57 protein-coding genes (2 of these 57 only partly in view) are annotated in these 56700 nt (G+C 60.9%); 37 read left to right on the top strand and 20 right to left on the bottom strand.

What is annotated here, in order from left to right; translation table 11 throughout:
- Both C7U61_RS01880 and rph read right to left on the bottom strand, forming a co-directional pair.
- Window positions 1-389 carry the 5' portion of a VOC family protein gene (locus C7U61_RS01880; protein WP_106996441.1) on the bottom strand. 28 nt of this gene lie to the left of the window's left edge, so the window shows 389 of its 417 coding nt (coding positions 1-389); its start codon is at window positions 387-389; the stop codon falls past the left edge of the window.
- Between the two features lie 196 nt (window positions 390-585).
- The gene (gene rph / locus C7U61_RS01885; RefSeq protein WP_015338597.1) at window positions 586-1302 is read right to left on the bottom strand and encodes a ribonuclease PH; all 717 of its coding nucleotides are present in this window, start codon (window positions 1300-1302) and stop codon (window positions 586-588) included.
- Between the two features lie 172 nt (window positions 1303-1474).
- Between rph and hrcA the strand changes: the two genes are divergently transcribed.
- Together hrcA and grpE are read left to right on the top strand one after the other, a co-directional pair.
- Window positions 1475-2563 (top strand): heat-inducible transcriptional repressor HrcA, encoded by a 1089-nt coding sequence (hrcA, locus tag C7U61_RS01890; RefSeq protein ID WP_106996442.1) that lies wholly within the window; start codon window positions 1475-1477, stop codon window positions 2561-2563.
- 181 nt (window positions 2564-2744) lie between these two features.
- Entirely contained in the window at window positions 2745-3386 is a 642-nt protein-coding gene (gene grpE / locus C7U61_RS01895) for a nucleotide exchange factor GrpE (RefSeq protein WP_106996443.1), read from the top strand.
- 103 nt (window positions 3387-3489) lie between these two features.
- On the opposite strand, the gene ptsN is transcribed toward grpE, so the two are convergent.
- The 6 genes from ptsN to lptC form a co-directional block, all read right to left on the bottom strand.
- Window positions 3490-3954: a PTS IIA-like nitrogen regulatory protein PtsN gene (gene ptsN, locus C7U61_RS01900; RefSeq protein WP_106996444.1), complete on the bottom strand. Its 465-nt coding sequence runs from the start codon at window positions 3952-3954 to the stop codon at window positions 3490-3492.
- Window positions 3955-4042: 88 nt separating this feature from the next.
- On the bottom strand, window positions 4043-4618 hold the full coding sequence (raiA, locus tag C7U61_RS01905; RefSeq protein ID WP_106996445.1) for a ribosome-associated translation inhibitor RaiA: 576 nt from the start codon (window positions 4616-4618) through the stop codon (window positions 4043-4045).
- 250 nt (window positions 4619-4868) lie between these two features.
- Window positions 4869-6428, bottom strand: a complete 1560-nt coding sequence (gene rpoN / locus C7U61_RS01910) for an RNA polymerase factor sigma-54 (RefSeq protein WP_106996446.1) — start codon at window positions 6426-6428, stop codon at window positions 4869-4871.
- A 195-nt stretch (window positions 6429-6623) separates the two neighbouring features.
- Complete coding sequence (lptB, locus tag C7U61_RS01915) at window positions 6624-7403, bottom strand: LPS export ABC transporter ATP-binding protein (protein ID WP_106996904.1); 780 nt, start codon at window positions 7401-7403, stop codon at window positions 6624-6626.
- Window positions 7404-7449: 46 nt separating this feature from the next.
- On the bottom strand, window positions 7450-8100 hold the full coding sequence (locus tag C7U61_RS01920) for an LptA/OstA family protein (protein ID WP_106996447.1): 651 nt from the start codon (window positions 8098-8100) through the stop codon (window positions 7450-7452).
- Complete coding sequence (lptC, locus tag C7U61_RS01925) at window positions 8097-8783, bottom strand: LPS export ABC transporter periplasmic protein LptC (RefSeq protein WP_106996448.1); 687 nt, start codon at window positions 8781-8783, stop codon at window positions 8097-8099. The genes C7U61_RS01920 and lptC overlap by 4 nt, the downstream gene beginning before the upstream one ends.
- A gap of 324 nt (window positions 8784-9107) precedes the next feature.
- Between lptC and sppA the strand changes: the two genes are divergently transcribed.
- The 3 genes from sppA to C7U61_RS01940 all read left to right on the top strand — a co-directional run bounded on the left by sppA (window position 9108) and on the right by C7U61_RS01940 (window position 10896).
- On the top strand, window positions 9108-10064 hold the full coding sequence (gene sppA, locus C7U61_RS01930; RefSeq protein WP_106996449.1) for a signal peptide peptidase SppA: 957 nt from the start codon (window positions 9108-9110) through the stop codon (window positions 10062-10064).
- A 26-nt stretch (window positions 10065-10090) separates the two neighbouring features.
- Window positions 10091-10399, top strand: coding sequence for an integration host factor subunit beta (locus tag C7U61_RS01935; protein ID WP_015338608.1), 309 nt, complete (start codon window positions 10091-10093; stop codon window positions 10397-10399).
- Window positions 10400-10563: 164 nt separating this feature from the next.
- On the top strand, window positions 10564-10896 hold the full coding sequence (locus C7U61_RS01940; RefSeq protein WP_106996450.1) for a LapA family protein: 333 nt from the start codon (window positions 10564-10566) through the stop codon (window positions 10894-10896).
- On the opposite strand, the gene C7U61_RS01945 is transcribed toward C7U61_RS01940, so the two are convergent.
- Together C7U61_RS01945 and C7U61_RS01950 are read right to left on the bottom strand one after the other, a co-directional pair.
- Entirely contained in the window at window positions 10888-11346 is a 459-nt protein-coding gene (locus tag C7U61_RS01945) for a GNAT family N-acetyltransferase (RefSeq protein ID WP_106996451.1), read from the bottom strand. The two genes, C7U61_RS01940 and C7U61_RS01945, sit on opposite strands and share 9 nt — an antisense overlap.
- A 36-nt stretch (window positions 11347-11382) precedes the next feature.
- A complete protein-coding gene (locus C7U61_RS01950) occupies window positions 11383-11835 on the bottom strand; it encodes a carbon monoxide dehydrogenase subunit G (protein WP_106996452.1) in 453 nt (150 codons plus the stop codon).
- 112 nt (window positions 11836-11947) lie between these two features.
- Between C7U61_RS01950 and C7U61_RS01955 the strand changes: the two genes are divergently transcribed.
- The 5 genes from C7U61_RS01955 (at window position 11948) to C7U61_RS01975 (ending at window position 17921) form a co-directional block, all read left to right on the top strand.
- Complete coding sequence (locus C7U61_RS01955) at window positions 11948-13096, top strand: class I SAM-dependent methyltransferase (protein ID WP_106996453.1); 1149 nt, start codon at window positions 11948-11950, stop codon at window positions 13094-13096.
- Window positions 13093-13953: an RNA methyltransferase gene (locus tag C7U61_RS01960; protein WP_106996454.1), complete on the top strand. Its 861-nt coding sequence runs from the start codon at window positions 13093-13095 to the stop codon at window positions 13951-13953. Before C7U61_RS01955 ends, C7U61_RS01960 begins: the two co-directional genes overlap by 4 nt.
- The gene (lspA, locus tag C7U61_RS01965) at window positions 13950-14468 is read left to right on the top strand and encodes a signal peptidase II (protein ID WP_106996455.1); all 519 of its coding nucleotides are present in this window, start codon (window positions 13950-13952) and stop codon (window positions 14466-14468) included. Before C7U61_RS01960 ends, lspA begins: the two co-directional genes overlap by 4 nt.
- Window positions 14469-14523: 55 nt before the next feature.
- Window positions 14524-16812 (top strand): PAS domain-containing hybrid sensor histidine kinase/response regulator, encoded by a 2289-nt coding sequence (locus C7U61_RS01970; protein ID WP_106996456.1) that lies wholly within the window; start codon window positions 14524-14526, stop codon window positions 16810-16812.
- A gap of 230 nt (window positions 16813-17042) precedes the next feature.
- Entirely contained in the window at window positions 17043-17921 is an 879-nt protein-coding gene (locus C7U61_RS01975) for a GNAT family N-acetyltransferase (protein WP_106996457.1), read from the top strand.
- Window positions 17922-18027: 106 nt separating this feature from the next.
- Here the strand turns inward: C7U61_RS01975 and C7U61_RS01980 are convergent, their stop codons facing one another.
- Both C7U61_RS01980 and C7U61_RS01985 read right to left on the bottom strand, forming a co-directional pair.
- Entirely contained in the window at window positions 18028-19437 is a 1410-nt protein-coding gene (locus C7U61_RS01980) for an adenylate/guanylate cyclase domain-containing protein (RefSeq protein WP_106996458.1), read from the bottom strand.
- Between the two features lie 77 nt (window positions 19438-19514).
- Entirely contained in the window at window positions 19515-21803 is a 2289-nt protein-coding gene (locus C7U61_RS01985; RefSeq protein WP_106996459.1) for an NADP-dependent malic enzyme, read from the bottom strand.
- A gap of 113 nt (window positions 21804-21916) precedes the next feature.
- Between C7U61_RS01985 and mutS the strand changes: the two genes are divergently transcribed.
- The 20 genes from mutS to C7U61_RS02085 all read left to right on the top strand — a co-directional run bounded on the left by mutS (window position 21917) and on the right by C7U61_RS02085 (window position 43807).
- On the top strand, window positions 21917-24658 hold the full coding sequence (mutS, locus tag C7U61_RS01990; RefSeq protein ID WP_106996460.1) for a DNA mismatch repair protein MutS: 2742 nt from the start codon (window positions 21917-21919) through the stop codon (window positions 24656-24658).
- 28 nt (window positions 24659-24686) lie between these two features.
- Window positions 24687-24980 carry a hypothetical protein gene (locus C7U61_RS01995; RefSeq protein WP_106996461.1) on the top strand — a complete coding sequence of 98 codons (294 nt, stop codon included), beginning with the start codon at window positions 24687-24689 and terminating at the stop codon, window positions 24978-24980.
- 157 nt (window positions 24981-25137) lie between these two features.
- Window positions 25138-28053: a [protein-PII] uridylyltransferase gene (locus C7U61_RS02000; RefSeq protein WP_106996462.1), complete on the top strand. Its 2916-nt coding sequence runs from the start codon at window positions 25138-25140 to the stop codon at window positions 28051-28053.
- A complete protein-coding gene (gene murJ, locus C7U61_RS02005) occupies window positions 28050-29651 on the top strand; it encodes a murein biosynthesis integral membrane protein MurJ (RefSeq protein ID WP_106996463.1) in 1602 nt (533 codons plus the stop codon). The genes C7U61_RS02000 and murJ overlap by 4 nt, the downstream gene beginning before the upstream one ends.
- 110 nt (window positions 29652-29761) lie before the next feature.
- Entirely contained in the window at window positions 29762-30154 is a 393-nt protein-coding gene (locus tag C7U61_RS02010; RefSeq protein WP_106996464.1) for a VOC family protein, read from the top strand.
- A gap of 110 nt (window positions 30155-30264) precedes the next feature.
- Window positions 30265-31329, top strand: a complete 1065-nt coding sequence (trpS, locus tag C7U61_RS02015) for a tryptophan--tRNA ligase (RefSeq protein ID WP_106996465.1) — start codon at window positions 30265-30267, stop codon at window positions 31327-31329.
- Between the two features lie 72 nt (window positions 31330-31401).
- Window positions 31402-31893 carry a universal stress protein gene (locus C7U61_RS02020; RefSeq protein ID WP_106996466.1) on the top strand — a complete coding sequence of 164 codons (492 nt, stop codon included), beginning with the start codon at window positions 31402-31404 and terminating at the stop codon, window positions 31891-31893.
- A gap of 118 nt (window positions 31894-32011) precedes the next feature.
- Window positions 32012-32578, top strand: a complete 567-nt coding sequence (locus C7U61_RS02025; RefSeq protein ID WP_106996467.1) for a NifU family protein — start codon at window positions 32012-32014, stop codon at window positions 32576-32578.
- 24 nt (window positions 32579-32602) lie between these two features.
- Window positions 32603-33259, top strand: coding sequence for a tRNA (adenosine(37)-N6)-threonylcarbamoyltransferase complex dimerization subunit type 1 TsaB (gene tsaB, locus C7U61_RS02030; RefSeq protein WP_106996468.1), 657 nt, complete (start codon window positions 32603-32605; stop codon window positions 33257-33259).
- A gap of 2 nt (window positions 33260-33261) precedes the next feature.
- Window positions 33262-33756: an N-acetyltransferase gene (locus C7U61_RS02035; protein WP_106996469.1), complete on the top strand. Its 495-nt coding sequence runs from the start codon at window positions 33262-33264 to the stop codon at window positions 33754-33756.
- Window positions 33757-33877: 121 nt separating this feature from the next.
- Window positions 33878-34306 carry a Fur family transcriptional regulator gene (locus C7U61_RS02040; protein ID WP_106996470.1) on the top strand — a complete coding sequence of 143 codons (429 nt, stop codon included), beginning with the start codon at window positions 33878-33880 and terminating at the stop codon, window positions 34304-34306.
- A 30-nt stretch (window positions 34307-34336) separates the two neighbouring features.
- Complete coding sequence (locus C7U61_RS02045; protein ID WP_106996471.1) at window positions 34337-35134, top strand: lysophospholipid acyltransferase family protein; 798 nt, start codon at window positions 34337-34339, stop codon at window positions 35132-35134.
- A 61-nt stretch (window positions 35135-35195) separates the two neighbouring features.
- Window positions 35196-36608, top strand: a complete 1413-nt coding sequence (miaB, locus tag C7U61_RS02050; protein WP_106996472.1) for a tRNA (N6-isopentenyl adenosine(37)-C2)-methylthiotransferase MiaB — start codon at window positions 35196-35198, stop codon at window positions 36606-36608.
- 30 nt (window positions 36609-36638) lie between these two features.
- Window positions 36639-37691, top strand: coding sequence for a PhoH family protein (locus C7U61_RS02055; protein ID WP_106996473.1), 1053 nt, complete (start codon window positions 36639-36641; stop codon window positions 37689-37691).
- A 19-nt stretch (window positions 37692-37710) separates the two neighbouring features.
- Complete coding sequence (gene ybeY, locus C7U61_RS02060; protein WP_106996474.1) at window positions 37711-38217, top strand: rRNA maturation RNase YbeY; 507 nt, start codon at window positions 37711-37713, stop codon at window positions 38215-38217.
- Between the two features lie 25 nt (window positions 38218-38242).
- Window positions 38243-39412 carry a hemolysin family protein gene (locus C7U61_RS02065; RefSeq protein WP_106996475.1) on the top strand — a complete coding sequence of 390 codons (1170 nt, stop codon included), beginning with the start codon at window positions 38243-38245 and terminating at the stop codon, window positions 39410-39412.
- A gap of 78 nt (window positions 39413-39490) precedes the next feature.
- Window positions 39491-41092: an apolipoprotein N-acyltransferase gene (gene lnt / locus C7U61_RS02070; RefSeq protein ID WP_106996476.1), complete on the top strand. Its 1602-nt coding sequence runs from the start codon at window positions 39491-39493 to the stop codon at window positions 41090-41092.
- A 151-nt stretch (window positions 41093-41243) separates the two neighbouring features.
- Window positions 41244-41663, top strand: a complete 420-nt coding sequence (locus C7U61_RS02075; RefSeq protein ID WP_047628819.1) for a helix-turn-helix domain-containing protein — start codon at window positions 41244-41246, stop codon at window positions 41661-41663.
- 192 nt (window positions 41664-41855) lie between these two features.
- Entirely contained in the window at window positions 41856-43109 is a 1254-nt protein-coding gene (metK, locus tag C7U61_RS02080; protein ID WP_106996477.1) for a methionine adenosyltransferase, read from the top strand.
- Window positions 43106-43807, top strand: coding sequence for a tRNA (guanosine(46)-N(7))-methyltransferase TrmB (locus C7U61_RS02085; protein ID WP_106996478.1), 702 nt, complete (start codon window positions 43106-43108; stop codon window positions 43805-43807). Before metK ends, C7U61_RS02085 begins: the two co-directional genes overlap by 4 nt.
- Window positions 43808-43964: 157 nt before the next feature.
- On the opposite strand, the gene C7U61_RS02090 is transcribed toward C7U61_RS02085, so the two are convergent.
- Window positions 43965-44222 carry a DUF1150 family protein gene (locus C7U61_RS02090; RefSeq protein ID WP_015338639.1) on the bottom strand — a complete coding sequence of 86 codons (258 nt, stop codon included), beginning with the start codon at window positions 44220-44222 and terminating at the stop codon, window positions 43965-43967.
- 158 nt (window positions 44223-44380) lie between these two features.
- Entirely contained in the window at window positions 44381-44812 is a 432-nt protein-coding gene (locus C7U61_RS02095; RefSeq protein WP_106996479.1) for an Hsp20 family protein, read from the bottom strand.
- Between the two features lie 231 nt (window positions 44813-45043).
- Here C7U61_RS02095 and C7U61_RS02100 point away from each other — a divergent pair, with 231 nt between their 5' ends.
- Complete coding sequence (locus C7U61_RS02100) at window positions 45044-45988, top strand: nucleoside hydrolase (RefSeq protein ID WP_106996480.1); 945 nt, start codon at window positions 45044-45046, stop codon at window positions 45986-45988.
- Between the two features lie 68 nt (window positions 45989-46056).
- On the opposite strand, the gene C7U61_RS02105 is transcribed toward C7U61_RS02100, so the two are convergent.
- The 3 genes from C7U61_RS02105 to C7U61_RS02115 all read right to left on the bottom strand — a co-directional run bounded on the left by C7U61_RS02105 (window position 46057) and on the right by C7U61_RS02115 (window position 50770).
- Window positions 46057-48402, bottom strand: coding sequence for a methyl-accepting chemotaxis protein (locus C7U61_RS02105; RefSeq protein ID WP_106996905.1), 2346 nt, complete (start codon window positions 48400-48402; stop codon window positions 46057-46059).
- Between the two features lie 195 nt (window positions 48403-48597).
- Entirely contained in the window at window positions 48598-49497 is a 900-nt protein-coding gene (locus tag C7U61_RS02110) for a ribokinase (protein ID WP_106996481.1), read from the bottom strand.
- Window positions 49498-49591: 94 nt separating this feature from the next.
- On the bottom strand, window positions 49592-50770 hold the full coding sequence (locus tag C7U61_RS02115) for a DNA recombination protein RmuC (protein ID WP_106996482.1): 1179 nt from the start codon (window positions 50768-50770) through the stop codon (window positions 49592-49594).
- A gap of 188 nt (window positions 50771-50958) precedes the next feature.
- Here C7U61_RS02115 and def point away from each other — a divergent pair, with 188 nt between their 5' ends.
- From def to arsC, 6 genes are all read left to right on the top strand, one after another.
- Window positions 50959-51474 (top strand): peptide deformylase, encoded by a 516-nt coding sequence (gene def, locus C7U61_RS02120; RefSeq protein ID WP_106996483.1) that lies wholly within the window; start codon window positions 50959-50961, stop codon window positions 51472-51474.
- A gap of 65 nt (window positions 51475-51539) precedes the next feature.
- On the top strand, window positions 51540-51800 hold the full coding sequence (locus C7U61_RS02125; protein WP_106996484.1) for a plasmid stabilization protein: 261 nt from the start codon (window positions 51540-51542) through the stop codon (window positions 51798-51800).
- Between the two features lie 15 nt (window positions 51801-51815).
- A complete protein-coding gene (locus tag C7U61_RS02130; RefSeq protein WP_106996485.1) occupies window positions 51816-52235 on the top strand; it encodes a type II toxin-antitoxin system VapC family toxin in 420 nt (139 codons plus the stop codon).
- Between the two features lie 70 nt (window positions 52236-52305).
- Window positions 52306-53253, top strand: coding sequence for a methionyl-tRNA formyltransferase (gene fmt, locus C7U61_RS02135; RefSeq protein ID WP_106996906.1), 948 nt, complete (start codon window positions 52306-52308; stop codon window positions 53251-53253).
- A complete protein-coding gene (gene truA / locus C7U61_RS02140) occupies window positions 53253-54059 on the top strand; it encodes a tRNA pseudouridine(38-40) synthase TruA (protein ID WP_106996486.1) in 807 nt (268 codons plus the stop codon). The genes fmt and truA overlap by 1 nt, the downstream gene beginning before the upstream one ends.
- Complete coding sequence (gene arsC / locus C7U61_RS02145) at window positions 54037-54438, top strand: arsenate reductase (glutaredoxin) (protein WP_106996487.1); 402 nt, start codon at window positions 54037-54039, stop codon at window positions 54436-54438. The genes truA and arsC overlap by 23 nt, the downstream gene beginning before the upstream one ends.
- A gap of 109 nt (window positions 54439-54547) precedes the next feature.
- Here arsC and C7U61_RS02150 read toward each other — a convergent pair whose 3' ends face one another.
- The 3 genes from C7U61_RS02150 to dapD all read right to left on the bottom strand — a co-directional run.
- A complete protein-coding gene (locus C7U61_RS02150; RefSeq protein ID WP_106996488.1) occupies window positions 54548-55147 on the bottom strand; it encodes a hypothetical protein in 600 nt (199 codons plus the stop codon).
- Window positions 55134-56327 carry a succinyl-diaminopimelate desuccinylase gene (gene dapE, locus C7U61_RS02155; RefSeq protein ID WP_106996489.1) on the bottom strand — a complete coding sequence of 398 codons (1194 nt, stop codon included), beginning with the start codon at window positions 56325-56327 and terminating at the stop codon, window positions 55134-55136. Before dapE ends, C7U61_RS02150 begins: the two co-directional genes overlap by 14 nt.
- Window positions 56328-56486: 159 nt before the next feature.
- A protein-coding gene (dapD, locus tag C7U61_RS02160; protein ID WP_106996490.1) for a 2,3,4,5-tetrahydropyridine-2,6-dicarboxylate N-succinyltransferase crosses the window boundary here: on the bottom strand, window positions 56487-56700 show its 3' portion. It continues 644 nt past the right edge of the window; the window shows 214 of its 858 coding nt (coding positions 645-858); the start codon falls outside the window, past its right edge — the gene reads right to left on this strand; its stop codon occupies window positions 56487-56489.

Here is a 56700-nt window from a genome sequence, read left to right on the forward strand (position 1 = left end):
CATTCCAGGCTGTTGCCGGCCGGATCGCGGAAATAGATCGATCGGCCGCCATTCGGCCAGTGAAAATCGGCTTCGATATCGACCCCGGCTGCCTTGAGCCTCTCGGCCATGGCTTCGATCTCATCGTTGTCGATACGGAAGCAGACGTGACCCTGCCCCTTGGTGCCATGCGGCGGCACGGGCAGGGCGCCCGGTTCGTGCGGCTTGATGGTTTCCTGGCCGTTGAAGATCAAGAGCACACCCGGCCCGCAGCGATAAAAGACATGGCGGTTGCCGCCGCGCGAGATCTTCTGCAATCCGAGTATGCCGCCATAAAAGGCTTCGGCGGCATCGAGATCGTCTGCATAGAGCGCGGTTTCAAGAACACTTTCGATTGTCGCATTGCCCATCAAGTTAGCTCCTCACCCTCGCCCTCTCCCCGCTCGCGGGGAAAGGGAACGACCTCATATATGGGCGCCTCCGATTCCCATGAAGCTGAGAGATGACGGCAGGTGCGTCTTGCCCCTTCTCCCCGTGGAGATGGGGAGAAGGTGGCCGATAGGCCGGATGAGGGGCAAGCTGCACGCTCCGCATTCGTTGATATCCTCAGGCGATGGCCTGCTTCTGCAGCTCCACCAGTTCGGCGATGCCGTTCTTGGCCAGATGCATCAGCGTGGCGAATTCCTCTTCGCTGAAGGGCGCGCCCTCAGCCGTTCCCTGGATCTCCACGATGCCGCCTTTGCCCGTCATGACGAAATTGGCGTCCGTCTCGGCCGAGGAATCCTCGAGATAGTCGAGATCGATGACCGGCTGATCGGCAAAGATGCCGCAGGAAATGGCGGCGATGTGATCCTTCAGCACGCGCTCGACTTTCACCATGTTGCGGCTTTCCATCCATTTCAGGCAGTCGTAAAGCGCGATCCAGCCGCCGGTGATCGAGGCCGTGCGCGTGCCGCCATCCGCCTGGATGACATCGCAGTCGACGGTGATCTGGCGTTCGCCGAGTTCCTTGAGGTCGACGACGGCGCGCAGCGACCGCCCGATGAGGCGTTGGATTTCCTGCGTGCGGCCGCCCTGCTTGCCGGCGGCGGCTTCGCGTTTCATGCGCTCGCCCGTCGCCCGCGGCAGCATGCCGTATTCGGCCGTGACCCAGCCCTTGCCGCTGTTGCGCAGCCATGGCGGCGTCTTGTCTTCCAGGCTTGCCGTGCAGAGCACATGCGTATCGCCGAATTTTACCAGGCAGGAGCCTTCCGCATGCTTGGAAAAATTGCGCTCGAACGACACCTTGCGCATCTGGTCGGTTTTTCTGCCTGAAGGCCGCATTCCACTCTCCTGAATGTTCGTTGACCGCTTCTACGACCCGTAGGCCGCTTTTGCAAAGGAAAAGCAGGCTGCAGAGCCGCCCGGTCGCCCTGGCGGCATTTTTCCCTTTTGCCATTGCTAGCTGAATGATTATATTTTGCCTAAGGCTCAACGGAATGGATCTGACAGCGAAATGGTATTCACGACATCGTCGGTCTCGGATGTCATTGCTGCACTGGACGAACGCTCCAAGGAAATCTTCCGCCGCATCGTCGAAGGCTATCTCGAAAACGGCGAGCCGCTGGGTTCGCGCAATCTCTCGCGGCTATTGCCCATGTCGCTCTCGCCGGCTTCCGTGCGCAATGTCATGAGCGATCTGGAGGAACTGGGGCTCATCTATTCGCCGCATGTAAGCGCCGGGCGATTGCCGACCCAGGTGGGCCTGCGCTTCTTCGTCGACGCCTTCATGCAGGTCGGCGATCTCTCAGCTGAGGACCGCGCGAATATCGACCGGCAGGTGCGCGGCAGCAATCGCGATCAGCCGGTGGAATCGATGATGTCGGAGGCAAGCCGGGTACTGTCGGGTATTTCGCGCGGCGCCGGCCTCGTCATCACCTCCAAGAGCGATCCCGTTCTCAAGCATGTGGAATTCATTCGATTGGAGCCGACGAAGGCGCTTGCCGTTCTCGTCGGCGAGCACGATCAGGTCGAAAACCGCATCATCGAGCTGCCGGCCGGCACGACCTCGTCGCAGCTGACGGAAGCCGCCAATTTCCTCAACGCCCATATGACCGGTCAGACCATGGCGGAGTTGCGGCGGCAGTTGCAGAGCCTCAAGGAAAGCGTGCGCCAGGAGCTGGACAGCCTGTCGCATCAGCTGGTCGAGCGCGGCATTGCCGTCTGGTCCGGCGGAGAGGACGACGGCAAGCCGACGCAGCTCATCGTACGCGGTCATTCCAATCTGCTCGCCGAAATCGGCGGGGCGGAGGATCTGGATCGCCTGCGGCTGCTCTTCGACGATCTCGAGAAGAAGGACAGCCTCATCGAGATCCTCAATCTCGCCGAAAGCGGGCCGGGCGTGCGCATCTTCATCGGCTCGGAAAACAAGCTCTTTTCGCTGTCTGGATCCTCGCTCATCGTCGCGCCCTACCGCGACGAGGACGATCGCATCGTCGGTGCAGTCGGCGTCATCGGCCCGACGCGGCTGAATTATGCGCGCATCGTGCCCATGGTCGATTATACCGCTCAGCTGATCTCGCGGCTGTCGCGGCCTGGAATCTGACGAAAGGGATCTGCTGGCTGGGCACTCGACGCAGGGCTCCCGATCCGCATCTTTGAGCAAGCGGCCCGGTGCCGCCGCTCGCAATGTCGGAAATGCCCGTTCTTCGCGACAAAGTCTTGATTTTTTCCGGCCAAACCTCGATATCGGGCACATCCAAAGACCAAGCAATTCGGAGACCGTCATGACCGACGAAACAACAAAAACCGGACCTGACGCCACGGCGGCCGACACGTCAGCGGATTTCGCGCAGGATGCTGCGGAAACCATTGATGCGGCTCAGCCGTCTCAGCCGGATCCGGTTGAGCTGCTGAAGGCCGAGAACGGCGAACTGCGTGATCGCTACCTTCGCCTCGCTGCCGAGATGGACAACCTCCGTCGCCGCACCGAGCGCGATGTGAAGGATGCTAAGTCCTATTCCGTGGCAAGCTTTGCCCGCGACATGCTCAGCGTGGCCGACAATCTGCGCCGCACCCTGGATGCCATTCCGGCCGGTGCCCGTGCGGGCGCGGACGCCGGCCTGAAGACGCTGATCGAAGGCGTGGAGATGACCGAGCGCTCCATGCTCTCGGCCCTCGAGCGTCACGGCGTACGCCAGCTCGAGCCGGTCGGGCAGAAGTTCGATCCCAATTTCCATCAGGCCATGTTCGAAGTGCCGAATCCCGAGGTCCCGAACAACACGGTCGTCCAGGTCGTGCAGGCCGGTTTCGTCATCGGCGACCGCGTTCTGCGCCCGGCCATGGTCGGCGTTGCCAAGGGTGGCCCGAAGATCGTCGAAAATGCCGAGCAGGGCGCCAACAGCCCGCTGGATGAAAAGGACGCCTGATTTTTAAGGCCCCGATTTTTAAGGCATGGTTAAAAAATAAGAGCCGGACGATCTCAGATCGTCCGGCTCTTGTTTTTGCCTTGGTCCGATGCGATCCAATCCGTCAGGCGGCGTTCGATGCCTGCTCTTCGTTGAGGAATGCGTAAATGGCAGAGGCGGAATCGGTGGCGCGCAGCTTCGCAACCAGATCCTGGTCTCGCAAAACGCGGGCGATGCGGGAGAGTGCCTTCAGGTGGTCGGCGCCGGCGCCTTCGGGCGCGAGAAGCAAAAAGACAAGATCGACAGGCTGGTCGTCCAGTGCCTCGAAATCGACAGGCGCTTCGAGACGCGCGAAAATACCGACGATGGATTTGATGCTGGCAAGTTTGCCGTGCGGAATGGCGATGCCGTTGCCGACGCCGGTGGAGCCCAGGCGCTCGCGCTGCAGCACGACGTCGAAAATTTCGCGCTCGGGCAATCCGGTCAGCTTGGAAGCTTTGGCGGCCAGCTCCTGAAGCAGTTGTTTTTTGGAATTTGCCTTCAAGGCGGGGATGATCGCATCTTGCTGTAGCAAATCTGCCAATGCCATTCTCTTTATCCTTCGTGTCGCCGAGAACCGATGACGGGCAAGCGGCGGCCAGCTGCGATGATGCGCAGCCGCCGCTTATCTTCCATTCTCAGCCTTTGATATTGGCCGCGTCGATCCAGCCAATGTTACCGTCCTGACGGCGGTAGACGATGTTCAAGTGTTCGTTGCCGGGGCTGCGGAAGAGCAGCAGCGGCTCGTCGGTCATATCGAGCGCCATCACGGCAGTCGCCACCGACATGGTCTTCAGTTGCTTCGTGCTTTCCGCGACGATCGCCGGCGCGAAATCGGAAGGAACCTCCTCATCGTCATCCGGAACGCCGTCCATGACGGTATAGGCGACTTCCGCCTGCCCGTTCACATGGTTACCGGCCTGATGGTCCTTGAGTTTGCGTTTGTAACGGCGCAGGCGCTTTTCGATGCGCTCGGATGCTGCGTCGAAAGCAAGCTGCGGGTCCATGGCTTCGCCGGCAGCATGCAGGACGACACCGCTATCGAGATGAAGCTTGCAATCGGCCGCAAAGCGCGAACTGGACTTCTGCACAGTTACCTGACCCGAATACCCCCCGTCGAAGTATTTGGTCACGGCCATACCGATCTGGTCCTCTATCCGCTGGCGGAAGGAGTCACCAATTTCCATATGTTTACCGGAGACACGCACACTCATGGAGTTTCCCTTCTTGTAGTGGTTATTGCGCGTATCAGTTTACGCCAAGCCTCAAGCTCATCCAAGCACTTCACGCAGTCAAAGGCAAATTGCGTATATCGACCGCCTTTTGGATGGTGGGGATAAGTTTCATGGTCGTGCTGTCCTGCAGCGATTGCGGCGGGCTTCTAGCCCTGCCACATCGGAAAGTCAACTGCGTCTTAACGGACTGTTAGGAGTTCAGCAGCCTGCGGTTGAGAGGTGCCATCCGTCAGAAACCGGAAACTTTGGCCAGCGCGCGCTTCTCCCGGCGCCGCTGCACGGAAGAGGGGATGTTCATGGCTTCGCGGTATTTTGCAACCGTGCGGCGAGCAAGCTCTATTCCGTTCTTCTTCAGCGTATCGACGATATCGTCGTCGGAGAGCACCGCATCCGGGCTTTCGTTCGTGATCAGCAGGCGGATCTTGTGACGTACGGCTTCGGCGGAATGGCTGTCGCCGCCCTCGACGGCGCCGATCGAAACCGTGAAGAAATATTTGAGTTCGAACAGACCGCGCGGCGTCAGCATGTATTTGTTCGAGGTCACGCGGCTTACCGTCGATTCATGCATCTTGATGGCGTCTGCCACGGTTTTCAGGTTGAGCGGCCGTAAATGGTCGACGCCGTACAGCAGGAACGCGTCCTGTTGGCGCACGATCTCGCTTGCCACTTTCATGATCGTCTTGGCGCGCTGATCCAGGCTGCGGGTCAGCCAATTGGCATTCTGCAGGCATTCCGACAGGAAGGCGTGGTCCTGGCTGGTCTTTGAGACGGAGGCGAAATAGGATTGGCTCACCAGCACCCGCGGCAGCGCATCGGGATTGAGCTCCACCAGCCAGCTCCCGTCCGCGGAAGGCCGCACGACGATATCGGGCATGATCGCCTCCGATATCTCGGTTTCGAAACCGCTGCCGGGCTTGGGATTGAGCTGGCGGATTTCCGCCATCATGTCGAGCAGGTCTTCCTCGTCGACACCGCAGAGCCGCTTCAGCGTCGCAAAATCGCGCCGCGCGAGCAGTTCGAGATTGTCGATCAGCCGCTCCATGGCGGGATCGTAGCGATCCTTCTGCCGAAGCTGGATTGCCAGGCATTCGCTGAGGCAGCGGGCAAACACACCGGGAGGATCGAGCTGCTGAAGGGTGCCCAGTACCCGTTCCACATCGGCAAGCGTCGAGCCGAGCCGTTCGGCCGTTTCGTCGAGGTCGGCGCGCAAATAGCCGGTGTCGTCGAGCTGGTCGACCAGATGCTGGGCAATCAGCCGGTCTCCCATGGCGGGAAGCGAAAAGGGGATCTGTTCGTTGAGATGATCGCGCAGCGACACTTGGCCGGCGACGAAGTCGTCAAGATCGTAACCCTCGCCAGCTTCGCCCCCCGGCATGGACTTCCATTGGCTGAGCAGTTCCGGCGCATCGGCGCGCTGCGGGCTGCCGTCGTCGGGAAAGACATCGCCGAAATTGGTGTCGAGTTCGTCGCTCAGCCGGTTTGCATTGCCGGTATTGTCGCTCTCGTACCAGTCGCTCGCAAGGTCGCCGGCATTGCGGTCCGAGCCATCTTCGCCATGGGTTTCCTCCATGGCCTCGAAGCGTTCGTCCTTCGGCTCGCGATCGCCGACGCTGCCTAGATCCTCGTCATTTGACGCAAATTCCAGCAGCGGATTCTTTTCGACCTCCTGCGCGATGAATTGGGTGAGCTCGAAATGCGTCATCTGCAGCAACTGAATGGATTGCATCAGTTGCGGTGTCATCACCAGGCTCTGGCTTTGGCGCAGGAAAAGATTGGCCGATAGTGCCATGGCGGACGCGGGACTCCCCTTGAACTCCTCGGGAATCCGCGTCTCTTATCACTAAAATTCTCGCGAAATTCCAACTGGCCCAAAAATTGCTTTTTTATTGGATTTGGTCAAGCGGAACTGTGAAGTCGAAGTAAATTTCCGGCACGCCGCAGCATCCGCTAATATTGGCGGACAAGAAGATGGCATTTCAGCCTATCAGAGGCTGAAATTGTCACCCAGATACAGCTTGCGTACTTCAGGATTGCTGACGATGTCGTTCGCCCGGCCATGGGTCAGCACCTCACCCGCATGGATGATATAGGCACGATCGATCAGGCCGAGCGTTTCGCGAACATTGTGGTCCGTGATCAGAACGCCGATGCCGCGTGCCGTCAGATGATGCACGAGGTTCTGAATATCCGCGACCGAAATCGGATCGACGCCGGCAAAAGGCTCGTCCAGCAGCATGAAAGTCGGATCTGTCGCCAGTGCGCGGGCGATTTCGAGGCGGCGCCGTTCACCGCCCGACAGAGCGATCGCCGGCATGGTGCGCAGATTGCGGATGTGGAACTCTTCCAGCAATTCGTCGATCTTGCGCTCCCGTTTCGTCTTGTCCTTTTCATGGACCTCGAGCACGGCGCGGATGTTTTCTTCCACGGTCAGGCCGCGGAAGATCGAGGCTTCCTGCGGCAGGTAGCCGACGCCGAGCCGCGCGCGGCGGTACATCGGCATCGACGTAACATTGTTGCCGTCGATCTCGATCGTGCCCTCGTCGACCGGCACCAGCCCGGTGATCATGTAGAAACAGGTCGTCTTGCCGGCCCCGTTAGGCCCGAGCAGCCCGACAGCCTCGCCACGCCGTACCACCAGCGAAACGCCATTTACGACGCGGCGCCTGCCGTAGGTCTTGGTGAGGCCACGGGCGATCAGCGTGCCCTTGTAGCGTGCCTTGTCGGCAGCCGGTGCGCCGGATGCCGCAGAAGACGGCCCGGGCACGCCGGGCAAGGTGGAAGTTGTCGATGTCGTCACGAGGGGGCCGGTATCAGTTTTTCTTTTGTTGTTGCTGAACTTGCTGCGACTTCGGATCGAGCTGGATCTGGACGCGGCCGCCACAGGAATCCAGCTGGGCTTCGCCCGTTGCCATATGCACGGTAAGCTGGCAGCCGGTGAAAACATTCGGCCCGTCGGTCAGAACCACCTTCTTGCCCTTGAGGATGGCAAGCTGGTTGGTCATGTCGAAGGAGCCGTCCTCCGCCGTCGCCGTCTGCGTTCCGGAAACGAGGTAAACCTTGTCGGTGACCAGAATGTGGTCGATGTTGGCATCGCCGGACACCAGCGACTGGTTCTGTTCCTTGGCGGCCTTGGCGACCGGATTGTCGGATTGCTTGGCGTCACCCGCCTGCTTCTTCTTGTAGAAGACCGTCATCTTGCCGGCCTGCATGGTCGTCGTGCCCTGCACAACCTTGACGTTGCCGGTGAAGACGGCCTGGCTTTCCTGGTCATGGATCTCAAGCTTGTCGCTTTCGATCTGGATCGGCTGATCCTTGGAAAGGGCAAGACCCGGCATCGAACTGGTCGTCGACTGCGCGCCGGCGTCAGCGGCGGCGAAGAAGGCGACCGCGCCAAAAGCGCAGAGAAGGCCGACCTTGCGCAAGCCGGAATTGAAAATTGAATTAGGCCAATACTTTATCATGAACCGCCCGGCTTCTGTTGGCTATCTGAATTATGGAGAGTGGCAGGTTCGATGTTCATCCGAACCTGCCCGTTGAATTCGATTACGCTTCCTTTATCCGTCATCTTGAGCGAACGCGCAACAACCGACATACCGCCCCGGTTGATTGCAACCTGATCCTGGCTGGAAAGGTCTCCCTTCTTCACGTCCAGGAAGGCGGTCTTGAATTCGGCGCGCAGGCCATTGTCCATGATGATGGTAAAGGGTTCGGTAAGCTTCAGCGTATCGGCCTGGCGATCGAAATCCGCGCTTTGGGCCGTGACGTGGGCGATCACATCCGTATTGACCGGCATGGAAGCCTTGATGGTCTTGAGCGTGATCATGTTCGGGTTCCTGATATCCTGCAGCGCCTTTTCGGCGAGCAGCGAATAGCTGATGCCGTCCTTGTTGCGACCGGAGATGGCAGGGCGTTGCATGACCACCTTGCCATCCTCGATCTTGGCATCCTCGATCTGGATATCGGCCGGTAGATAGGCGCGGATGACCGAGACGATTATAAAGAGGAGCGAGATGACGGCGGCGGCAAGCGGCAGCAGCACTCTGAGCCGCTTCACGCGGTTGGAGTGGAAAATCGCGTCTTTATACGCGTTCCGTTCCGGCACCGAGCGCATTGCCTCGCCGGGGGGCTCGATCGTATTGAGCATGCAACAGGTCCGTCTTCTATGATCCGGAAAACCGCATTCACGCTATGCGAGGCTGTGCCAAAAAGCCTATCGGATCGTTTCGCATTATTGCACTGGCTTGCCAATATGCATTTTTTCCTGCTCTGGGCGAATATTAGCAGAAAAATATGCCATAGGCCGGTTTCATCAGATCAGGCGATGTCCTATCTGATGAACGACAAAGCGACGTCCCGCCGACGACATCGAAAACGGGAAACGCTTTTCTCTGAGGATTGTGCCCGTTTCAAGGTGTCATACATCCGGTTTATAGCGCTTTCAATTTGTTGCGGGGAGAAATAAGGCGTGATGGACAGTTCTGCAATCGCGGATCGGCGACAATTGCGCCGCAAGCTCGGTTTCTGGCGCATTGTTGCCGTTTTGCTCCTGGTGGCACTGGGCTTTGCGTTTTATCGCTTCGTTTCCGCCGATCTGTCCGATGCGCGCGGCCCGCAGATCGCCCGCGTCAAGATATCGGGGCTCATCCAGGACGATCCCGAGCTTTTGGAACGGCTGAAGAAGATCCGCGACAATGACCAGGTCAAAGCGCTGATCGTGTCGATCTCCTCGACGGGCGGAACGACCTATGGCGGCGAACGGATATTCAAGGCGATCCGCGCTGTCGCCGCCAAGAAGCCGGTCGTGTCGGATATTCGCACCGTTGCAGCCTCGGCCGGCTACATGATCGCGACGGCCGGCGACGATATCGTTGCGGGAGATACCTCCATCACGGGGTCGATCGGCGTCATCTTCCAGTATCCGCAGGTCAAGGACCTGCTCGACAAGGTCGGCGTTTCCCTGGATGAGATCAAGTCGGCTCCGCTGAAGGCCGAACCGTCGCCGTTCCATCCCGCCAGCGAAGACGCCAAGAACATGATCCGCAACATGGTCATGGACAGCTACGCCTGGTTCGTGGATCTGGTTGCCGAGCGCCGCAAGCTGCCGCGCGACCAAGTGCTGAAGCTTGCCGACGGCAGCATCTTCACCGGCCGCCAGGCGCTGCAGAACAAGCTGGTCGACACACTCGGGGGCGAGGACGAAATCCTTGCCTATCTCGAAACGCGCAAGGTCAAGAAGGACCTGCCGATCGTCGACTGGAAGCCGGAGGACAAAACTTCGTTCTTCTTTTGGCCGGGTGCCGCTTCCTGGTTGCTAAATCGCCTCGGTTATGATGATTTTATCAAAGGAGAGAGCCTTCAGAAAATCATGAGCGATAAGTTGTTTCTTGACGGCCTGCTTTCTGTTTGGCAGGGTGCAGGCAATTGATAAATCAATGATTTAAGGGGATAGCTGTGATCAAGTCGGAACTGGTGCAGATTGTTGCCGCCCGCAACCCGCATCTCTATCACCGCGACGTCGAAAATATCGTCAATGCTGTCTTGGATGAGATCACCGATGCGCTCGCAGCGGGAAACCGGGTTGAGCTTCGCGGCTTCGGTGCCTTTTCCGTCAAGAACCGGCCTTCACGCTCCGGTCGCAACCCACGCACCGGCGATACCGTCTTCGTCGAGGAAAAATGGGTTCCCTTCTTCAAGACCGGCAAGGAATTGCGCGAGCGCCTGAATCCGGGCGCCGGCGACGACGAGGAAGACGACAATTGATCACCGGCCGCTCGGCCGAATTCCTCAATGCTTCGACGGAAATAGTCATCGGACATGATTGTGCCGCGACGCGGTGGCACTTGAATTCAGCCGTCGCTTTTCTATTCTGCGACTGAAGGCGGCCTGAGTGCGATGCACGCGGCTGCGGATAAAGGAGCTGCGCAATGGCCAAGAAGATCGTCAATCTGCTGATATTGCTGCCGCTCGGCATCATCCTCATCATATTCTGCGTCGCCAACAGGCAATCCGCGACCTTGGCCCTCAACCCCTTCCGTCCGGAGGATCAGGTGCTGTCGTTGAATGCGCCTCTGTTCGTGCTGCTGTTTGCGGCGCTGATCCTCGGCATGATAGTCGGTGCCGCGGTCACTTGGGTCAATCAGGGAAAGCACCGCAAGCGCGCTCGTAACCAGTCGCGGGAAGCGGTGCGCTGGCAGGCCGAGGCCGACAAGCATCGCACGCGCGCCGAAGAGATCGCCGGGCAGCTGCCGTCAAAGTGAGGTGAGGTCGGCGAGCCGCATCTCTTTATAATCACCCTCCGGCGAGGCGCCATCGCCGATGATCTCGAAGCCCAGCATCCTGTAGAAGGCCATGGCGCGGATATTTTTGACGAGGCATTTCAGCCGGTAGCGGCGCCGTGGCCAATCCGGCAGTGCGGCAAGCAGTGCCTTGCCCGCGCCGCGGCCCTGGAAAGCCGGCAGGATGTAGAGCATGTGGATGAAGTCATCGGGCTCCCATATCGCAGCAAAGCCGGCAATCGTGCCATGTCCATCTTCGCAAACGAACAGGCGCTCGCCGTTCGTGTGAGTGGCGAAGTCTTCCAGTGCAAAACGATCGGGATCGACCCAGCGGAATGTCTCGCAGCGGACATGGAGATAAATCTCCGCGAGCGTCCGCATATCCTCTTCGCGTGCGGGTCGGATGGTCCATGTCGGAAATTTCGATGTCATGATCGACTATATGGGCGCCAGATATGCGCTCGGCAATCAGACGCCGGACTGACTGTTGATCGCCGCGGTGAAATCGGCAAAAAACTGCTGCGCCAGCTTTTTGGCGCTGGAATCGACCAACCGCGAGCCGAGCTGCGCGATCTTGCCGCCGACCTGCGCCTTGGCCTCATATTGCAGGATGGTCTCGCCGCCATCTTCCTTGAGCACGACGTCGGCGCCGCCCTTGGCGAAACCGGCAATCCCGCCCTTTCCTTCGCCCGATATCGTATAGCTTTCCGGCGCGTTGATGTTGGAAAGCTTGACCTCGCCATTGAAGGAGGCCGAAACCGGGCCGATCTTCAGTTTCACGGTCGCGGTCAGTTCCGTCGGCGAGATCCTTTCCAGGCTTTGGCAGCCCGGAATACATTGCTTGAGGATCTCCGGATCGTTCAGCGCCGCCCATACCGCATCCCTGGGTGCTGCGATCCGCTCCTCGCCGGTCATGTCCATGCGCAATCCTCCCAATGTGGCATTTTGTGCATGGATCATCGCAGATCGGAAAGCGCTTTGCCAAGTGGCGACCAGATGCTATTTGCACGCACATATCAATTTTGAGACAAGCATGGTGAAACATAGGGAAAGCCGGCCCGGCCAGAAAACCGCGGGCGGTCTCGGGGCAAAACCCCGGCGTGACATATCAGGCAAGCCGCCGGCAAAGCCTGCGCATGCTTCGCGGCCAGCCAAGCCCTCGCGCGATGCCAAGCCTTCGCGCGATTATGGCGAACGCGTTGCCGAGCCACATACCGCAGCGCCTGCCGCCGCCGCGCCAGAACGCCCGCTGATCGCCCGAACCGGTGAGCGTCCCGTCGAGCGCGTGCCCGTGATTCTCGAGTCGCTCGGTGCCGGTGATTTCCACCTCATCGACAGCGGCAACGGGCTGAAGCTCGAGCAATATGGACCCTATCGCATCGTCCGGCCGGAAGCGCAGGCGCTGTGGCCGCCGTCGCTTGCCGCGCATATCTGGGACAACGCCGATGCCATTTTCACCGGCGATACGGATGAAGACGGCATGGGTCGCTGGCGTTTTCCGCGCGAAGCACTCGGCGAAACCTGGCCGCTGCAATTGCTCGGCGTCGATTTTCTCGGCCGCTTCACCGCCTTCCGCCATGTCGGCGTCTTCCCCGAGCAGATCGTCCACTGGGCCTGGATGAAGGAGCAGGTCGAGGCGGCGAAACGGCCGCTGAAGGTTCTGAATCTCTTCGGCTACACCGGCGTCGCCTCGCTGGTAGCAGCGGCTGCCGGCGCGGAAGTCACCCATGTCGATGCTTCCAAGAAGGCGATTGGCTGGGCGCGCGAAAACCAGGCCCTGGGCCGCATGGAAAAGCTGCCGATCCGCTGGATCTGCGAGGATGCAATGAAGTTCATCCTGCGCGAGGAGCGGCGCGGCAATAAATACGACATCATCCTCACCGATCCGCCGAAGTTCGGCCGCGGCCCGAATGGCGAGGTCTGGCATCTCTTCGAGCATCTGCCGCTGATGCTGGATATTTGCCGTGAAATCCTGTCGCCGAAGGCGCTCGGCCTCGTGCTGACGGCCTATTCCATCCGCGCCAGCTTCTATTCCATCCATGAGCTGATGCGCGAGACCATGCGCGGCGCCGGCGGCGCGGTCGAATCCGGCGAACTCGTCATCCGCGAAGCCGGTCTCGACGGCCGCACGCCGGGCAGGGTGCTTTCCACCTCCCTCTTCAGCCGCTGGGTGCCGAAATGAATCAGGATTTCCGCAATGATGGCCCGCGCAAGGTCGGACAGGTCAAGGAGGTCACCTCGCTTGCCAATCCGATCGTCAAGGACATCAAGGCGCTGACGGTCAAGAAATCGCGCGAGGAAAGCGGCGCCTTCCTCGCCGAAGGGCTGAAACTGGTCATCGATGCGCTCGAGCTCGGCTGGACGATCCGCACGCTTGTTTATGCCAAGGCAGCCAAGGGCAAGCCGCTGGTCGAGCAGGTCGCCGCAAAGACCGTTGCGGCTGGCGGTCTTGTGCTTGAGGTCAGCGAAAAGGTGATCGGCTCGATCACCCGCCGCGACAATCCGCAGATGGTGGTCGGTGTTTTCGAACAGCGCTGGCGGCCGCTTCGGGATGTCAAGCCGAAGGAGGGCGAGACCTGGGTTGCACTCGACCGCGTGCGCGATCCGGGCAATCTCGGCACGATCATCCGCACCGCCGATGCAGCCGGCGCTTCCGGCGTCATCCTCGTCGGCGAGACGACGGACCCGTTTTCGCTGGAAACCGTACGTGCCACCATGGGCTCCGTCTTTGCTGTTCCCGTCGTCAAGGCGACGCCGGAAGAGTTTCTGGCCTGGAAAAGGAAGGCTGACGTCTCTGTCGTTGCCACCCATCTGGCGGGCGCGGTCGATTACCGCACCATCGATTACAAGAGGAAGCCTGTCGTCATCCTGATGGGCAATGAGCAGTCCGGTCTGCCGGATGCCCTGGCCAAAGAGGCCGATGCGCTCGCCCGTATCCCCCAGGCCGGCCGCGCCGACAGCCTCAATCTGGCGGTTGCGACGGCAGTCATGCTGTTCGAAGCCCGCCGCCATATCCTGACCCTGAGCGAGACCCGATGACCGAAAGCGAGACCAACGAACAGCCGGCTGCAAAGCCGGCCCTGTTTTCACGGCCCCTGCCGATCCTGATCTTTATCGTCGTTGCGGTCATTCTCGACCAGGCCATCAAGATCATGGTGGATCACTGGCTGCCGCTGCAGGAGATGGTGCCGGTCATTCCCATGCTGGCGCTCTACCGCACCTATAATCTGGGCGTCGCCTTCTCCATGCTCTCGGGCATGGACGGCTGGTTCATCGTCGGGATGCGGCTTGTCATCGTTGCCTTCGTGCTGTGGCTCTGGCGGCGTACGCCAGATCACCGCTGGCTCGCGCATACGGGCTTTGCCCTGATCATCGCCGGCGCCCTCGGCAATCTGCTCGACCGCTTTCTCTACGGACACGTGATCGACTACGTCCTCTTTCATACGCAGACGTGGTCTTTTGCCGTTTTCAATCTTGCCGACAGCTTCATCACCGTCGGTGCAGGCTGCGTCATTCTCGACGAGCTTCTGATGCCGAAAAAGGCAAAAACGTAAAATTCTATCGAATCCCTGAAGGCATCGGGAACCGTGCATGTGATAGCCAGATTGCATGAACACTCTGGCAGATCTGCAGGAAAAGCTTGCCGCCGCGGCAGTTCACGCTCAAACGGACCCGATCGAAGGACCGGCTGCCGACGAGTCGTCGCCTGCAAAAACGGCGACACCGCAGGAGGCGGGCCGGCAATCGCGGTTGCCCGCGCAGGTCCGGTGGCTGCAGAGCCATTGGCTGAATGGCGGCGGTCTCGTGGCTGGGGTAGCCCTCCTTGCGACCGGGTTTGCCGGAGGTCCGCTGCTGCTCTTGGGCTTGTTTGGCCTTGCGGCCCTGGCGCTTACCGCTGTCGGCATCGTCAAGGCCCGCAGTGCCGCGGGCGAGCCCGAGATTGCCGCTGCCGATGTCAGCGAGAGCGAGCATGATCGCCTGTGGGAGCACAGGGAAAGCGCCAATCTCCTCGCCACCGTCCACGATGCGCTCGGCGATATCGCGGTCACTCGCAGCATCGACCGGCGGATACTGCATGCCAATGCCACGTTCTGCAGATTGACGGGCAGACCGCATCCGGAAGGCCTGACGCTGGAGGAGACCGGCCTCGTATTCCGCGCCGTCACCGATGCGAAGCATCAGGATGCGGAAATCGCAACACCCGAGGGGCGGCGTATTTTTGCCTGGCACGACGTCATGTTCCGCGATGCGACGACCGGGCAATTATGCATACAGAGCATCGCGCGCGACGTGACGGAGGAGCGGCAGGCTGCCCGCCTGCGCGAAGACGCGAGATTGAAGGCCGAATATAACAGCGCCGCGAAATCACGCCTGCTCGCCACCGTCAGCCATGAGATCCGCACGCCGCTGTCGGGCATTCTCGGCATGAACCATCTCCTTGCTCAGACCCCGTTGACCCTGGAGCAGGCAAATTACCTCACCGGCATTCGCCAGTCGGGCCACGCGCTGGTGCAGCTGGTCGAAGATCTCCTGGATTTCTCCACGATCGAAGTCGGCCGCTTCCAGTTGCATCCGCGTCAGGAGGCTTTGCGGCCGCTGCTGGAAGGCGTCATCGAGATGCTTGCGCATCGCGCCCATGAAAAGGGCATAGAAATCGCCGCAAGCGTTGCGGCCGATGTTCCGGAGAGCTTGGAATTCGATCCCGCCCGTCTGCGCCAGATTCTGTTCAACGTGATCGGCAACGCTGTGAAGTTCACCCAGACCGGCGGGGTTCTTGTCAGCGTCGATCTCGATGGCAGGGATTTGACGATATCGGTGCGTGATAGCGGTCCCGGCATGACCGAGGAGGAGCAGGCCCGCGTCTTCGGCGAATTCGAGCAAGCCGGCACCACGGTCGAACGAAGCGCCGGCACCGGTCTCGGCCTTGCGATCTCCGCCCGCATCCTGCGCGAATTCGGCGGCGGGCTCAGCGTTGCCAGCGAGCGCGGCAAGGGCAGCGAGTTCGTCATCTCCTTCCCCGTCGGCCTGGTTGCCGGAGGGGATGGATACGATCGGCGCAATACCATGCTCAGAGGCTCTCGTATCCTGCTGCTCGCCCCCGAAGGGGCGGCAAGCACGGCCATCATGCGGACCATACAGACGCTTGGCGGTCGCTGCCGGCTGATCGGCCCCGGCGACATGGACGATCTGCTGCCTTCGTTCCCGATGGGCGAAGGCGGGGTGTGGACGGACCTCATCGTCGATCATCGCATGGCGCCCTGGTATTTCAGCGAGGGAAATGCGCTTGCGGTGCCGCGGCTGCGCAAGATCTTCCTGGTCAATCCCGAGGAGCGCAACACCCATCCGCTCGATCTTTTCGATGCCTGGCTCATCCGTCCGCTGCGTGAGCAGTCGCTGATCGATGTGCTGAGAGGCCGCATGCGTGGCATGGAAAAGCGCGATGCCCTTATCGAGGCGGTCTCGGAGATCGGCATTACGACGCCCGAGGCGGAGGAGGACCGTGCGCTCGATATTCTCCTGGGTGAGGACGATTCCGTCAACGCCATGCTGGTTCGCGCCATGCTCTCCAAGGCGGGCCACAGGGTGCGCCTCGTCGAGGATTTCGATGGCCTTCGAGCTCGCATCGAAAAGGCCGACACGCGCCCCGAGGTGCTGGTGACGGATTTCAACATGCCGGGCGGCACGGGTGCGGCTGTGCTTGCGCAATTGCGAGCCCATGAACGCAGGCAAGGCCTGCCGTCGCTGCCGATCATCGTGCTGACCGCGGACAGCCGGGATTCGATCCGCCGTCAGGCGCTGCTGGCTGGTGCCGATGCCGTCATCGTCAAGCCGGTCGATCCAGAGAAGCTGAAGACGGTGCTGAAGAGCCTGTCGCGACCGGTTTTCGAACGCGCCTGAAAATAAGTTTCGATCTTCGAATGAAGAACAGGAAGCCGGCTCATCAATGTTCGATAGAGCCTGCAGGGAGGGCTCAACCTGTGGCATTTGCAGCCGCTAAGTTGGGGACGGCGCGCTTATTCGAAAATTGCAACGGGCACGGTTCTTGCATTTAGCCAAGCTGCGTGTCACTTTCCTGTCGCACGAATTTGGTTTATGGCGCTATATCGGCCCGCAGGGGGAGAATCGCCATGTCCATCGAAATCTTGAATCGCGAAGCTCAGGGCGAAATGGTTCAGTCTTCAAAGGCAACGGTTGAGCCGGTTGCCAGCGATGTGCTCGGACGCATCGGAAATCTCGAGACGCGTCTTGCCCGCACGGCGCGCGAAATCGATGCCGCTCAGGCCGTACGCTACCGCGTTTTCGTCGAGGAGATGAACGCGCAATTGCCGGCCGACGCCATGCGTCGTCAGCGCGACGTCGACAGCTGGGACGACATTTGCGACCATCTTCTGGTGCTGGACCGGTCGCTGGAAGGCGATCCGGAGGACCAGATCGTCGGCACGTATCGCCTGCTGCGTCAGGAAGTGGCCATGGCGAACGGCGGCTTCTATTCCTCCTCGGAATTCGACATCGACGCGCTGCTCGCCCGTCATCCCGATAAGCGTTTCATGGAACTCGGCCGCTCCTGCGTGCTGCCGGATTACCGCACCAAGCGCACGGTCGAACTGCTGTGGCAGGGCAATTGGGCCTATGCGCTGAAGCATGGCATGGGTGCCATGTTCGGCTGTGCCTCCTTCCCCGGTGTCCTGCCGGAACAGCACGCTCTCGCTTTGTCCTTCCTCTATCACAATGTCCTTGCCAAGGACGAATGGGCCGTCGGCGCGCTGCCGTCGCTTGCCCGCAACATGGATTTGATGCCGGTCGAGGCGATCAATCCGAAAAAGGCGCTGATGTCGCTGCCGCCTTTGATCAAGGGCTATCTGCGTCTCGGCGCCATGGTCGGCTCGAGCGCTGTCGTCGATCATGCCTTCAACACCACGGATGTTCTGATCGTTCTGCCGATCGCCAGCATTTCCAACCGCTACGTGAATTATTACGGCGCGGATGCCGGTCGCTTCGCCAGCTGATGGTATAGAGCAATTCCAGGAAAAGTGTGTGGCGGTTTTCCGTCCGGAATTGCGCAAAAACAAAGAGATAGAGCGGGTCGGAGATTCCGGGAAAAGCTGAGCCGCTCTAGGGGATAGCAAAGATGTCGATCGCGTCGGTGATGCCGCGCAGCGCGACATGATGCGATTGCGGTCTTAGGCCGCGCCTTGTCATCAGTTCGGCGGCGCGCGGATGATCGAGCACCGAGCTGGTTGCGAATATTTCCCGTGATGTGGCAAGGTGCTGGACACGGGAGGCGATATTGACCGTCTGCCCAAAATAATCCTGCCGTTCGTTCAGGCTCACGGCGATGCACGGCCCCTCATGGATGCCGATTTTCAGAAGAAGATCGTCATTGCCGCGCTCTTCATTGAGGCTGAGCATGGCCTCCCGCATCCGCATCGCCGCATTGAGCGCCCGGTCCGGCGTCGGGAAGGTCGCCATGACGGCATCGCCGATCGTCTTGACGACCGCACCCGCCTCCGCCGCTACGATCTCGTGCAGGATGCCGAAATGGGTTTTGACCAGATCGAAGGCCGCAAGATCGCCGACCCTTTCGTATAATTGCGTCGAACCGCGCAAGTCGGTGAACAGAAAGGTGAGGCTGGTGATCTTCAGCCGCTGGTCGATATCGATCGTATCCGTGCGATAGATGTCGCGGAAGGTCTGGTTGGAAAGCAGGTGCTTGGCGGTCAGAAAGGGCCGGCGTTGTCCGAGCAGCGTATGAAGAGCCTCGTTGGCGACGCAGATCGATGGCAGCACACGAAGATCGGTGTGGTTCTCCATTTGGACGCGCAAGGGGCCGGGCCGCAATTCGATTGCCTCGCTATGACGGTGCATGCGATCGAAAACGAGCGAGAGAGCCTGCCGCTCCTTCGATGGTTCTCCCTTCACGTCGAGGAATTGCGCCGCGTGCGTGACAGGCTCGAAGATGATGGTAAATTCCGCCGGCAATTGAAGCGATATCACCGCTTTCTCACCGGGCGGCAGTTCCAGGGATTCCAGGACGAATTGATCGACCTTTTCTTCATAGCCCTCGTCGGGAAGGTCGACGCCCGAACCCCAATAGATCTGGCGAAAATATTCGAGCGGCGGCAGGTCGTGCGGATTGTGCGCTTCTATGTGGCGCAGGCGCGGACTGACGGTGAAGGTGACTTCCACCATCTCGTCGAGCGTCGGCTCATAGCCGGCGGCGCAAAGCGTGCAGTTATAGGTGTCGCTTTGCACGGTTTTCAGCGAGGTATTGGCATCCAATACTCCGCCGCAACCGGGGCAGAGAACATTCCACGACATTTCGAAGAGGCCAAGGCGAGATGCGTGCAGGAAGGCGTTGATGGTCTGCTCTTCCTCGAAACCCTGGGCGGCGGCGAAGGCCAGTGCATTCACACGATTGAGCTTGCGGTCGGGTGCCTCAAGGACGAGCCGCTCGATAGCATCGGCAATATCAGGCTGCGCTGAATGGCGCAGCACTGCGAACAGGACCTGAGCTTCACTCATCCGACCATTTTACACCGAATTGGCACGCGCGCCCATCATCTTTGTTGGGCCGCCGGCTCAATTTCACGAGTTTGCGTCTACGATCCCGCGCCATAGGCCGCGATGGCGGCCATGTTGACAATATCGGAATCCTTGGCGCCCATCGATGTGATCTGCACCGGCTTGTCGAGACCGACCAGCAGCGGCCCGATGACCGTGGAGCCGCCGAGCTCCTGCAGCATCTTGGTGGAGATCGCCGCAGAGTGGAACGCCGGCATGACAAGCACGTTTGCCGGCCCGGAAAGCCGCGAGAAGGGATAGAGGCTTTCCATGAGCTTGCGGTCAAGTGCGACATCGGCGGCCATTTCGCCGTCGAATTCGAAATTGACGTAGCGCTTGTCGAGAATATCAACCGCTTCGCGCACCCGCTCGGAGCGTTCGCCCGGGGGATGGCCGAAGGTGGAATAGGCGAGCATGGCGACGCGCGGCTCATAGCCCATGCGGCGGGCGAAACCGGCTGCCTCTTCGGCGATATCGGCCAGTTCTTCCGAGGTCGGCATGTCATGCACGGCAGTGTCGGCGACGAAGACGGTTCGGCCCCGGGCAAGCACGATCGATATGCCGATGACCCGGTGCCCCGGCTTGGCGTCGATGCAGCGGCGCACGTCGCCGAGCGCGGTCGAATAGTTTCGGGTCACGCCAGTCACCATGCCGTCGGCATCGCCCAGCGCCACCATGCAGGCGGCGAAGTGATTGCGGTCATTGTGGATGAGACGGGTGACGTCGCGATGCAAATAGCCCTGGCGCTGCAGCCGGGCATAGAGATAATCGATATAGGCGTCGCCCCGCTTCGAGATGCGGGCATTGACGATCTCGAGGCCGGGGCGGTTGAGATCGATGCCGGCGCGTTCGGCTGTCGCCTGGATCAGATCCTCGCGGCCGAGCAGGATGGCGGTGCCGAGCCCTTGATTGGCGTAGGAGAGAGCGGCGCGCATGACCTGCTCCTCTTCCGCTTCGGCAAAGACGATGCGCTTCTGATGCCGGCGGACGCGCTCGTAGAGCTGCGCCAGCGTCGAGGCGATCGGATCGCGCCGGGCCGAGAGTTCGCGCGCATAGGCGGCCATGTCTGGTATTTCGCGGCGCGCGACGCCGCTCTCGATCGCGGCTTTTGCGACAGCTACGGGGATTGCCGAGATGAGCCGCGGATCGAAGGGCACGGGGATGATATATTGCGCACCGAACCGCGGCCTTGCGCCCTGATAGGCAGCAACCACATCATCGGGCACGTCTTCGCGCGCAAGGCTTGCCAGCGCATTGACGGCGGCGATCTTCATCTCGTCGTTGATGGTTGTGGCGCGCACATCGAGCGCACCGCGGAAGATATAGGGAAAACCGAGGACGTTGTTGACCTGGTTCGGGTAGTCGGAGCGCCCGGTCGCCATGATGGCGTCGTCGCGGATGCGGGCGACTTCCTCCGGCGTGATTTCCGGATCGGGATTGGCCATGGCGAAGATGATCGGCCGCTCGGCCATGGACCGGATCATCTCTTCGGAAAAGGCATCCTTCTGCGACAGGCCGAACACGACGTCCGCACCCTTCATCGCTTCCGCCAGCGTGCGCTTGTCGGTCTTGACCGCGTGAGCCGACTTCCACTGGTTCATGCCCTCGGAGCGGCCCTGGTAGATCACGCCCTTGGTGTCGCAAAGGACGATGTTCTCCGGGTTGAAGCCCATTGCCTTGATGAGTTCGATGCAGGCGATGGCGGCAGCGCCGGCGCCGTTGCAGACGAGTTTGGTGCTCTTGAGATCACGGCCGGTGAGTTCAAGCGCGTTTATAAGGCCGGCGGCGGCGATGATGGCGGTGCCGTGCTGGTCGTCATGGAAGACGGGGATATCCATGAGCTCACGCAGGCGCTGCTCGATGATGAAGCAGTCGGGTGCCTTGATATCTTCCAGATTGATGCCGCCGAAGGAGGGGCCGAGATAGCGCACGCAATTGATGAATTCGTCGACATTCTCGGTGTCGATCTCAAGATCGATCGAATCGACGTCGGCGAAGCGCTTGAAGAGGACCGACTTGCCTTCCATGACTGGCTTGGAGGCGAGCGCGCCGAGATTGCCGAGGCCGAGAATGGCCGTGCCGTTGGAGATGACGGCGACCATGTTGCCGCGCGAGGTATAGTCGTAGGCGGTCGCCGGATCGGCAGCGATCGCCTTCACGGGGACGGCCACACCGGGCGAGTAGGCAAGGGAGAGATCGCGTTGTGTCGCCATCGGCTTGGTCGGGTTGATCTCAAGCTTGCCGGGGCGGCCGTTCTTGTGGAAGTCCAGTGCTTCCTGATCGGTGATCCCCGTTCCCGGACGCGACTTGCTCTTGCTGTCAGCCATTGTTCCTCCAAACCTCCTGTGGGCGACCGGTCCCTCTTGCCCGATAGCTGTTGTCTTCTATAGCGGCGCGCGGATAGGGTGGCACCTCATTTTTTTGGAAAAACTGCACCTCCGTGAACGAACGTATTAACGCCAGCATCGATGCTTTCTCGGCCGCCGAGCTTGCCTCGGAGGAAAGCCGCGCTTCGGCCACTCCGATGATGGAGCAATATATCGAGATCAAGGCGAACAATCCCGGTTCGCTGCTGTTCTACCGCATGGGCGACTTCTATGAATTGTTCTTCGAAGACGCTATCGATGCTTCGCGCGCGCTCGGCATCACGCTGACGAAGCGCGGCCAGCACATGGGACAGGATATTCCGATGTGCGGCGTGCCCGTTCATGCAGCCGACGATTATCTGCAAAAGCTGATCGGGCTTGGTTTCCGCGTCGCCGTCTGCGAACAGGTGGAAGATCCGGCGGAAGCCAAGAAGCGTGGCGGCAAGTCGGTGGTGCGGCGCGATGTCGTGCGTCTGGTGACGCCGGGCACGATCACCGAGGAGAAGCTGCTTTCGCCTTCGGAATCCAATTATCTGATGGCGCTCGCGCGCATTCGCGGCGGAGCCGAACCGCAGCTGGCACTCGCATGGATCGATATTTCGACGGGCGTCTTCCGCCTCGCCGAAACGGAGACGTCGCGGCTGCTCGCCGATATCCTGCGCATCGACCCGAGAGAACTGATCCTGCCGGATACGATGTTCCACGATCCGGACCTGAAGCCGGTTTTCGATATTCTCGGCCGCACAGCCGTTCCGCAGCCGGCCGTGCTCTTCGACAGCGCCAGCGCCGAGGGACGGATCACGCGTTATTTTGGAGTGTCGACACTCGATGGCTTCGGCACATTCAGCCGCGCCGAACTGGCTGCTGCCGCAGCGGCGATTGCCTATGTCGAAAAGACCCAGCTCGCCGAGCGGCCGCCGCTGGGCCTGCCAGAGCGCGAAAGCGGCGCCTCAACGCTTTTCATCGATCCCGCCACCCGCGCCAATCTCGAGCTCGTTCGCACGCTCTCCGGCGATCGCAACGGCTCGCTCCTGAAGGCGATCGATCGCACCGTGACCGGCGGCGGCGCACGCCTCCTCGCCGAACGGCTGATGTCGCCGCTGACCGACTCTGCCCGTATTAATGAGCGCCTCGATTCGATCGGCTTTCTGACCGAGGAACCGTCGCTCTGCGGCGATTTGCGTTCGGCATTGAAGCATGTGCCCGATATGCCGCGCGCCCTGTCGCGCCTCGCGCTCGATCGTGGCGGCCCGCGCGATCTCTGGGCGATTCGGCAGGGGTTGGCCGCCGCCGCCGACCTTGCCCGGCTTCTCGGCGACGCCTTGCTGCCGGAGGAGCTTGCCGCCGCCTTGGACGGGCTGAAAGCTTTGCCCGCCGATCTCGAAGCCATGCTCGCGGCAATGCTTGCCGACGAGTTGCCCCTGCTGAAGCGTGACGGCGGTTTCCTGCGGGAAGGAGCGAATGCCGAACTGGATGAAGTGCGGGCATTGCGCGACCAGTCGCGCCGCGTCATCGCCGGCCTGCAGCTGCAATATGCCGAGGAGACCGGCATCAAGTCGCTGAAGATCAAGCACAACAACGTGCTCGGCTACTTCATCGAGGTTACGGCCGGCAACGCGGGTCCGATGACGGATACAAGCGAAGCCAAGGCGCGCTTCATCCACCGCCAGACCATGGCGAACGCCATGCGTTTCACGACGACCGAGCTTGCCGATCTCGAAAGCCGCATCGCCAATGCCGCCGATAAGGCGCTGGCAATCGAGCTCGAGGCCTTCGATCGCATGGTCGCGGCCGTGGTCGCTGCTGCCGAGGCGATCAAGGCCGGCGCCCGCGCGCTGTCGGTAATCGATGTCGCGGCAGGGCTTGCGCTGCTTGCCGAGGAACAGGCCTATTGCCGGCCGGTCGTCGATGGCAGCCGTATGTTCGCCATCGAGGGCGGCCGCCATCCGGTGGTGGAGCAGGCGCTGCGGCGCCAGGCTGGCGGTCCCTTCGTCGCCAACAATTGCGACCTCTCGCCGAAATCCGGCGGCAAGGATGGCGCCATCTGGCTCCTGACCGGTCCGAACATGGGCGGTAAATCGACCTTCCTGCGCCAGAACGCACTGATCGCCATTCTCGCGCAGATGGGCTCCTTCGTGCCGGCCGCTTCGGCCCATATCGGCATCGTCGACCGGCTGTTCTCGCGCGTCGGCGCTTCCGACGACCTGGCCCGGGGACGCTCGACCTTCATGGTCGAGATGGTCGAGACGGCGGCGATCCTCAATCAGGCGACCGAACGTTCGCTTGTTATCCTTGACGAGATCGGTCGCGGCACTGCGACCTTCGACGGCCTTTCCATTGCCTGGGCCGCCGTCGAGCATCTGCATGAGGCCAACCGATGCCGCGGCCTTTTCGCCACGCATTTCCATGAGCTGACCGTGCTCTCGGAGAAGCTTAATCGGCTCTCCAATGCCACCATGCGCGTGAAGGAATGGGATGGCGATGTCATCTTCCTGCACGAGGTCGGGCCGGGGGCGGCCGATCGCTCCTATGGCATCCAGGTCGCGCGTCTGGCAGGCCTGCCGGCATCCGTGGTTGCGCGTGCCCGCGACGTTCTGACGCGGCTCGAAGATGCCGACCGCAAGAATCCGGCAAGCCAGCTCATCGATGATCTGCCTCTCTTCCAGGTGGCCGTCCGCCGGGAGGAGGTCGTTGGCCGGCGTGAGCCGTCCAAAGTCGAGGAGAGGTTAAGGGCGCTCGATCTTGACGATCTGACGCCGCGCGCCGCTCTGGATGTGCTCTATGAACTGAAGAAAACGCTTACCAAAAGCAGCTGACCAAAGGCGATATTCCAAGGACAATATGATGTATCTCGAAGTTCTTCTCGCCGAAGTCCGCATTCTGGGTGAGCGCTTCTCTCCGATCGCCGCGCGCGGCAAGATCTGCGGCGAAGGGGAACCCCCGGATTGTGAATCCGATCGCGGCCTGCTCGACATCACTTTGTCCTGCAGCCGCATTTCCGACATCTGCTCGAAGATCGCCAAGGCGGGCTATTGGGAATGCGAGCGCGAAATGGTGACGCAGATCGGCGCCCAATCGCGGAACATATTGCATAGCTTGAATGAGCTCCGGCGGGCGATCGAGCCGGCAAGGCCCTAAAACTGCCGGTTTCTGCGTCGATTGCCGTCACGCTTCGTCAACGTTGACCCGATAGAAATTTTGAGGGATCTCGATTCGAGATAGTCGGCTCTGGCTGGCTTGGAGGATGCGGGCGTAGAATGGCGGTGTCAATCGTCGGGCAAAGAGGCTATAGCGCATGCAGACAAAAAGACGGGCGCGCGGGCAACCGGTCGCGGTCAGCGAAGAGAAAGCCGATCGGCAGGGCATGGAAACGCATCATATCGATTTTTCGACCATTCTCGATGTATCCGCGCTGAAGGCGGAGTGCGAGGCTCTGGCCAAACGCGGCCTGGATAAGAATGAGGGGCGCTCCCCCCTGCTAGCGCTGTTGAAAAAGGCGAGCCAGGATGGGCGTGAAGAGGCGCGGCGATCGCTGATTGCCGACGGCAGCGGGCTCGATTGCGCGCACCGGATTTCCTGGCTGCAGGACCAGATCATCACCGTCCTCTACGATTTCACCGTCCGTCACGTCCATCCGAAACAGGCAGGCGCCTTCTCCGTCACCGCCGTCGGCGGCTATGGCCGCGATACCTTGGCGCCGGGCTCCGATATCGACCTTCTCTTCCTCTTTCAGCCAAAGCCGCAGAGCGAGACGCACAAGGCGGTCGAATTCATCCTCTATATGCTTTGGGACATGGGCTTCAAGGTCGGCCATGCCACGCGCACGGTCGAGGAATGCATCCGCGAGGCCAAGTCCGACATGACGGTGCGCACCGCCATTCTCGAAACCCGCTATATCTGCGGCAACATCGCGCTGGAGCGTGAGCTGCAGGCCCGTTTCGACAAGGAAATCGTCACCAACACCGGTCCGGAATTCATCGCCGCCAAGCTCGCCGAACGCGACGAGCGACACCGCAAGGCCGGCGATACCCGCTATCTGGTCGAGCCCAACGTCAAGGAAGGCAAGGGCGGTCTGCGCGACCTGCATACGCTGTTCTGGATCTCGAAATATTACTACCACGTCCGCGATCCCGCTGAGCTGGTGAAGCTCGGCGTGCTCTCGAAGCAGGAATACCGCCTCTTCGAAAAGGCTGAGGATTTCCTCTGGGCCGTGCGCTGCCACATGCATTTCCTGACCGGCAAGGCGGAAGAGCGGCTTTCCTTCGATATCCAGCGCGATATCGCCGCAGCCCTCGACTATCACGCCCGCCCGGGCCTTTCTGCCGTCGAGCGCTTCATGAAGCACTATTTCCTGGTCGCCAAGGATGTCGGCGATCTCACCCGCATCCTCTGCGCCGCCCTCGAGGACCAGCAGGCGAAGGCCACCCCCGGCCTCACCGGCGTCATCAGCCGCTTTGCCAACCGCTCGCGCAAGATCGCCGGCACCGTCGAATTCGTCGAGGATCGCGGCCGCATCGCGCTTGCCAATCCGGATATCTTCAAGCGCGATCCGGTCAATCTCATCCGGCTGTTCTTCGTCGCCGACATCAATGGGCTGGAATTCCATCCGGATGCCTTGAAGCGCGTCACCCGCTCGCTGAACCTCATCGACAACGATCTGCGCGAGAACGAGGAAGCGAACCGGCTCTTTCTCTCCATCCTTACCTCGAAGCGCGATCCCGCGCTGATCCTGCGCCGCATGAACGAGGCCGGCGTGCTCGGCCGCTTCATTCCGGAATTCGGCAAGATCGTCTCGATGATGCAGTTCAACATGTATCACCACTATACGGTGGACGAGCATCTGATCCGCGCCGTCGAGGTGCTGTCGGAGATCGACAAGGGCAAGGCCGAGGATATCCATCCGCTGACCAACAAGCTGATGCCCGGCATCGAGGATCGCGAAGCGCTCTACGTCGCTGTCCTGTTGCACGATATCGCCAAGGGCCGCGAGGAAGACCACTCGGAAGCCGGCGCCGCAGTTGCACGCAAGCTCTGCCCGCGCTTCGGCCTTTCGCCGAAGCAGACGGAGCTGGTGGTCTGGCTGATCGCGGAACACCTGACCATGTCGATGGTCGCCCAGACGCGCGACTTGACCGACCGCAAGACCATCATCGATTTTGCCGACCGGGTGCAGTCGCTCGACCGGCTGAAGATGCTGCTAATCCTGACCGTCTGCGACATCCGCGCCGTCGGCCCAGGGGTCTGGAACGGCTGGAAAGGTCAGCTGCTGCGTACGCTCTACTACGAGACAGAGCTGCTGCTGTCAGGCGGATTCTCCGAAGTCTCGCGCAAGGAGCGCGCCGAAGCTGCCGCCGAAGCGCTGGAACACGCACTTGCCGATTGGAGCCAGAAGGAGCGCAAGGCCTACGTCAAGCTGCACTATCAGCCCTATCTTCTGTCCGTGCCGCTGGAAGATCAGATCCGCCATACACAGTTCATGCGTGAATCCGACAAGGGGGGTAAGGTGCTCGCCACGATGGTGCGCACCGACAGCTTCCACGCAATCACCGAGATCACCGTGCTTTCGCCCGACCATCCGCGTCTTTTGACCGTGATCGCCGGCGCCTGTGCCGCGGCCGGCGCCAATATTGCCGATGCGCAGATCTTCACGACGTCGGACGGCCGCGCGCTCGATACCATCCATGTCAGCCGCGAATTCCCCGACGATGCCGACGAGCTGCGCCGCGCTGCTACTATCGGCAAGATGATCGAGGACGTGCTGGCCGGCCGCAAACGCCTGCCGGAGGTCATCGCGACGCGGACGAAGAACCGCCGCAAGAACAAGGCTTTCGTCATCCCGCCGTCGGTCATCATCACCAACAGCCTCTCCAACAAGTTCACGGTCATCGAGGTCGAATGCCTCGACCGCCCGGGCCTGCTGTCGGAAATCACGGCCGTTCTTTCGGATCTGTCGCTCGATATCCAGTCCGCCCGCATCACCACCTTCGGCGAGAAGGTCATCGACACCTTCTACGTCGCCGATCTCATCGGGCAGAAGATTTCCAACGAGAACAGGCGGGCCTATATCACCGCACGTCTGAAAGCCGTCATGGCGGGCGAGGAGGATGAAATGCGCGAGCGCATGCCCTCCGGCATCATCGCGCCGGCCGCCACGCGCGGCGTCGCCGTGGAAAAGTCAGACACCGAGAAGAAAGCCGGTTCAGCCGCATGAGCCTCGTCAAGAAATTCATTACCGTCGGCGGCGCGACGCTTGGCAGCCGCATCTTCGGCTTCGCCCGCGAAACGCTGATGGCCGCCGCGCTCGGCACGGGGCCGATGGCCGACGTCTTCTACGCCGCCTTCCGCTTTCCGAACCTCTTCCGCCGCCTGTTCGCCGAAGGCGCCTTCAACGCCGCCTTCGTGCCGCTCTTTGCCAAGGAGATCGAGGCGAACGGCATTGAGGGCGCAAAGCGTTTCTCGGAGGAGGTGTTCGGCGTTCTCTTCTCCGTTCTGCTGCTGATCACCATCGTCATGGAACTGGCCATGCCGCTCCTGGTGCGTTGGGTCATCGCGCCTGGTTTCGCCGACGATGCCGAGAAATTCGACCTGACGGTCCGGTTGGCGGCCGTGATGTTCCCCTATCTCATGTCGATGTCGCTGACGGCGATGATGAGCGGCATGCTGAATTCGCTGCATCATTTCTTCGCCGCCGCCGTGGCTCCGATCTTCCTCAACCTGGTAATGATCAGCGCGCTGTTCTACGCGATCTATTTTGGCGCCGATCCGCTGACCACCGCCTGGTACCTGTCCTGGTCGGTGCTGGTGGCGGGCGTGCTGCAACTCGCCGTCGTCTATATCGGCGTGCGCCATGCCGGCATCAATATCGGCCTGCGCTTTCCGCGCTTCACGCCCAATGTCAAACGGCTCCTGCTTCTTGCCATCCCAGCGGCCATCACCGGCGGCGTCACTCAGATCAATCTGGTGATCGGCCAGGCGATCGCCTCTGGCAAGGAAGGCGCGATCGCCGCCCTGCAATATGCAGATCGCATCTACCAGTTGCCGCTCGGCGTCGTCGGCGTCGCGGTCGGAATCGTGCTTTTGCCGGAATTGGCGCGTTCGCTGAAGTCGGGCCATATCAAGGAGGCCGCCAATATCCAGAACCGCTCGATCGAATTCGTGCTGTTCCTGACCCTGCCGGCCGCTGTCGCCCTCTGGCTTCTCTCCGACGATATCATTCGCGTGCTTTACGAGCGTGGCGCCTTTAACTCGGAAAATACAAAGCTGGTCGGCTCCATCCTCGCAATCTTCGGCCTTGGCCTGCCGGCTTTCGTGCTGATCAAAGCGCTGCAGCCCGGCTTTTATGCCCGCGAAGATACGAAATCGCCGATGCGCTACACGGCGGTCGCCGTCGCCGTCAATTCGGTGCTATCCATCCTGCTTTTCCCGGTGCTGGCCGAACGCGGCATTGCGCTTGCCGAGGCGGTTGCCGGATGGCTGAACGCCGTGCAGCTCTTCGTCACGCTTTATCGCCGGGGACATCTTTCCTGGGAGTGGGCGCTGGCGCGCCGCACTGTGATGCTGCTCGTATCCTCCGCCGTCATGGGCGGCGTCATCGTATATTTGTCTCATCGGTGGGAGCCGCTTCTGGGGTCCGGCTCGACGCTGCTCACCAAGACCGGCGTCCTGGGCCTGCTCATATTGATTGCGATGGCGGTGTATTTCATCGTCGCCTTCCTGATCGGCGGCGTAGATTTGGGCATGGTACGCCGCAATTTGAAGCGCAAGCGGGCTGCGCCAGCGTCGGATGCGAAGGCCGTGAATGGGGAGTGAGGAGTATCCAACCTCAGTGCATTTGGAGCCTCTGACACCCCCCTCTATCACGAAGGGATAGAGGGGGCACTCTCCGCATATTCGCAATCAATTGATCCTGGAGCCCTCTCATGCCCCAATCCTTCTTCCTCGTTACCCTCGTCGTCGATGATTACGACCGTGCCAAAGCCTTCTATTGCGATGCCCTCGGCTTCGATTGCTTGGCTGACGAGGCACAGCCGGAGGGCAAGCGCTGGGTCGTCGTCCGACCGAAAGGCGAGGAAGGGGCAGCGCTATTGCTCGCCCAGGCCGCCAGCAACAGCCAGCGCGCGGCGATCGGCAACCAGACCGGTGGGCGGGTCGGCTTCTTCCTCAAGACCGATGATTTCGCCCGCGATCATGCCGCGATGAAGGCAAAGCGCGTGCGTTTTCTGGAGGAGCCGCGCCATGAAGTCTATGGCACGGTGGCGGTCTTTGCCGACCCCTATGGCAACACCTGGGATCTCATTCAGCATTCTTCCTGAGACTCTGTCACATAGCCTCTTGATCCCCGTTGATCCCGCGTGCATAAGCCGCTCGAACCAAGGGTCGAGCGCCGCTCACCCGGGCCCTCCACAAGCCTTTTGAGGACGACATGACCGAATTCAAGCCGCTCGTATTCTCCGGCGTTCAGCCAACCGGCAATCTCCACCTCGGCAACTATCTCGGCGCGATCCGCAAGTTCGTGGCCTTGCAGGCCAACAACGACTGCATCTATTGCGTCGTCGATATGCATGCGCTGACGGCGCAGCTCGTCCATGAGGACATGCCGAACCAGACACGCTCGATCACCGCCGCCTTCCTTGCAGCCGGCATCGATCCGGAAAAGCATATCGTCTTCAATCAGTCGGCCGTGCCGGGGCATGCCGAGCTCGCCTGGATCTTCAACTGCGTCGCACGCATCGGCTGGATGAACCGCATGACGCAGTTCAAGGACAAGGCCGGCAAGGACCGCGAGCAGGCCTCGCTCGGCCTTTACGCCTATCCGAGCCTGATGGCCGCCGACATCCTGCTCTATCGCGCCACGCATGTTCCCGTCGGCGACGACCAGAAGCAGCATCTGGAGCTGACCCGCGACATCGCCATGAAGTTCAATCTGGACTATATGGAGCATATTCGCCGCACGGGCTATGGCATCGATATCACCGTCGGCGACGAGCCGGTGCATGCCTATTTCCCGATGGTCGAGCCGCTGATCGATGGCCCGGCGCCGCGTGTCATGTCGCTGCGCGATGGGACCAAGAAGATGTCGAAATCCGATGCATCGGACCTCTCGCGCATCAATCTGCTCGACGACGAGGAGAACATCTCGAAGAAGATCCGCAAGGCCAAGACCGACCCGGACGGCTTGCCGAGCGAAATCGCCGGCCTCGCCGGCCGCCCGGAAGCCGACAATCTGGTTGGCATCTATGCGGCCCTTGCCGACAAGTCGAAGGCCGAGGTTCTCTCGGAATTCGGCGGCCAGCAATTCTCGGTCTTCAAGCCGGCGCTGGTCGATCTCGCCGTGCATGTGCTCTCACCGATCACGATGGAAATGCGCCGCCTGATGGCCGATCCCGGCCATATCGACGCCGTGCTCCGCGATGGCGCCGCCCGCGCCCGCGCCCGCGCCGACGTGACCATGAAGCAGGTTCGCGACATTATCGGTTTTCTCTATTGATGTCGTAATGGAGAGCGCCCGTTGCCAAACGGGGGCTTGCAAAACGCTGCCGTCGGGTGTCAGAGTCGCCGCATGGTTTCAAAACGTCTCTCTCGGCTCGAAGGCCATCGCCGCAAGTTCATGGCGGTCATCGACGGCACGCCTGAATGCCAGCGCGCCGTCCATTATGCCGGCCGGCGCGCCAAGAACTCCAATGGCGGCCTTGTTCTGCTCTATGTGATCCCCGAGGGCGACTTCCAGCAATGGCTTGGGGTCGAGGAGATCATGCGGGCGGAAGCGCGCGAGGAGGCCGAGGCCGCAACTGCAAAGGCGGCGCAAGCCGTGCGTGAGAATATCGGGATCGACGCCGAAATTGTCATCCGTGAGGGATCGGCCGCAGAGCAGATCAATGCGGTGATCGAAGAGGATCGGGATATCGCGCTCCTCGTTCTTGCGGCAGGTTCCGCCAAGGAAGGTCCCGGCCCGCTGGTTTCGTCGATCGCTGGTCGAGCCGCCGCTTTTCCGATCCCGGTGACCGTGCTTCCGGACACGTTGAGCAACGAGGAAATCGACGCGCTGAGTTGATGGGTGGACGCCATTTCTTGAGAAACATTCTCTTGAATAGAATGGCCAAAAAGCCTATCTTCTTTTGAAATATTCTAAAGTCGGGACAGGGTTTTCGCCCGCCGCATGGAGATCAAAAATGTTCATTCAGACCGAAGCGACGCCGAACCCCGCGACCCTCAAGTTTCTGCCGGGCAAAGTGGTGATGGAAAGCGGCACGGCCGAATTCCGCAGCGCTGAGGAAGCCGAAGCGTCGCCGCTCGCTGCCCGCCTTTTCGAAATACCGGGCGTGATCGGCGTTTACTTCGGCTACGACTTCATTTCCGTCTCCAAGGAAAATCAGGAATGGCAGCATCTGAAGCCCGCCATCCTCGGTTCGATCATGGAGCATTTCATGTCGGGCAAGCCGGTCATGAGTTCGGCGTCCGTTCTGTCCGAAGTGCAGGATGCCGGCGGCGAATTCTTCGACGAGGGCGACGAATCGATCGTGCTGACCATCAAGGAGCTGCTTGAAACCCGCGTTCGTCCGGCCGTTGCTCAGGATGGCGGCGACATCACCTTCCGCGGCTTCCGTGACGGCAAGGTCTACCTCAACATGAAGGGTTCCTGCGCCGGCTGCCCGTCTTCCACAGCGACGCTGAAGCATGGCGTGCAGAACCTGCTGCGCCATTTCGTACCGGAAGTGCAGGAAGTCGAAGCCGTCTGATCCCGGCCTGTCGGAAAAATTGACATGATCGTACTGGCGCTCGACACGGCAGGTGTGGATTGCGCTGCCGCTGTGTATGATAGCGGCAGTGATTCTGTGATGGGGGAGGTCACGGAAACGATCGGACGGGGGCATGCCGAACATCTAATGCACGTGGTCGACGGAGCGCTGGCGAAAGCCGGTGTGACGCTTTCGGCCATTGAGCGTGTCGTCGTGACCGTCGGCCCCGGTTCCTTCACCGGCATTCGCATCGGCGTTGCAGCCGCACGCGGTTTTGCACTTTCCCTCAATGTTCCAGCGGTTGGCGTCACGACCCTCGAGGTCATGGCGGCGACGGCCAGAGCGCAGAATCCGGGCAAGTCGGTTCTGGCTGCCATCGATGCCAAGCGCGAGGAGATCTATCTTCAAAGCTTCGGTGCCGACGGCAACCCGCTGGACGAGGCTCGGGCCGTGACGATCGACGAGGCGCGGGCAATCGCCGGCGCATTCGATGGGATCGTCACTGGAACGGCCGTCGCCCGGCTGAGCGACGCGCCGCCTGCGGAGCGGCCAGACGCATTTCCGATTGCCATCGTCGCCCGGCTGGGCGCTGGCAAGCCTGCCGGCGAAAAGCCGAAGCCGCTTTATCTTCGCGGACCCGATGCCAGACCGCAGGCCGGATACGCAGTTGCCAGGCAATAGACATGCTCGAATCCTATCTGACCTTGAAAGCAGAATACGAAATCGTCCCGATGGAACTGAAGGATTGCGCCGAAGTGGCGCTCCTGCATGGCGAACGCTTCCAGCGGGTATGGGACGAGACTGAATTTCAGGGTCTCCTTTCGCAGGAGACCACCTTCGGCTTCGTCGCCCGTCAGACCAACGCCATCCTCAAAAAGGCGCTTCCCGGCTTCGTGCTGGCCCGGCATGTGGCGGGCGAGGGCGAAATCCTGACGATTGCCGTCAGCGCCAAGCTCGCGCGCTCCGGTCTCGGCTGGCGCCTCATGCAGGCGGCGCTGCGCGAAGCCCGCAATCGTGGCGGCGAAACCATGTTTCTGGAGGTCGATGGCGGCAATGAGCCGGCGCTTGGCCTCTACCGCAAGCTGGGCTTCGAGACGGTCGGCGAGCGCAAGGCCTATTATACTGGCGACAACGGCGCAAAATCGACGGCGCTTGTCATGCGCCGCGTTCTTCGCTAGAGCATTTTGCAGCCAGGTGGCATCATCTGGCGCCGCACAAATGCGGCAAAACAAGTAGATAGAGCGGCAATTCGGCGCTCTAGCCCTTGTTACAGTCCAAACAGACCGAAGACAGCAATTGATGGATGACGCCGTAAAATCCCTGGAGGAGCTTTGCGCCGAGCGCGGCATGCGCATGACGGACCAGCGCCGGGTCATTGCGCGCATCATCGAGAGTTCCGAGGATCATCCGGATGTCGAGGAGCTCTATCGACGCTCGGTGGAGGTGGATGCGAAAATCTCGATTTCCACGGTCTATCGCACGGTAAAGCTGTTCGAGGATGCCGGCCTTCTTGCTCGCCACGATTTTCGCGACGGGCGCTCCCGCTACGAGACCGTGCCGGAGGAACATCACGATCACCTGATCGACCTGAAAAGCGGCGTGGTGATCGAATTCCATTCACCGGAGATCGAGGCTCTGCAGGAGCGCATTGCCCGTGAACACGGCTTCAAACTCGTCGACCACCGGCTGGAGCTTTACGGCATCCCGCTGAAGAAGGACGAAGGTTGACGTGAAGGCTTTCATGCAGGAGCGAATGATTTGATGACTTGGCTGCGCATCGGCTGTGCCGCCGTGGTCATCTGCGCCGTCAGCGCGGTGATGCTGCCGCTGCAGATCCTCTGCCTGCGCTTTGACTGGAAGCTCCGGCGCTATCTGCCGCGCTACTGGCATCGCATCGTCTGCTATTGGCTCGGTGTCCGCATTCATGTCGTCGGTAAGCTCGAGACGAGCCGGCCATTGATGCTGGCATCCAACCATTCGTCCTGGCTCGATATTCTCGTGCTCTCGGCGGTGGCCGATGTCTCCTTCATCGCCAAATCCGAAGTACGGGATTGGCCGATCTTCGGGCTTTTTGCACAATGGCAGAAGAGCGTCTTCGTCGAGCGCGAGCAGAAGCGTAAGACCGGCGAGCAGGTGAACGAGATCGCCGATCGCATGGCCGACGGCGAAATCATGGTGCTGTTCCCCGAAGGCACGACTTCGGACGGCAATCGGCTGCTTGAAGTCAAATCCTCCCTGTTCGGCGCCGCCGCCGCCGCCCTGCCGAAGGCGCCGGATGCCGTCGTGCATGTTCAGCCGGTCGCGGTCGCCTATACCCGCGTCCATGGAACGCCGATGGGCCGCTATTACCGTCCGCTGACGGCATGGCCCGGCGATATCGAGCTTGTTCCGCACCTGAAGGGCATCATCCAGTGCGGTGCGATCGATGTCGACGTCTGTTTCGGCGAGGCGGTGGATTATCGCGCCGGCACCAATCGTAAGGAAGTCAGCGCCACGATCGCCAGGCGCATCCGCAATATGCTTGCCAGCCGCCTGCTCGGGCGCGAGATCGCCTGATTTCCAGGTGATTCCAACTTTTTCATTTTCTCCGAAAGCAAAAGCCACTACATAGCGGCCCATGACCAAGGATAGCCTGACCCTCGACGCCCCGGCGGCCGACGCTTTGCAGCTCGGTTCCCGCGACGGCTCCAACAGCCGCAAGGTCTTCATCAAGACCTACGGCTGCCAGATGAACGTCTATGATTCCACGCGGATGAGCGATGCGCTCTCCCGCGACGGCTATGAGCCGACGGAGGACATGGAAGAGGCTGATCTCGTCCTTTTGAACACCTGCCATATCCGCGAGAAGGCGGCCGAAAAGGTCTATTCCGCTCTCGGCCGCCTGCGCGAGATGAAGAAGCGCAAGGCCGCCGCCGGCCGCGATATGATGATCGGCGTGACCGGCTGCGTCGCGCAGGCCGAGGGTGAGGAAATCTTGCGCCGCGCGCCCGCCGTCGATGTCGTCATCGGCCCGCAGACCTACCACCGTCTGCCCGACGCGTTGCGCCGTGCCAAGGAAGGTGAGCGGGTCGTCGATACGGAATATGCGATCGAGGATAAGTTCGAACATCTGCCGATCGCCGAGAAGACGAAGATCCGCGCCCGCGGCGTTACCGCCTTCCTGACGGTGCAGGAAGGCTGCGATAAGTTCTGCACCTTCTGTGTCGTTCCCTATACCCGCGGCTCCGAAGTCTCCCGCCCGGTCTCGCAGATCGTCGAAGAGGCCGAGAAGCTGGTGGATGGCGGCGTGCGCGAGATCACGCTGCTCGGCCAGAATGTCAATGCATGGCACGGCATCGGCCCGAAGGGCGAAGCCTGGAGTCTCGGCGATCTCCTTTATCGCCTGGCGGAAATCCCCGGCCTCGCGCGGCTGCGTTATACCACCAGCCACCCGCGCGACATGGATGACCGCCTGATCGGCGCGCATCGCGACCTGCGGACGCTGATGCCCTATCTGCATCTGCCGGTTCAGGCTGGCTCCGATCGCACACTGAAGGCGATGAACCGGCGACACACGGCCGGGGAATATCTGACGCTCGTCGGGAGAATCCGTACGGCGCGCCCCGATATCGCCCTTTCAGGTGACTTCATCGTCGGCTTCCCGGGGGAGACAGACCAGGATTTTGAGGATACACTCAAGCTCATCGAGGAGGTGAATTACGCGCAGGCCTTCTCGTTCAAATATTCCACGCGGCCGGGCACGCCCGGTGCGGAGTTGAAGGATCAGGTGCCCGAAGAGGTCAAGACCGAGCGGCTGGAGCGATTGCAGGCATTGTTGCTGCGGCAGCAGCATGCGTTTGCGGAGGCTTGCGTCGGCAAAACAGTGGATATCCTTCTGGAAAAGCCGGGCCGGATGCCGGGCCAGTTGATCGGACGTTCTCCCTGGCTTCAATCTGTGAATGTTGATGCAAAAGCATCGCAAATCGGTGACATTATCAACGTACGAATCACCGGAACCAGCACCAACAGCCTTTTTGCTGAATTGCTCTAGGTTCCGGACGGATCAAAGGAGCCGCACCGCTTGAACGGACAGGAATTGGTTTCTTCTTCATCGCGCCAGCCCCGCACCGCGAGCGACGCCAATCACTTCACCCTGACGTTCGAAAACAATCGGTTCGCCAGCGAACTTTTCGGGCAGTTCGACCAGAATCTAAAGCTTCTGGAGGAGCGCCTCGGCATCGATGCGCGCGCTCGCGGCAATTCCGTTGTCATCACAGGCGATGTGCTGGCCACCAATCAGGCGCGCCGCACGCTCGATTATCTCTATGACAAGCTGCAAAAAGGCGGCAATGTAGAGCGTTCCGACGTGGAAGGGGCAATCCGCATGGCGGTTGCCGCCGACGATCAATTGACGCTGCCGACCATGGAGAGAAAAGCCAAGTTGACGATGGCGCAGATTTCGACGCGCAAGAAGACGATCATCGCGCGCACGCCGACCCAGGATGCCTATATGCGGGCGCTGGAGCGCTCCGAGCTCGTCCTCGGTGTTGGTCCTGCCGGTACGGGCAAGACCTATCTCGCCGTCGCCCACGCCGCCCAGCTTCTGGAGCGTGGTGCCGTGGAGAAGATCATCCTGTCGCGTCCGGCCGTCGAAGCCGGCGAGCGCCTCGGCTTCCTGCCCGGCGACATGAAGGAAAAGGTCGATCCCTACCTGCGCCCGCTCTACGACGCGCTTTACGACATGATGCCGGGCGATAAGGTCGAACGCGCCATCACCGCAGGCGTCATCGAGATCGCGCCGCTCGCCTTCATGCGTGGCCGCACCCTCTCCAATGCCGCCGTCATCCTCGACGAGGCGCAGAACACCACGTCGATGCAGATGAAGATGTTCCTGACCCGTCTCGGCGAAAATTCGCGGATGATCGTGACCGGCGATCCGAGCCAGATCGACTTGCCGCGCGGCGTAAAGTCCGGCCTCGTGGAAGCGCTCGAGCTTCTGAACGGCGTCGAAGGCATCACCATCGTCCGCTTCAAGGATACGGACGTCGTCCGCCATCCGCTGGTGGCGCGCATCGTCCGGGCCTATGATTCCACCTATGCCGCAAAGGCAGAGGAAGGCGATCCGCAGATCTGATCTGCGATTACGGAAGCTCATGGCCGAACTCGATATACAGATCAGCGTGGAGGAGGGCGATTGGCCCTCCGAAGAAATATTACAGTCGCTTGCCGAGCGCGTGCTGGGCGAAGCGGCAAATTATCTCAAGAAACACGAAAAGCAGCCGTTTCCAAAAACGGCGCCGGAATTGTCGCTGGTCTTTACCGACGACGCCTCGATCCGTGAGATCAATGCGGAGTGGCGTTCTCAGGACAAGGCGACGAACGTTCTTTCCTTTCCGGCTTTTCCGCTGGAACCCGGCGGCAAGCCCGGGCCGATGCTTGGCGATATCATCATCGCAAGGGAGACGGTGGAGCGTGAGGCGGTCGATCTCGACAAGAGTTTTGACGACCATCTGACGCATTTGATGGTGCATGGTTTCTTGCATCTCTTCGGCTACGACCATATGAATAATAGCGACGCCGAAAGAATGGAGGCGCTGGAGACTCGCATTTTGGCGAGTCTTGGCCTATCTGATCCCTATGCGGGACAAGACCCCATTTGATCTGAACCCTGTCTGACCAGGAACAATGAGCGACTTTACGACGAAATCGGCCCCCGAGGCCAAAGACGGAGCCGATGCAGCCTCCTCCGACGAGGTAGGCAGTAGTAGCAACGGCAAGCGATCCCACTCTTCATTCTGGGCACGTGCCGCGCGCATTCTGCGCCCGGCACAGGACGCCGCCCGCTTGCGCGAGGACCTTGCCGACGCGCTGATGACCAACGCCGCCGGTGACGACGCCTTCTCCCCCGACGAGCGGGCGATGCTGCACAATATCCTGCGCTTTCGCGAGGTGCGCGTCGAGGATGTCATGGTGCCGCGTGCCGACATCGAGGCCGTCGACCAGAACATCACCATTGGCGAGCTGATGATCCTCTTCGAGGAGAGCGGCCGTTCGCGCATGCCCGTCTATGCCGACACGCTGGATGATCCGCGCGGCATGGTGCACATCCGCGACCTGCTGTCCTATGTCGCCAAGCAGGCCCGCAACAAGCGCCGCGGCAGCAGCACGAAGGCTGCCGCCGCACCAACTGCTGCGCCTGCGGCCGAAAAGCCAGCGCGGTCCGCCAAGCCGAATTTCGATCTGTCGCGCGTCGATCTGCAGAAGACGCTGGCCGAGGCCGGCATCATCCGCAAGATCCTCTTCGTTCCGCCCTCGATGCTCGCCTCCGACCTGCTGCGCCGCATGCAGGTCAACCGCACGCAGATGGCCCTCGTCATCGACGAATATGGCGGCACGGACGGTCTGGCGTCGCACGAGGACATCGTCGAAATGGTCGTCGGTGATATCGACGACGAGCATGATGATGAAGAAGTGATGTTCAAGCGCGTCTCCGAGGATGTCTTCGTTGCCGACGCCCGTGTCGAGCTGGAGGAGATCGCCGCCGCGATCGGTCCGGATTTTGACATCGCCGAGCAGGTGGACGAGGTGGATACGCTTGGTGGCCTGATCTTCTCCGCGCTGGGACGCATTCCCGTGCGCGGCGAGCTCGTGCAGGCGCTCCCGGGCTTCGAGTTTCATATTCTTGATGCCGATCCGCGCCGCATCAAGCGGGTGCGCATCACCCGCAAGCGTCATGCCGCCCGGCGTCGTCCCGCCAAGCCCGAGGGCGAAGCGGGCACGTCTGAACGCGGCTTGCCGGCACCGGAAGCGATTGCCGAGGAAATGCCGGCCGAGCGTAATGCCGCCAGCCGATAAATGGCGCTTGAGCGGGACAAATGGCTGCTTTTTTGAAAGACTGCCGCCAATTGATTCGCGATTGGACGGAGCTGGCGCATGGAATGGCTTTCGGGCAGGGTGATCCTCGTCTGGGGTTTCAAACGTGCGTTGCTTGCGATCCTTGCGGGGGCCATCGGTGTTCTGGCGCTGCCGCCTTTCGGCTTCTTCGCGGCGATGTTCATCTCCTTCACGCTGCTGGTCTGGCTGCTGGATGGCGTTGCCGCCGGGCCGGATAGCGGTCTGCTCGGACGTATGTGGCCGGCCTTCTTCACCGGTTGGCTCTTCGGTTTTGGTTATTTTGTCGCCGGTCTCTGGTGGCTCGGCCATGCGCTGCTGATCGATGCCGACGAGTTCGCCTGGGCCTTGCCGCTCGCGATCCTCGGCCTTCCCGCCTTCCTGGCTGTCTTCTACGGTGTTGCGACCATGCTTGCCCGCATCCTGTGGTCCGACGGCATGGGGCGTATTGCCGCGCTCGCCTTCAGCTTCGGCATCGTCGAATGGCTGCGCAGTTTCCTTTTCAGCGGATTTCCCTGGAATGCCATCGGCTATGGCGCCATGCCCATTCCGCTGATGATGCAGTCGGCGCATGTGATCGGCATGCTTGGGGTCACCGTGCTTGCCGTCTTCGTCTTCTCGGCACCGGCATTGCTCGGCACACGCCAGGGCCGGGTACCGGGGCTCGGCCTTGCGGTCCTCATGGCTGCTGCTCATTTCGGCTATGGCTATTATGCGCTGAGCCAGCCGGACGCGCCCTTGGCGGGTGCCAAGACGGCGCCTGTCGTGCGTATTGTCCAGCCCTCCATCGATCAGGAAGCCAAGATGGATACCGCCGCCGATCGCGCCGCCATCTTCGATAAGCACCTGGCGCTTTCGGTCCAGCCGCCTGCCAATGGCGGCAAGCGGCCTGACATCATCGTCTGGCCGGAAACGGCTGTGCCCTTCATTCTCACCGACAATCGCGATGCGCTCGCCCGCATCGCGGATCAGCTCGATGACGACCAGATCCTGATTACCGGCGCCGTCCGCGTCGAAGACATGGGACCTGGCGTCGATCCGCGCTATTACAATTCCATTTACGTCATCGATGGACGAGGCCAGATCATCGGTGCCTCCGACAAGACCCATCTGGTTCCTTTCGGCGAATACGTCCCCTTTGAACATATCCTCGGCTATCTCGGCATCGAAAACGTCATCGAACTGCCGGGGGGATTTTCAGCGGCCGCCAAGCGCGAATTGCTGAGCATGCCCGACGGACTGAAATTCTATCCGCTGATCTGCTACGAGATCATTTTTCCCAATGAAATGACCCCCGAGATCCGGCAGGCCGACGCCATTCTCAACGTCACCAATGATGCCTGGTTCGGTGATACGCCAGGGCCATACCAGCATTTCCTGCAGGCAAGAGTGAGAGCGGTAGAGCAGGGACTGCCCCTGATTCGAAGCGCCAATACAGGCATTTCAGCATTTGTTGATGCACACGGACGCCTGCTTTCCGGCATCGATTATAACCAGCAAGGCTTTATAGATGCTACTTTGGGTGGCGCAACCGTTTCGCGTATCGATGATAAGGCCAGAAAAACATACTTTTGGTTGATCATCGGTGCAGCCGGCATGATGGCCGCAATTTCGCGCATGGGTTTTATTTTTAGGGTGAATTGACCAAAAAACCCTAAAATTGCATAGTGCTAGATGTCCGCCTTTCGAACGTAGACTGGAGGCCTTGGGGGCGTCGGCTGCAACGTGGCGTTATAGGGGTGGTGAAGGGTACCGGGTGGCAGGTCCTGAATTCAACCTATGTTAGGGTAAAATGATGATTGAGAATAAAAAGAAGCCGAACCCCATCGACATTCATGTCGGTAGCCGCATACGCCTCCGCCGCACGATGCTTGGCATGAGCCAGGAGAAGCTCGGCGAAAGCCTCGGAATTACGTTTCAGCAGATTCAGAAATACGAAAAAGGCACCAATCGCGTTGGCGCCAGCCGCCTCCAGAACATCTCCAGCATTCTCAATGTCCCGGTCTCCTTCTTTTTCGAGGATGCGCCGGGCGAGCATTCGGCCGCAGCGGGTGGAATGGCCGAGGCATCCAGCTCCAATTACGTCGTCGATTTTCTGTCTTCTTCCGAAGGATTGCAGCTCAACCGCGCCTTCGTGAAGATTTCCGATGGGAAGGTCCGGCGCAAGGTTGTCGAGCTGGTCAAGGCGCTCGCCGCCGAGGCTGATGCTGAGTAAGCGGTACTTCGACGGTAAGCGAAGATCGAGAAAGTCGGGAGGCGGCCGTTTTGGCCGCCTTTTCCTTGTTTAACGCAAAATTTTATCACCTCGGCGGGGATATAAAGATATATTTATGTCCTTGTGCGACTTGTTTTTCGAGGCGGAGACGAATATCAAAAGCAGAGATTTGTTCTTTGAGGGGAATCCCGCATGCGCGCGAATTATCTGTTTACGAGTGAGTCTGTTGCCGAAGGTCACCCGGATAAGGTTTGTGACCGCATTTCCGATGAAATCGTCGATCTGGTTTACCGCGAAGCGGCAAAGACCGGCGTGAATCCGTGGACCGTGCGCATCGCATGCGAGACCCTTGCCACCACCAACCGCGTGGTCATCGCCGGCGAGGTTCGCCTTCCGCCGAGCCTGATGAAGAAGGACAAGGACGGCAACGACGTCATCAATCCTTCGAAGTTCAAGGCCGCCGCCCGCCGCGCCATCAAGGATATTGGCTACGAGCAGGATGGCTTCCACTGGAAGAAGGCCCGCATCGACGTGCTTCTGCACTCGCAGTCCGCCGATATCGCCCAGGGCGTCGACAATGCCGCCGACCAGCAGGGTGACGAAGGTGCCGGCGACCAGGGCATCATGTTCGGCTACGCCTGCAAGGAAACGCCGGATCTCATGCCGGCGCCGATCTACTATTCGCATAAGATCCTGCAGCTGCTTGCTGCTGCCCGCAAGAAGGGCGACGGCGAAGTCGCCAAGCTCGGCCCGGACGCCAAGAGCCAGGTTACGGTGCGCTATGTCGACGGCAAGCCGTCCGAAGTGACCTCGATCGTGCTTTCCACCCAGCATCTCGACGAGAGCTGGGACTCCAAGAAGGTTCGTTCCGTTGTCCAACCCTACATTGTCGAGGCGCTCGGCGACCTGAAGATCGCGCACGATTGCAAGTGGTACATCAACCCGACGGGCAAGTTCGTCATCGGCGGCCCGGATGGCGATGCAGGCCTCACCGGCCGTAAGATCATCGTCGATACCTATGGCGGCGCAGCTCCCCATGGCGGCGGTGCCTTCTCGGGCAAGGACACGACCAAGGTCGACCGTTCCGCCGCCTATGCCGCGCGCTACCTCGCAAAGAACGTCGTTGCCGCCGGTCTTTCCGATCGCTGCACAATCCAGCTCTCCTACGCGATCGGCGTTGCCCAGCCGCTGTCGATCTATGTCGACCTGCACGGCACGGGCAAGGGCGTTACGGAGGATCAGGTCGAAGCGGCCATCCGCAAGAACATGGACCTCTCGCCGACCGGTATCCGCCGTCACCTGGACCTCAACAAGCCGATCTACGCCAAGACTTCGGCTTACGGTCACTTCGGCCGCAAGGCCGGCCGTGACGGTTCCTTCTCCTGGGAGCGTACGGATCTGGTGAAGGCCCTCAAGGAAGCCGTGAAGCTTCGGGAAGCCGCATGATCGATACCGAGCGCCGGTCGCGGGCGACGGAAGCATTCTTCGGCCGACGCAAGGGAAAAGCCTTGCGCGGCCAGCAGGCCGAAAAGCTGGAAGCATTGCTGCCGCAGTTCATCCTCGATCTTTCCGCCCCGGCGCCGCAGCCGCTGAACGATCTCTTTCCGGTACCGACCGAGCGTCTGCGCCTGGAAATCGGTTTCGGTGGTGGGGAACATCTGATCCACCGCGCGCTGGAGCAGCCGAAGACCGGGTTCATAGGCGTGGAACCCTTTGTCAATTCGATGCAGAAGCTGCTGGCGCGTGTCGATGAGGCGGGCGCACGCAACATCCGGGTCTATAATGACGACGCGACGCAGGTGCTGGATTGGCTGCCCGACGGCTGCTTGGACCAGATCGACTTGCTCTATCCCGATCCCTGGCCGAAGAAGAAGCACTGGAAGCGCCGTTTCGTCTCCCAGGTTAACCTTGCCCGCTTCTATCGCGTTCTGAAGCCGAGCGCTCTCTTCTGCTTCGCCTCGGACATCGATACCTATGTGAACTGGACTCTGCAGCATTGCCAGGCGCATGGCGGCTTCGAATGGACCGCCCGGAATGCCGCCGACTGGTTGACGCCCTACGAGGGCTGGCCGAGCACGCGATACGAGGCCAAGGCCAGGCGCGAAGGGCGCTCATCGGCTTATCTGACCTTCAAGAGAGTCTGATCGCTCCAATCGCGGGCGAGAGTTTCAAATGGAATATTCGCATCATCCTGTGAGGACCGCCGCTCGAGGCGGTCTGGATCATGCCACGCGCAGCCATAGGCCGGCGGCTTGTAAAGTCCTTGCGGACGGTAATTTCACCCCCGGACGAGACTCGTGGTCAATGCAGGCTGACCGTCTTCAATTCGTCTTCGGCAGCACGATAGAAGGTGCTGGATCGATTGTCGGTCAGCAGGATCGGGGTGCCGTCGGCGCCGAAAAGCGCCCAGAGATCGACATCCGGATCGATATCCGGCGCTTCCGGGAAGCAGCGGGATACTTCGGACCAATCCATTTTTCTGATGTAGGCGACCTCACCGGTGCCGATATTGGCAAGCTCGGATGGGGTTAGGCGGGCGGTGGCTTCTTTCAACAACATGCTCGTACCTCCAGTATGAGGAACCAACGGCCCTAGAGCATGATGCCGTAAAGTTTGTGCGGCTTTCGGGCGGCATCAGGCGCTAGTTCTTTGTTTCCAGGGCGGATTCAGATTTCAGGCCGATTCGATCTGAAATCATCCGGCCCTGGGCCGTTGTCCTACTGTGAGACCGAAATGTTAATTTTCTTTACCACGCGGTCCGGTTCCGGCCGAATGAGATCGACGGAAAGCAGGCCGTTCTTCAGCGTGGCGCCGAGCACCTGCATGCCATCGGCAAGGACGAATACGCGCTGGAATTGCCGGGCGGCGATGCCCCGGTAGAGATAGTCGCGCTCGCTCTGTTCCATCTGGCGTCCGCGGATCAGCAGCTGGTTCTCTTCCGTGGTAACGTCAAGCTCATCTTCGGAAAAGCCCGCGACCGCCAGCGTGATACGCAGACGTTCCGGCTCGCCCGACAGGCGGTCCGCACGCATTCGTTCGATATTATAGGGAGGATAACCGTCGCTGACTTTGGAAATCCGCTCAAGCGTTTTTTCCATAGTGTCGAAGCCCAGAAGCAGTGGGCTGGCAAAGGGAGTCGTCCGGCTCATCGTCTCAAAGTCCTTGGGTGTCAAGCGACCGTTCCGGACCTGATATTCAGCACCCGGTTGTCCCTAATATGGGAGCACGCGCCTGCGAGTGCAAGCCATGTTGGCTTCGCATTTGCGAGATCGAATTCCATGGTGGAAAATCGTTTTGTGACATGGCGAGCGAGCGCTTGACAAAGCCGGACCGGACCCGCGACAAAGCCTGTCGATCTGCACCGGAGGAAAGTTGAAGACATGACCGAACCCAGAAAAATCATTATCGATACAGACCCCGGTCAGGACGATGCCGCGGCGATCTTTCTCGCCTTCGGCAGCCGCCAGGAGATCGAGGTGCTCGGCATCACGGCGGTCGCCGGCAACGTGCCGCTGCGGCTGACGAGCCGCAACGCCCGTATCGTCTGCGAACTTTGCAATCGTCGCGACGTGAAGGTGTTTGCCGGCGCCGATGCGCCGCTCAAGCGCAAGCTGGTCACGGCCGAGCACGTGCATGGCAAGACCGGCCTCGACGGTCCCGAACTGTCGGAGCCGACGATGGAACTGCAGCCGGGCCACGCCGTCGATTTCATCATCGATACGCTGCGCAAGGAGCCGGAAGGCGCCGTGACCCTCTGCACGCTGGGCCCGCTGACCAATATCGCAATGGCGTTCCAGAAGGCGCCCGACATCGTCGGCCGCGTGCGCGAACTCGTGATGATGGGCGGCGGCTTCTTCGAGGGCGGCAACATCACCCCAGCCGCCGAGTTCAATATCTATGTCGATCCGGAGGCGGCAGACGTGGTGTTCCGTTCCGGCGTTCCGATCGTCATGATGCCGCTCGATGTCACCCACAAGTTGCTGACGCGCAAGGATCGCGTCGAGCGCATTGCCGCAGTTGGCACGCCGCCGGCCAAGGCCATGGTAGAAATGCTGCAGTTCTTCGAGCGATTCGACATCGAGAAATACGGTTCGGACGGCGGCCCGCTGCATGACCCGACCGTCATCGCCTACCTCCTGAAGCCTGAGCTGTTCAAGGGCCGCGATTGCAATGTCGAGATCGAGGTGACCTCGGAGCTGACCGTCGGCATGACCGTTGTCGACTGGTGGCACGTCACCGACCGCAAGCGCAACGCCAAGGTCATGCGTGACGTCGATGCGGACGGCTTCTTCGCGCTGCTGACGGAACGCTTTGCCCGCATCTGATCAAAACCCATGCACAAGGCCGCCGAAAGCGATCCGGCGGCCTTGTGTATTTGTCATCCGACGTCGGTTCAGAACTCTTCCCAGTCGTCCTGGGCGAGTGCATTGGCCCCTTGCGTCTGCGGAACTGCTTTTCGTGCCGGTGCGCTAGCGGGCGCTGCCGGCCGACGCGGGGCGGCAGGAGCCCGCATCTGCTGAGCGGCCGCCCGCAATGCGCCGGCATTGTCCTGGACGGCGCGGGCGGTCTGGAAGCGCGCAACGAGCGTCCTCAGCGACTGGGCTTCCTCGGCAAGAGCAACGCTCGAGGCTGTGGTCTCCTCGACCATCGCGGCATTCTGCTGGGTTACCTGGTCCATCTGGTTCATGGCCGAGTTGATTTCCTTCAGACCGATAGCCTGCTCGCTCGCAGAAGCGGAGATCTGGCGGATCAAGCCATTGATCTCCATGACCTGCTGGGCGATCTTGTGCAGGGCATTGCCCGTGCGGCCGACCAGATCGACGCCTTCCTTGACCTGTCCGGCCGAGGCGTTGATCAAGGTCTTGATCTCCTTGGCGGCATTGGCGGAGCGCTGGGCGAGCTCGCGCACTTCCTGCGCGACAACGGCGAAGCCCTTGCCGGCATCGCCGGCGCGGGCAGCTTCGACGCCGGCGTTGAGCGCGAGAAGGTTGGTCTGGAAGGCGATCTCGTCGATGACGCCGATGATGCGCGATACTTCCTGCGACGATTGCTCGATGCCGTGCATGGAGGCGATGGCCTTTTGCACGATCTCGCCGGAATGCTCGGCGTCCTCGGATGCGGCATTGACGCTGCTTGCCGCCGTCCGTGCGTTCTCGGCGCTGGAATTGACCTGCGCAGTCAGCTCGTTAAGGGCTGCCGCCGTTTCTTCCAGGCTTGCCGCCTGCTGTTCGGTGCGGCGGGCGAGGTCCGAAGCGCTGTTGCTGATTTCGCCCGTGCCGCTGCCGATATTGCCGACGCTGACATTGACGGTATGGACCGTCTCCTCGAGGCTCGCCAGCGCGGCATTGAAGTCCCGCTTGAGCTGGGCATATTCGCCGGGGAAGTCGTCCGTGATCCGTTGCGTGAGGTTGCCCTTGGAGAGCTCAGCAAGGCTGTGGCCGAGAACGCTGACGATATGGCGCTGAAGGGCGACGCTCTCGTTGCGTTCGCTCTCCGAGCGGCGGCGTTCACCTTCGGCAGCCAGGCGCTGGTCGTTGGCTTCACCTTCAAGGCGCTTGGTGTCGGCAAGCGCGAAGCGGAAACCTTCCAGAGCCTTGGCGACCGAGCCGACCTCATCGGCACGGGCCTGACCGGCGACCGGCTCAGCATAGTTGCCGGCGCTCAGGCGATCGACACTGGCGATGAGACCGGCGAGCGGTTTCCGCACGAAGTTGCGGACGGCGGCATAAAGAGCGAGCATGACGGCGGCGAGCACGAGGATGCCGGCGACGATCATCATATAGGTCTGATCGCGTACTGGTGCTGCGGTCGCGCTGTGCGGCACGTCGATAAGCACGATCCAGGTAGCGTTGAGGCCGGGAACGGCGAAGGGATAGACGACGCGGTCGAACGCTTCGCCGCCTTTTTCGGAAAGGTTCTTGAGGACGCTGGGAGAAGCGCTGGTCAGCGCCGCCTTGATGACGTCAGCGCCCGAGCCGTTATAATCCTTCATCAGCAGGTCGGCGCTTGGCGCGACCAGCCATTTGTTGTCCTGCGAAACCAGAAGTACGCGACCGGTGCCGAACGGCTGCATTTTCTGCAGCTTCGCGGAAAGCGAATTGAGGGAGATGTCGACGCCCGCGACGCCGATCAGCTTTCCGCCCGACATGACCGGATAAGCGATCGAGCTCATGGTTGTGGGAACCTCGGTGCCCTGCGCGAGATAGGGCGGTGTGATCGCGCCTTTGCCACTATCGGCAGCAAGCTTCCACCAGGCGGCGCTGTAATCATTATCGAAGGTCGAGAACTGGATGCCGCCATCCTTGGTCTTCGACCAGTAGGGCGTGAAGGCACCCTTGTCGTTGACGCCCTGGTCCTTGTTGTTGGCGAGCTCCGTCGTCTTGCCGTCGAAGGAGCCGAGCTGCTCGCAGAACCAGCTGCCGAAAGCAAAGGCATTCTGTTCGACATTCGCCTTGAGGATATTGATGATGCCCTTACGATCGAAGGTATGACCTTCGTGACCGCGGCCGATGACGGCGGCCATGGAACGGGCGGCGCTTGCCATTTCGCCGACATTTGCGGCGATCTCGTTGGAAATGGACTTGGCCTCGGTATTGGCCTGATCCATCGTCAGCGTCTCGACGCGATCGCGGGTCTGAGCAATCAGCAGAAAGTTGGAAACCAGCAGAACGAGTGCGATCGCCAGCCCGGTGACCAAGATGAGCTTGGCCGCAAGCGACTTCATACGAAAGATGAACATCATTTCCTCGAAAAAGCGATGCGTCGGATACACATTATCCGAATGCAAGGTCGGCGCAGGAGGGCCCTGTCATGGAGCCGCCGTTAAGATTCCTGCCGCAGCCGGAAGGCTATGCGCGCCAGGCCAGAGGAGAATGATACGGAAGCGCAAAAATTTAATTAATTGCGCTTCGTAGTGTTTGCAGAATTTTTAGCCTTAGAGCTTTTCGGCGACTTCGCCGGCAACGGGGATGGAGGGTTGTGCGCCGGCCTTCAGGCAGGCGAGCGAACCGGCGACGGCGGCACGACGCAGGCTGGCACGGAAATCCAGGCCCTCATCGAGACTCGCGGCAAAATAGCCGCAGAAAGTATCGCCGGCGCCGACGGTGTCGACCGGCTCGATGACGAGGCCCTTGGCGCGTGCAAGCTCGCCGTCGCGAATGGCAATCACGCCGTCGCCGCCAAGCGTGACGATCAGTGTCTGTCCGGTCTCTTCATGCAGGCGGACAAGGGCAGCCTCGCGCTCGGATGCCGACATATTGTCCTCACCGGCCAGTCTCTCGAATTCCGTTTCGTTGGCAATGACGATATCGGCAAGCCGGCCGAGGCGGGCGGCTTCCGGGATCAGCGGCGCGAGATTGAGCACGGTGCGCACGCCCTTTGCCTTCGCCGCATTCAGTGCCGTTTCCACGGCGGCCACCGGAATTTCGAGCTGCAGCATCAGCGTATCGCCGGCATTCAGAGCAGCAACGGCGGCGCTTGCATGTTCAGCGGTATTCGTACCGTTGGCACCCGGCACAACGGCGATCATGTTCTCGCCGTCACCGCCGACGAGTATGAGGGCCGTACCCGTCGGCTCGGAGACTCGCCTGACGGTGGAAAGATCGGTGCCCGCCGAATTGAGCAGGGCAAGCGCGGGCTCCGCGAAGGCATCATTGCCGACCGCCCCGCTGAGGCGGACCGTCGCACCGGCACGGCGTGCGGCGAGCGCCTGATTGGCACCCTTGCCCCCAGCCGCGGTGGAAAAGCCATTGCCGGCCACCGTTTCACCCGGCTTCGGCAAACGGTCCGTGGTGGCGATGAGGTCCATATTGATGGAGCCGAAAATAGTGATCATGCGATGTCCTGCCCTGGGTGTTGATCTTGCATGATCCCACTATCTTATGTCTTTGCGGATCATGCATTGATTGGGCGCGACACTGCCGAAGCGTTCAGTCTTCGTCAACTACCCTGAGCTTGAGTTGGCTTGTACGGTTGTCGACAGGCTTCGGCCGTTCTTCCGGCCGCACTTTAACAGGCTCCTTCACTGTCTCGAATTCCAGCGCCTCGATCCTTTCGCCGCGCCTTGCCAGCTTATCGGCCGAGGTGACGATCATGTCGACATCCTTCTGAGCCATGGCGAAATGGCCCTGCAGCTTGCGTACCCGCTCGTCCAGCCGCGAAAGGTCGTCCATCAGATGCGCCACCTCGCTCTGGATGACATGAGCCTGCTCTCGCATGCGCTGATCCTTCAGGACAGCTTGGATGACCTGGATCGATAGCATCAGCAGGGAGGGCGAGACGATGACGATACGGGCGCGCTGGGCCTTCTGCACGATCGCCTCGAAATTCTCGTGGATCTCCGCGAAGATCGACTCCGATGGCACGAAGAGAAAGGCCGTATCCTGCGTCTCGCCGGGGATCAGATATTTTTCCGCGATGTCGCGAATATGCAGCTCCAGATCCCGGCGGAACTGCTGTGCTGCGATCTTGCCATATTCGGGACTGGAGGCACTGCGGATGGCGTTCCAGGCCTCCAATGGAAACTTCGCATCGATGACAAGCGGCGGCGTGCCGTTCGGCATGCGCACGGTACAGTCAGGCCGTGAGCCGTTGGAAAGCGTCGCCTGGAACGTATAGGCGCCCATCGGCAGTCCGTCGGCGATGATGGTTTCCATGCGGGCCTGACCGAAGGCGCCCCGCGTCTGCTTGTTGGAGAGAATGGCCTGCAGCCCGACGACATCCTTGGCCAGCGTCTGGATATTGGTCTGGGCGGCATCGATGACGGCAAGTCTTTCCTGCAGACGGCGCAGGTTTTCATGGGTCGAGCGCGTCTGCTCACCGATCGTCGCCGTCACCCGCTGCGACATGCCGTCCAGGCGCTGGCCGATGGCGTGATTGAGCTCGGCCTGTCTGGAGCCGAAGACTTCTGCCATGGCGGCAAGCCGCCCCTGCATCTCCGCCTGCGACCGCAGCAGCGCCGCCATCGTGTGCTCGGCGTCGGGTGCGTCATCTTCCGCCCGTCCTCTGCCGCGGACGAAAAGAATGATCACTGCGATTGCAAGCAGGATGACGAGGCCGGTCAGAATCTGGACCGTGGAAATGGCTTGGCCGAAGAGGATGAAGGACATGAAACCTGGCGCGCGCTGGTGAAGTTCTCATCAACACCATAGCAAATTCGATATGAATATCCAGATCAAAACGTGAACAGAATTTCCGGATCGGTTCCGCGGACCTGAATGGCGGTTGTTGAAAAAACACGGCCTCACCGCCATCTTGGCGATTCCATCGCACAACAAGATGCGTTATGGGAAACGTCATGACGATCAAGCCACTCATCATTTTGCCCGATCCGCTGCTCCGCCAAGCCTCCAAGCCCGTCGAGCAGATCGATACCGAAATTCAGCGCCTCGCCGACGACATGCTGGAAACCATGTATGACGCGCCGGGCATCGGCCTTGCGGCGATCCAGATCGGCGTTCCCCGCCGCATGCTCGTCATCGACGTCGCGCGCGAAGGCGAAGAGAAGAAGCCGCTGGTCTTCATCAATCCGGAGATCGTTGCGTCGTCGGACGAGCGTTCGGTCTATGAGGAAGGCTGCCTTTCCATTCCGGATTACTACGCCGAGGTGGAGCGCCCAGCACGCGTTACCGTCAAGCATCTCGACCGCGACGGCAAGGAACAGCTCACCGAGGCCGATGGCCTGCTGGCGACCTGCGTGCAGCACGAGATCGACCATCTGAACGGCGTACTTTTCATCGACTATATTTCCCGCCTCAAGCGCGACATGGTGATCAAGAAGTTCACCAAAGCCGCCAAGTCCAAGGCTCTCTGATGCCCGGCCATTGAAAGATCGCCTTAAGGCGCCTATGATATCATTGATATCAAACGGAGGCGCGGGTGAGTGATCTTTTGATTCGCGGCATCGACGACAGCTTGAAGAAGCAGTTGCAGGCAAATGCCAATCGGCATGGCCGCAGCCTCTCGGATGAGGCGATCGAACTGCTGCGTCAATCGCTTGGACGCCAGCAGGGTGGAAGCAACTCGGCGGGGGAGCGATTGAGAGCAGTTCTTGGCGCGGAAAAGCTCAGCGAAGAGGAAATCGAGGCAATCAACGCTTTTCGGAATGCGCCGGATCGCGATCCACCCCATTTCGAATAGTCCTACGGCCTGCGCATGATCGTTCTGGACACGAATGTCGTATCGGAGCTGCAAGGACGACTGCATAGCGAGCGCATATTGTCCTGGCTTGATAGCGTCGCTATCGAGGCCGTTTTTCTGACCACCATCACCATCGGTGAGATTAGGTTTGGACTGGAACTCCTGGCTGACGGGAGGCGCAAGGCGGCATTGGTCGCGGAGCTGGATGCGATAGAGGCAGAGTTTTCGGGCCGCGTTCTGGGATTTTCGAGCAACGCAGCCCATCAATACGGAATAGTCTCCGCTCGTCGCCACAAGATTGGGCGAAGGATGGAAACGAAGGATGCCATGATCGCCGCCATCTGCCTCGCGAACGGTGCGACATTGGCAACGCGCAACACAAAAGACTTCGAGGGACTTGATCTCAAGCTCATAAACCCGTTTGAAGGCGGCTAGCGTTTGATCCGATGGCATGTGCTTTCGCCGCGGGTCGATCGAAACCTGATATCTTAGTCGGATGGATCGCATGTCGCTCAACATCATCTTTATGGGAACGCCCGAATTCTCCGTGCCGACATTGCGGTCCCTGATCGATGCCGGGCACAAGATTCGGGCCGTTTATACGCAGCCGCCGCGTCCCGGCGGCCGGCGCGGGCTGGACCTGCAGAAATCGCCGGTGCATCAGGCGGCCGAATTGCTGGGCCTGCCGGTCTTCACGCCCGTCAACTTCAAGGATCCCGACGAGCGCCAGCGCTTTCGCGATCTGGATGCCGATGTCGCCGTCGTCGTCGCTTATGGCCTGCTATTGCCGGAAGCGATCCTCACCGGTACGCGTCTCGGCTGCTATAATGGTCACGCCTCTCTGCTGCCGCGCTGGCGCGGGGCCGCGCCCATCCAGCGGGCTATTATGGCCGGCGACAAAAAAACCGGCATGATGGTGATGAAGATGGACAAGGGGCTCGATACCGGCCCCGTTGCGCTGACTCGCGAAGTCGAGATCGGCGACACCATGACTGCGGGCGAACTGCATGACAGGCTGATGCTCGTCGGCGCAAAAGCCATGGCCGAGGCGATGAACAAGCTGGAACATGACGAGTTGCCATTGGCGGCGCAGCCATCCGAAGGCGTCCTTTACGCCGCAAAGATCGACAAGAGCGAAACGCGCATCGATTTCGGCAGGCCGGCCGCCGATGTCCATAATCACATTCGTGGCCTGTCGCCCTTTCCCGGCGCCTGGTTCGAGGCGGAAATCGCCGGCCGCCCCGAGCGCATCAAGGTGCTCGGCTCGGAATTGGTAGAGGGCAGCGCCACAGCCGGCCAGGTGCTGACGGAAGATCTCGTCATTGCCTGCGCCTCCGGCGCCATCAGGCTCACGAAGCTGCAGAAGGCCGGCGGCAAACCCTTGGCGACGGCTGATTTCCTGCGCGGCACACCGATCTCGCCGGGAACCGTGCTCGCCTCGGAGCAAGCCTGATGCCGCGTTACAAAATGACCGTCGAATATGACGGCATTCCCTATGTCGGCTGGCAGCGTCAGGAAAATGGTCCCTCCGTGCAGGGCGCGATCGAGGGCGCCATCCTGTCCTTGACCGGCGAAACGGTTTCGATCCGCGGCGCAGGGCGGACCGATTCCGGCGTGCATGCCATGGGGCAGGTCATGCATGCCGATCTCTCCAAGGAATGGAAAGTCTATACGCTGCGCAATGCGCTGAATGCCCATCTGAAGCTTGCCGGGAACCGTATTGCCATTCTCGATATCGTCGAGGTCGATCAAAGCTTCGATGCGCGCTTTTCAGCCATCCGCCGTCACTATCTCTACCGCATCATCGCCCGCCGTGCGCCGCTTGCATTGGAAGCCGGACGTGCCTGGTGGGTGCCGAAGGATATGGATCACGAGGTCATGCATGCCGCGGCCCAGACCCTTGTCGGCCGGCATGATTTCACCACCTTCCGCTCGGCGCATTGTCAGGCAAACAGTCCGGTGCGCACGCTCGACCGGCTGGACGTCACGCGCAGCGGCGAGCTGATCGAGATCCGCGCCACGGCGCAAAGCTTCCTGCACAATCAGATCCGTTCTTTCGCCGGCACGCTGAAGCTTGCGGGCGAGGGCAAATGGACGCCCGACGATGTGCGCGCGGCTCTGGAGGCGAGGGATCGCAAGGCCTGCGGCCCTGTCGCCCCGCCGGATGGGCTCTATTTCATGCAGGTGGATTATCGCGGCGATGCCGGTTTGGCCGAAGACGAAGAGGAGACTATCGATGACGGTGACGATCTATCATAATCCTGCGTGCGGCACCTCGCGCAACACACTGGCGATGATCCGCCAGTCCGGCGAGGAACCCGTCGTCATCGAATATCTGAAGACGCCGCCGAGCCGGGAGGAGTTGGTGGAGCTCATTTCCGCCATGGGCCTGACGGCTCGCGATATTCTCCGGCAGAAGGGAACGCCCTATGACGAACTCGGCCTTGGCAATCCCGATCTCACCGAGGATCAGCTGCTTGACCGGATGATGGAGCACCCGATCCTGATCAACCGCCCGATCGTGGTGACCGAGAAAGGCGTGCGCCTCTGCCGTCCGTCGGAACTCGTGCTCGATATTTTGTCGAACTCGGATATCGGCCCGTTTACCAAGGAAGACGGCGAAATCGTCGTTCGTTAGGGCAATTCCAGGAAAAATGCGCAGCGGTTTCCGTCCGGAGTTGCGTCAAAACAAAGAGATGGAGCGGTCAGAGATTCCGTGAAAAGTTGAACCGCTCTGGACGCGGGCCTCACACCGGCGGATAGACGCCGAGAAAGCGTTGCAGGAAATCCGTAAGCAGCATGGTGGGGATCAGCAGCACCAGCGTCAGTACGCCGATGAAGAGCGGATGCGTGCCGCAGATCATTCGAAGCATGCGCGCCAGCGAAAAGATGATCGCCCCCATCAGGACGAGCCATAGCAGCGCCGCCAATCCACTGGAGCCGGGCACGAAGGCGATCAGGGCGATAAGCAGCGCATTGAGATAGGATGTCGGTACGCCAAGCCAGTTCACCACGACGACGATGGGCGTGAACTTCTCCCCGAAACGGAAAAACAGCAGCAATACGCCGGCAAGAACCAGCGGTATCACCCAGTTCGCCGCCTCGACCAGCGCCAACCTCAGAAAAAAGGCCAGACCGGTCGATGTTTCCGGTGGCATGGCACGCAGATAGGCCTGCTGCCACCAGAGCCAGGAAATGCCGATCGACGGCAGGCTCCAGAAAATCGCCCAGAAGGAACGCAGCATGCCGCGGTCCGAAATGTCCAGATACTGGAAGCCGCGTGCATCCATCCGGATCAGCAGCCACAGGCCGGACAGATAGTATTGGACTTCCTTAAAGCTCGGCATTCTCGAACCAGCGCTGAATGAAGGTCTGGTAGATCTCGGTCAGCGTTTCGAGATCCGAGAGCGCCACGCGCTCGTCGACCATATGCATGGTCTGGCCGACAAGCCCGAATTCCACGACGGGGCAGTAGTCCTTGATGAAGCGGGCATCCGAGGTGCCGCCGGTGGTCGACAGCGCCGGCCTTTGACCGGTGATGTTTTCGATGGCGGAGGAGAGCGAGGCGATCAGCGCATTGTTGCGCGTCAGGAAGACCTGGCTCGGACGCTCTGACCAGACGATGTCGTATTTGGTCGGCTCGCGGCCCGGGCGCAGCGACTGGTCGGCGGCTGCCGCATCCAGGCGCGCCAGGATTTCCGCCTTCAGCGTATCCGCCGTCCAGGTGTCGTTGAAGCGGATGTTGAAGGCGGCGGTCGCCTTGGCGGGAATGACGTTGGTGGCGGTATTGCCGACGTCGATCGTCGTCACTTCGAGGTTCGACGGCTGGAAATTGTCCGTGCCCGCGTCAAAGGGCGGGTCGAGCAGCGCTTCCGTCAGCTTGATGATGCTGCGCACCGGATTGTCGGCGAGATGCGGATAGGCGGCATGGCCCTGAACGCCGTGGACGGTGATGAAGCCGGAGATCGAACCGCGGCGGCCGATCTTGATCATGTCGCCGAGCCGCTCGGGGTTGGTCGGTTCGCCAACGAGCGAGGCATCCCATGTTTCGCCGCGCTCGGCCGCCCATTGCAGCAACTTCACCGTGCCGTTGATCGCCGGTCCCTCTTCGTCGCCGGTGATCAGGAAGGAGATCGAGCCGGCCGGCTTGCCATGCTTCTCGATATGGCGCGCAACCGCTGCCACGAAGCAGGCAATGCCGCCCTTCATGTCGACGGCGCCGCGGCCGAAAAGTTCGCCATCGGCGATTTCGGCGGCAAAGGGCGGATGGCTCCAGGAAGCGGCCTCGCCGACCGGCACGACATCCGTGTGGCCGGCAAACATCAGATGCGGTCCCTCGGTGCCGAGTCGGGCATAGAGGTTTTCGATATCGGCCGTTCCAGGCTCGCTCGCGGTCATCCGCTCGATCCTGAAGCCGAGCGGCTGCAGCATGCCGGCAAGCGCAGTCAGCGCGCCGCCTTCGGCCGGGGTGACGGAGGCGCAGCGGATCAGGGTCTGCAGGTTCGTGGTGGGATTCGTAACAGTCATCGGAGGCAACTTATCCGGCGGGAAATGGCAAAGCGATGGCAAAGGATCGATGACGACTCGAAAATCCTTGCCGCGATTCCAGCAATCGCACAGGCATGCTCACCCGGCAAGCATAAGGGACGCGCGGTATGGCGACCGCGCATCCAAAATTTTGCGAGATTAGTCGCGCAGCAGTTCGTTGATGCCGGTCTTCGAGCGGGTCTTTTCGTCCACGCGCTTGACGATGACGGCGCAATAGAGGCTCGGAGCGGGCTGGCCGTTCGCCATGGTATTGCCGCTCGGCAGCGCGCCGGCGACGACGACCGAGTATGGCGGAACTTCGCCATAGGTGATTTCGCCGGTGGCACGATCGACGATCTTCGTGGACTTGCCG

It is taken from the genome of Rhizobium sp. JAB6, assembly GCF_003024605.1.
GTDB lineage: Bacteria > Pseudomonadota > Alphaproteobacteria > Rhizobiales > Rhizobiaceae > Rhizobium.

Bases quoted from the DNA above. Each gene is read 5' to 3' on its own strand.
- rph (WP_015338597.1), bottom strand. From the start codon at position 1,302: ATGCGGCCTTCAGGCAGAAAAACCGACCAGATGCGCAAGGTGTCGTTC.
- hrcA (WP_106996442.1), top strand. From the start codon at position 1,475: ATGGTATTCACGACATCGTCGGTCTCGGATGTCATTGCTGCACTGGAC.
- grpE (WP_106996443.1), top strand. From the start codon at position 2,745: ATGACCGACGAAACAACAAAAACCGGACCTGACGCCACGGCGGCCGAC.
- ptsN (WP_106996444.1), bottom strand. From the start codon at position 3,954: ATGGCATTGGCAGATTTGCTACAGCAAGATGCGATCATCCCCGCCTTG.
- raiA (WP_106996445.1), bottom strand. From the start codon at position 4,618: ATGAGTGTGCGTGTCTCCGGTAAACATATGGAAATTGGTGACTCCTTC.
- rpoN (WP_106996446.1), bottom strand. From the start codon at position 6,428: ATGGCACTATCGGCCAATCTTTTCCTGCGCCAAAGCCAGAGCCTGGTG.
- C7U61_RS01920 (WP_106996447.1), bottom strand. From the start codon at position 8,100: ATGATAAAGTATTGGCCTAATTCAATTTTCAATTCCGGCTTGCGCAAG.
- lptC (WP_106996448.1), bottom strand. From the start codon at position 8,783: ATGCTCAATACGATCGAGCCCCCCGGCGAGGCAATGCGCTCGGTGCCG.
- sppA (WP_106996449.1), top strand. From the start codon at position 9,108: ATGGACAGTTCTGCAATCGCGGATCGGCGACAATTGCGCCGCAAGCTC.
- C7U61_RS01940 (WP_106996450.1), top strand. From the start codon at position 10,564: ATGGCCAAGAAGATCGTCAATCTGCTGATATTGCTGCCGCTCGGCATC.
- C7U61_RS01945 (WP_106996451.1), bottom strand. From the start codon at position 11,346: ATGACATCGAAATTTCCGACATGGACCATCCGACCCGCACGCGAAGAG.
- C7U61_RS01950 (WP_106996452.1), bottom strand. From the start codon at position 11,835: ATGGACATGACCGGCGAGGAGCGGATCGCAGCACCCAGGGATGCGGTA.
- C7U61_RS01955 (WP_106996453.1), top strand. From the start codon at position 11,948: ATGGTGAAACATAGGGAAAGCCGGCCCGGCCAGAAAACCGCGGGCGGT.
- C7U61_RS01960 (WP_106996454.1), top strand. From the start codon at position 13,093: ATGAATCAGGATTTCCGCAATGATGGCCCGCGCAAGGTCGGACAGGTC.
- lspA (WP_106996455.1), top strand. From the start codon at position 13,950: ATGACCGAAAGCGAGACCAACGAACAGCCGGCTGCAAAGCCGGCCCTG.
- C7U61_RS01970 (WP_106996456.1), top strand. From the start codon at position 14,524: ATGAACACTCTGGCAGATCTGCAGGAAAAGCTTGCCGCCGCGGCAGTT.
- C7U61_RS01975 (WP_106996457.1), top strand. From the start codon at position 17,043: ATGTCCATCGAAATCTTGAATCGCGAAGCTCAGGGCGAAATGGTTCAG.
- C7U61_RS01980 (WP_106996458.1), bottom strand. From the start codon at position 19,437: ATGAGTGAAGCTCAGGTCCTGTTCGCAGTGCTGCGCCATTCAGCGCAG.
- C7U61_RS01985 (WP_106996459.1), bottom strand. From the start codon at position 21,803: ATGGCTGACAGCAAGAGCAAGTCGCGTCCGGGAACGGGGATCACCGAT.
- C7U61_RS01995 (WP_106996461.1), top strand. From the start codon at position 24,687: ATGTATCTCGAAGTTCTTCTCGCCGAAGTCCGCATTCTGGGTGAGCGC.
- C7U61_RS02000 (WP_106996462.1), top strand. From the start codon at position 25,138: ATGCAGACAAAAAGACGGGCGCGCGGGCAACCGGTCGCGGTCAGCGAA.
- murJ (WP_106996463.1), top strand. From the start codon at position 28,050: ATGAGCCTCGTCAAGAAATTCATTACCGTCGGCGGCGCGACGCTTGGC.
- C7U61_RS02010 (WP_106996464.1), top strand. From the start codon at position 29,762: ATGCCCCAATCCTTCTTCCTCGTTACCCTCGTCGTCGATGATTACGAC.
- trpS (WP_106996465.1), top strand. From the start codon at position 30,265: ATGACCGAATTCAAGCCGCTCGTATTCTCCGGCGTTCAGCCAACCGGC.
- C7U61_RS02020 (WP_106996466.1), top strand. From the start codon at position 31,402: ATGGTTTCAAAACGTCTCTCTCGGCTCGAAGGCCATCGCCGCAAGTTC.
- C7U61_RS02025 (WP_106996467.1), top strand. From the start codon at position 32,012: ATGTTCATTCAGACCGAAGCGACGCCGAACCCCGCGACCCTCAAGTTT.
- tsaB (WP_106996468.1), top strand. From the start codon at position 32,603: ATGATCGTACTGGCGCTCGACACGGCAGGTGTGGATTGCGCTGCCGCT.
- C7U61_RS02035 (WP_106996469.1), top strand. From the start codon at position 33,262: ATGCTCGAATCCTATCTGACCTTGAAAGCAGAATACGAAATCGTCCCG.
- C7U61_RS02040 (WP_106996470.1), top strand. From the start codon at position 33,878: ATGGATGACGCCGTAAAATCCCTGGAGGAGCTTTGCGCCGAGCGCGGC.
- miaB (WP_106996472.1), top strand. From the start codon at position 35,196: ATGACCAAGGATAGCCTGACCCTCGACGCCCCGGCGGCCGACGCTTTG.
- ybeY (WP_106996474.1), top strand. From the start codon at position 37,711: ATGGCCGAACTCGATATACAGATCAGCGTGGAGGAGGGCGATTGGCCC.
- C7U61_RS02065 (WP_106996475.1), top strand. From the start codon at position 38,243: ATGAGCGACTTTACGACGAAATCGGCCCCCGAGGCCAAAGACGGAGCC.
- lnt (WP_106996476.1), top strand. From the start codon at position 39,491: ATGGAATGGCTTTCGGGCAGGGTGATCCTCGTCTGGGGTTTCAAACGT.
- C7U61_RS02075 (WP_047628819.1), top strand. From the start codon at position 41,244: ATGATTGAGAATAAAAAGAAGCCGAACCCCATCGACATTCATGTCGGT.
- metK (WP_106996477.1), top strand. From the start codon at position 41,856: ATGCGCGCGAATTATCTGTTTACGAGTGAGTCTGTTGCCGAAGGTCAC.
- C7U61_RS02085 (WP_106996478.1), top strand. From the start codon at position 43,106: ATGATCGATACCGAGCGCCGGTCGCGGGCGACGGAAGCATTCTTCGGC.
- C7U61_RS02090 (WP_015338639.1), bottom strand. From the start codon at position 44,222: ATGTTGTTGAAAGAAGCCACCGCCCGCCTAACCCCATCCGAGCTTGCC.
- C7U61_RS02095 (WP_106996479.1), bottom strand. From the start codon at position 44,812: ATGAGCCGGACGACTCCCTTTGCCAGCCCACTGCTTCTGGGCTTCGAC.
- C7U61_RS02100 (WP_106996480.1), top strand. From the start codon at position 45,044: ATGACCGAACCCAGAAAAATCATTATCGATACAGACCCCGGTCAGGAC.
- C7U61_RS02105 (WP_106996905.1), bottom strand. From the start codon at position 48,402: ATGTTCATCTTTCGTATGAAGTCGCTTGCGGCCAAGCTCATCTTGGTC.
- C7U61_RS02110 (WP_106996481.1), bottom strand. From the start codon at position 49,497: ATGATCACTATTTTCGGCTCCATCAATATGGACCTCATCGCCACCACG.
- C7U61_RS02115 (WP_106996482.1), bottom strand. From the start codon at position 50,770: ATGTCCTTCATCCTCTTCGGCCAAGCCATTTCCACGGTCCAGATTCTG.
- def (WP_106996483.1), top strand. From the start codon at position 50,959: ATGACGATCAAGCCACTCATCATTTTGCCCGATCCGCTGCTCCGCCAA.
- C7U61_RS02130 (WP_106996485.1), top strand. From the start codon at position 51,816: ATGATCGTTCTGGACACGAATGTCGTATCGGAGCTGCAAGGACGACTG.
- fmt (WP_106996906.1), top strand. From the start codon at position 52,306: ATGTCGCTCAACATCATCTTTATGGGAACGCCCGAATTCTCCGTGCCG.
- truA (WP_106996486.1), top strand. From the start codon at position 53,253: ATGCCGCGTTACAAAATGACCGTCGAATATGACGGCATTCCCTATGTC.
- arsC (WP_106996487.1), top strand. From the start codon at position 54,037: ATGACGGTGACGATCTATCATAATCCTGCGTGCGGCACCTCGCGCAAC.
- C7U61_RS02150 (WP_106996488.1), bottom strand. From the start codon at position 55,147: ATGCCGAGCTTTAAGGAAGTCCAATACTATCTGTCCGGCCTGTGGCTG.
- dapE (WP_106996489.1), bottom strand. From the start codon at position 56,327: ATGACTGTTACGAATCCCACCACGAACCTGCAGACCCTGATCCGCTGC.